This is a genomic window from Streptosporangium sp. DT93 (genome assembly GCF_049844535.1).
In the GTDB taxonomy this organism is placed as follows: Bacteria; Actinomycetota; Actinomycetes; order Streptosporangiales; family Streptosporangiaceae; genus Streptosporangium.
On record NZ_JBNCLF010000003.1, the window covers coordinates 104,100 to 161,353 of the forward strand.

Annotated in this window: 44 protein-coding genes and 1 tRNA gene (2 of these 45 cut by a window edge); 19 read left to right on the forward strand and 26 right to left on the reverse strand. The window is 72.3% G+C overall.

What is annotated here, in order from left to right; all coding sequences use genetic code 11:
- The 3 genes in view from ACLQ2R_RS08320 to ACLQ2R_RS08330 are tightly spaced (at most 40 nt apart) and all read left to right on the forward strand, a layout consistent with a single transcriptional unit that may run on beyond the window.
- Positions 1 to 191: the end of a hypothetical protein gene (locus ACLQ2R_RS08320; protein ID WP_425958775.1), read on the forward strand. 592 nt of this gene lie to the left of the window's left edge; 191 of the gene's 783 nt are visible here — the last part of the coding sequence; its start codon lies off the left edge, out of view; its stop codon occupies positions 189 to 191.
- A 40-nt stretch (positions 192 to 231) separates the two neighbouring features.
- On the forward strand, positions 232 to 708 hold the full coding sequence (locus tag ACLQ2R_RS08325; RefSeq protein ID WP_425958776.1) for a hypothetical protein: 477 nt from the start codon (positions 232 to 234) through the stop codon (positions 706 to 708).
- Entirely contained in the window at positions 705 to 1,253 is a 549-nt protein-coding gene (locus ACLQ2R_RS08330; RefSeq protein ID WP_425958777.1) for a hypothetical protein, read from the forward strand. The genes ACLQ2R_RS08325 and ACLQ2R_RS08330 overlap by 4 nt, the downstream gene beginning before the upstream one ends.
- A 175-nt stretch (positions 1,254 to 1,428) precedes the next feature.
- Here ACLQ2R_RS08330 and ACLQ2R_RS08335 read toward each other — a convergent pair whose 3' ends face one another.
- A complete protein-coding gene (locus ACLQ2R_RS08335; RefSeq protein WP_425958778.1) occupies positions 1,429 to 2,985 on the reverse strand; it encodes a serine/threonine-protein kinase in 1,557 nt (518 codons plus the stop codon).
- A gap of 276 nt (positions 2,986 to 3,261) precedes the next feature.
- Between ACLQ2R_RS08335 and ACLQ2R_RS08340 the strand changes: the two genes are divergently transcribed.
- The gene (locus tag ACLQ2R_RS08340) at positions 3,262 to 4,227 is read left to right on the forward strand and encodes a D-isomer specific 2-hydroxyacid dehydrogenase family protein (RefSeq protein WP_425958779.1); all 966 of its coding nucleotides are present in this window, start codon (positions 3,262 to 3,264) and stop codon (positions 4,225 to 4,227) included.
- A gap of 142 nt (positions 4,228 to 4,369) precedes the next feature.
- Here ACLQ2R_RS08340 and ACLQ2R_RS08345 read toward each other — a convergent pair whose 3' ends face one another.
- The 7 genes from ACLQ2R_RS08345 to ACLQ2R_RS08375 form a co-directional block, all read right to left on the reverse strand.
- Positions 4,370 to 5,536 (reverse strand): M20 metallopeptidase family protein, encoded by a 1,167-nt coding sequence (locus ACLQ2R_RS08345; protein ID WP_425958780.1) that lies wholly within the window; start codon positions 5,534 to 5,536, stop codon positions 4,370 to 4,372.
- Positions 5,537 to 5,758: 222 nt separating this feature from the next.
- Positions 5,759 to 8,422 (reverse strand): PEP/pyruvate-binding domain-containing protein, encoded by a 2,664-nt coding sequence (locus tag ACLQ2R_RS08350; protein WP_425958781.1) that lies wholly within the window; start codon positions 8,420 to 8,422, stop codon positions 5,759 to 5,761.
- Between the two features lie 10 nt (positions 8,423 to 8,432).
- On the reverse strand, positions 8,433 to 9,182 hold the full coding sequence (locus ACLQ2R_RS08355) for an HAD family hydrolase (protein WP_425958782.1): 750 nt from the start codon (positions 9,180 to 9,182) through the stop codon (positions 8,433 to 8,435).
- A gap of 85 nt (positions 9,183 to 9,267) precedes the next feature.
- Positions 9,268 to 10,254 (reverse strand): phytanoyl-CoA dioxygenase family protein, encoded by a 987-nt coding sequence (locus tag ACLQ2R_RS08360; protein WP_425958783.1) that lies wholly within the window; start codon positions 10,252 to 10,254, stop codon positions 9,268 to 9,270.
- A complete protein-coding gene (locus ACLQ2R_RS08365) occupies positions 10,235 to 11,530 on the reverse strand; it encodes an amidohydrolase family protein (protein ID WP_425958784.1) in 1,296 nt (431 codons plus the stop codon). Before ACLQ2R_RS08365 ends, ACLQ2R_RS08360 begins: the two co-directional genes overlap by 20 nt.
- A gap of 138 nt (positions 11,531 to 11,668) precedes the next feature.
- Positions 11,669 to 12,784 (reverse strand): amidohydrolase family protein, encoded by a 1,116-nt coding sequence (locus tag ACLQ2R_RS08370; RefSeq protein WP_425958785.1) that lies wholly within the window; start codon positions 12,782 to 12,784, stop codon positions 11,669 to 11,671.
- On the reverse strand, positions 12,741 to 13,412 hold the full coding sequence (locus ACLQ2R_RS08375; protein ID WP_425958786.1) for a GNAT family N-acetyltransferase: 672 nt from the start codon (positions 13,410 to 13,412) through the stop codon (positions 12,741 to 12,743). The genes ACLQ2R_RS08370 and ACLQ2R_RS08375 overlap by 44 nt, the downstream gene beginning before the upstream one ends.
- A gap of 180 nt (positions 13,413 to 13,592) precedes the next feature.
- On the opposite strand from ACLQ2R_RS08375, the gene ACLQ2R_RS08380 reads away from it, so the two are divergent.
- The 5 genes from ACLQ2R_RS08380 (at position 13,593) to ACLQ2R_RS08400 (ending at position 19,234) form a co-directional block, all read left to right on the forward strand.
- Positions 13,593 to 14,531: an ABC transporter ATP-binding protein gene (locus tag ACLQ2R_RS08380; protein WP_425958787.1), complete on the forward strand. Its 939-nt coding sequence runs from the start codon at positions 13,593 to 13,595 to the stop codon at positions 14,529 to 14,531.
- A gap of 8 nt (positions 14,532 to 14,539) precedes the next feature.
- Complete coding sequence (locus ACLQ2R_RS08385) at positions 14,540 to 15,319, forward strand: ABC transporter permease (RefSeq protein WP_425958788.1); 780 nt, start codon at positions 14,540 to 14,542, stop codon at positions 15,317 to 15,319.
- Positions 15,320 to 15,329: 10 nt separating this feature from the next.
- Complete coding sequence (locus ACLQ2R_RS08390) at positions 15,330 to 16,184, forward strand: ABC transporter permease (RefSeq protein ID WP_425958789.1); 855 nt, start codon at positions 15,330 to 15,332, stop codon at positions 16,182 to 16,184.
- Positions 16,185 to 16,216: 32 nt separating this feature from the next.
- Positions 16,217 to 17,440 carry an ATP-grasp domain-containing protein gene (locus ACLQ2R_RS08395; protein WP_425958790.1) on the forward strand — a complete coding sequence of 408 codons (1,224 nt, stop codon included), beginning with the start codon at positions 16,217 to 16,219 and terminating at the stop codon, positions 17,438 to 17,440.
- 579 nt (positions 17,441 to 18,019) lie between these two features.
- Positions 18,020 to 19,234 carry a HEAT repeat domain-containing protein gene (locus ACLQ2R_RS08400; protein WP_386242004.1) on the forward strand — a complete coding sequence of 405 codons (1,215 nt, stop codon included), beginning with the start codon at positions 18,020 to 18,022 and terminating at the stop codon, positions 19,232 to 19,234.
- Between the two features lie 141 nt (positions 19,235 to 19,375).
- Here the strand turns inward: ACLQ2R_RS08400 and ACLQ2R_RS08405 are convergent, their stop codons facing one another.
- Positions 19,376 to 19,849: an SRPBCC domain-containing protein gene (locus ACLQ2R_RS08405; protein ID WP_425958791.1), complete on the reverse strand. Its 474-nt coding sequence runs from the start codon at positions 19,847 to 19,849 to the stop codon at positions 19,376 to 19,378.
- A 178-nt stretch (positions 19,850 to 20,027) separates the two neighbouring features.
- Between ACLQ2R_RS08405 and ACLQ2R_RS08410 the strand changes: the two genes are divergently transcribed.
- Positions 20,028 to 20,627: a hypothetical protein gene (locus ACLQ2R_RS08410; protein WP_425958792.1), complete on the forward strand. Its 600-nt coding sequence runs from the start codon at positions 20,028 to 20,030 to the stop codon at positions 20,625 to 20,627.
- A gap of 69 nt (positions 20,628 to 20,696) precedes the next feature.
- On the forward strand, positions 20,697 to 21,389 hold the full coding sequence (locus ACLQ2R_RS08415) for a winged helix-turn-helix transcriptional regulator (RefSeq protein ID WP_425958793.1): 693 nt from the start codon (positions 20,697 to 20,699) through the stop codon (positions 21,387 to 21,389).
- Between the two features lie 56 nt (positions 21,390 to 21,445).
- Here ACLQ2R_RS08415 and ACLQ2R_RS08420 read toward each other — a convergent pair whose 3' ends face one another.
- The 12 genes from ACLQ2R_RS08420 to ACLQ2R_RS08475 all read right to left on the reverse strand — a co-directional run bounded on the left by ACLQ2R_RS08420 (position 21,446) and on the right by ACLQ2R_RS08475 (position 39,937).
- On the reverse strand, positions 21,446 to 21,943 hold the full coding sequence (locus ACLQ2R_RS08420) for a hypothetical protein (RefSeq protein WP_425958794.1): 498 nt from the start codon (positions 21,941 to 21,943) through the stop codon (positions 21,446 to 21,448).
- Positions 21,944 to 21,980: 37 nt separating this feature from the next.
- A complete protein-coding gene (locus ACLQ2R_RS08425; RefSeq protein WP_425958795.1) occupies positions 21,981 to 22,526 on the reverse strand; it encodes a hypothetical protein in 546 nt (181 codons plus the stop codon).
- A 90-nt stretch (positions 22,527 to 22,616) separates the two neighbouring features.
- Positions 22,617 to 23,027, reverse strand: coding sequence for an acyl-CoA thioesterase (locus tag ACLQ2R_RS08430; protein WP_386242019.1), 411 nt, complete (start codon positions 23,025 to 23,027; stop codon positions 22,617 to 22,619).
- Positions 23,027 to 29,005 carry an SDR family NAD(P)-dependent oxidoreductase gene (locus ACLQ2R_RS08435; RefSeq protein WP_425959167.1) on the reverse strand — a complete coding sequence of 1,993 codons (5,979 nt, stop codon included), beginning with the start codon at positions 29,003 to 29,005 and terminating at the stop codon, positions 23,027 to 23,029. The genes ACLQ2R_RS08430 and ACLQ2R_RS08435 overlap by 1 nt, the downstream gene beginning before the upstream one ends.
- 44 nt (positions 29,006 to 29,049) lie before the next feature.
- On the reverse strand, positions 29,050 to 29,991 hold the full coding sequence (locus ACLQ2R_RS08440; protein WP_425958796.1) for an enediyne biosynthesis protein UnbU: 942 nt from the start codon (positions 29,989 to 29,991) through the stop codon (positions 29,050 to 29,052).
- Positions 29,988 to 31,862, reverse strand: a complete 1,875-nt coding sequence (locus ACLQ2R_RS08445; RefSeq protein ID WP_425958797.1) for an FG-GAP repeat domain-containing protein — start codon at positions 31,860 to 31,862, stop codon at positions 29,988 to 29,990. The genes ACLQ2R_RS08440 and ACLQ2R_RS08445 overlap by 4 nt, the downstream gene beginning before the upstream one ends.
- 20 nt (positions 31,863 to 31,882) lie before the next feature.
- A complete protein-coding gene (locus ACLQ2R_RS08450) occupies positions 31,883 to 32,791 on the reverse strand; it encodes a DUF1702 family protein (RefSeq protein WP_425958798.1) in 909 nt (302 codons plus the stop codon).
- Between the two features lie 1,498 nt (positions 32,792 to 34,289).
- Positions 34,290 to 35,564 carry an MFS transporter gene (locus ACLQ2R_RS08455; RefSeq protein WP_425958799.1) on the reverse strand — a complete coding sequence of 425 codons (1,275 nt, stop codon included), beginning with the start codon at positions 35,562 to 35,564 and terminating at the stop codon, positions 34,290 to 34,292.
- A gap of 133 nt (positions 35,565 to 35,697) precedes the next feature.
- On the reverse strand, positions 35,698 to 36,165 hold the full coding sequence (locus tag ACLQ2R_RS08460; protein WP_425958800.1) for an ATP-binding protein: 468 nt from the start codon (positions 36,163 to 36,165) through the stop codon (positions 35,698 to 35,700).
- Between the two features lie 329 nt (positions 36,166 to 36,494).
- Positions 36,495 to 37,451 (reverse strand): TIGR03885 family FMN-dependent LLM class oxidoreductase, encoded by a 957-nt coding sequence (locus ACLQ2R_RS08465; protein WP_425958801.1) that lies wholly within the window; start codon positions 37,449 to 37,451, stop codon positions 36,495 to 36,497.
- A 215-nt stretch (positions 37,452 to 37,666) separates the two neighbouring features.
- A complete protein-coding gene (locus ACLQ2R_RS08470) occupies positions 37,667 to 38,755 on the reverse strand; it encodes a hypothetical protein (RefSeq protein WP_425958802.1) in 1,089 nt (362 codons plus the stop codon).
- 114 nt (positions 38,756 to 38,869) lie between these two features.
- Entirely contained in the window at positions 38,870 to 39,937 is a 1,068-nt protein-coding gene (locus ACLQ2R_RS08475; protein WP_425958803.1) for a hypothetical protein, read from the reverse strand.
- Between the two features lie 323 nt (positions 39,938 to 40,260).
- On the opposite strand from ACLQ2R_RS08475, the gene ACLQ2R_RS08480 reads away from it, so the two are divergent.
- Positions 40,261 to 41,202 carry an SCO6745 family protein gene (locus ACLQ2R_RS08480; protein WP_425958804.1) on the forward strand — a complete coding sequence of 314 codons (942 nt, stop codon included), beginning with the start codon at positions 40,261 to 40,263 and terminating at the stop codon, positions 41,200 to 41,202.
- A gap of 39 nt (positions 41,203 to 41,241) precedes the next feature.
- On the opposite strand, the gene ACLQ2R_RS08485 is transcribed toward ACLQ2R_RS08480, so the two are convergent.
- Positions 41,242 to 44,199, reverse strand: a complete 2,958-nt coding sequence (locus ACLQ2R_RS08485) for a glycosyl hydrolase (RefSeq protein WP_425958805.1) — start codon at positions 44,197 to 44,199, stop codon at positions 41,242 to 41,244.
- A 759-nt stretch (positions 44,200 to 44,958) separates the two neighbouring features.
- Here ACLQ2R_RS08485 and ACLQ2R_RS08490 point away from each other — a divergent pair.
- Positions 44,959 to 46,161 carry an Nramp family divalent metal transporter gene (locus tag ACLQ2R_RS08490; protein ID WP_425958806.1) on the forward strand — a complete coding sequence of 401 codons (1,203 nt, stop codon included), beginning with the start codon at positions 44,959 to 44,961 and terminating at the stop codon, positions 46,159 to 46,161.
- A gap of 31 nt (positions 46,162 to 46,192) precedes the next feature.
- On the opposite strand, the gene ACLQ2R_RS08495 is transcribed toward ACLQ2R_RS08490, so the two are convergent.
- The 3 genes from ACLQ2R_RS08495 to ACLQ2R_RS08505 are packed head-to-tail and all read right to left on the reverse strand — an operon-like array spanning position 46,193 to position 50,210.
- Entirely contained in the window at positions 46,193 to 47,194 is a 1,002-nt protein-coding gene (locus ACLQ2R_RS08495) for a hydroxyacid dehydrogenase (protein ID WP_425958807.1), read from the reverse strand.
- Positions 47,191 to 48,225: a LacI family DNA-binding transcriptional regulator gene (locus tag ACLQ2R_RS08500; protein WP_425958808.1), complete on the reverse strand. Its 1,035-nt coding sequence runs from the start codon at positions 48,223 to 48,225 to the stop codon at positions 47,191 to 47,193. Before ACLQ2R_RS08500 ends, ACLQ2R_RS08495 begins: the two co-directional genes overlap by 4 nt.
- On the reverse strand, positions 48,222 to 50,210 hold the full coding sequence (locus ACLQ2R_RS08505) for a DUF2264 domain-containing protein (RefSeq protein ID WP_425958809.1): 1,989 nt from the start codon (positions 50,208 to 50,210) through the stop codon (positions 48,222 to 48,224). Before ACLQ2R_RS08505 ends, ACLQ2R_RS08500 begins: the two co-directional genes overlap by 4 nt.
- Before the next feature lie 291 nt (positions 50,211 to 50,501).
- Between ACLQ2R_RS08505 and ACLQ2R_RS08510 the strand changes: the two genes are divergently transcribed.
- The 5 genes from ACLQ2R_RS08510 (at position 50,502) to ACLQ2R_RS08530 (ending at position 56,421) form a co-directional block, all read left to right on the forward strand.
- Entirely contained in the window at positions 50,502 to 51,788 is a 1,287-nt protein-coding gene (locus ACLQ2R_RS08510) for an ABC transporter substrate-binding protein (RefSeq protein WP_425958810.1), read from the forward strand.
- Positions 51,785 to 52,816: a carbohydrate ABC transporter permease gene (locus ACLQ2R_RS08515; protein ID WP_425958811.1), complete on the forward strand. Its 1,032-nt coding sequence runs from the start codon at positions 51,785 to 51,787 to the stop codon at positions 52,814 to 52,816. The genes ACLQ2R_RS08510 and ACLQ2R_RS08515 overlap by 4 nt, the downstream gene beginning before the upstream one ends.
- Positions 52,813 to 53,706: a carbohydrate ABC transporter permease gene (locus ACLQ2R_RS08520; protein WP_425958812.1), complete on the forward strand. Its 894-nt coding sequence runs from the start codon at positions 52,813 to 52,815 to the stop codon at positions 53,704 to 53,706. The genes ACLQ2R_RS08515 and ACLQ2R_RS08520 overlap by 4 nt, the downstream gene beginning before the upstream one ends.
- Positions 53,707 to 53,731: 25 nt before the next feature.
- Positions 53,732 to 55,237, forward strand: a complete 1,506-nt coding sequence (locus ACLQ2R_RS08525; protein ID WP_425958813.1) for an RICIN domain-containing protein — start codon at positions 53,732 to 53,734, stop codon at positions 55,235 to 55,237.
- A 317-nt stretch (positions 55,238 to 55,554) separates the two neighbouring features.
- On the forward strand, positions 55,555 to 56,421 hold the full coding sequence (locus tag ACLQ2R_RS08530; protein WP_425958814.1) for a hypothetical protein: 867 nt from the start codon (positions 55,555 to 55,557) through the stop codon (positions 56,419 to 56,421).
- Between the two features lie 141 nt (positions 56,422 to 56,562).
- On the opposite strand, the gene ACLQ2R_RS08535 is transcribed toward ACLQ2R_RS08530, so the two are convergent.
- A tRNA-Lys gene (locus tag ACLQ2R_RS08535) sits at positions 56,563 to 56,639 on the reverse strand.
- 274 nt (positions 56,640 to 56,913) lie between these two features.
- Between ACLQ2R_RS08535 and ACLQ2R_RS08540 the strand changes: the two genes are divergently transcribed.
- Positions 56,914 to 57,254: the 5' portion of a PRC-barrel domain-containing protein gene (locus tag ACLQ2R_RS08540; protein ID WP_425958815.1), read on the forward strand. Its footprint extends 31 nt past the window's final position; only the first 341 of its 372 coding nucleotides appear in the window; the start codon lies at positions 56,914 to 56,916; its stop codon lies beyond the right edge, outside the window.

The window sequence follows — 57,254 nt, forward strand, 5'->3', positions numbered from 1 at the left end:
CCGGGGTCTACCGGTACACGATGCACATCCAGCTGCACGAGCTGGTCGAGCGGAACGACGAGCTGGTCTGGGAGTCCGTGGACCTGACCTGCGAGTCCAACCTCAAGGTCATCAAGGACCCGAAGCGCAACGGGTTCACCGGTGCCGGGGTGGGCGTCCTGCCCCTGCCGCCCGTCCCGGTCACCGGCTGACCCTGATCCGAGCCGGAACATCTTCGAGCGGAGGAGCCGCATGCCCCCGAGGAACAGACAACCCGAACGCCAGCCCGCCCAGGCCGCCAAGCCCGTCCGGCCCGTGACGATCACCGCGGTGGTCGACCCGGTGGCCGCCCTGGCGTCGGAGAACCTGGACGAGAACCTCTACCTCTACGACACCAACAGGTCCTCCGGGTCCACCGGTTTCGGCACCCCCGAGCTGCACAGCCGGGTGCGCAAGGGCGACACCCTGCTGTGGAACGTGATCCCGCTGGAGTGCGAGACCTACGTGTCCCTCGTCGACATCGAGATCGACCCCAAGGTCGCCGAGCCCACGCAGAAGGTGTATCCCGGCACCGACATCGTGTTCTGGACCGCCGAGGTCAAGCAGGACCTCACCGAACCGCTCCCGTACCGGCTCTCGTTCCTGCTGGGCACCGTCACCACGCCGTTCACCCCCAAAGCCCGCCCGGCCCTGGCCGGCCCCGCCGGCGACGGAAAGGAAGCCCGATGACCCAGGCGTACGCGGCCACGGACTTCACCGAGCGCGGCCAGCTCAACTCCGTCCAGCTGAACGTGGTGACGCTCGTCGACATGGAGAGGGCCGCCGCGACGAAGTCCCTGGACGGCTGCCTCTACATGATGGACAACAGCGTCGGCGGGATCGGGCAGGGCAGCGACCACCTGGAGACCATCTGCAAGCAGGGCCAGGTGATCAACTGGATCATCCGCCCGATCGACATGCACCGCCGTACGGACGGCACCTGGCCCCCGATGCCGAAGATCAACAACATCGTCTTCCTCGACATCGAGAAGGGCGACGAGGACGACGTCGCCGAACGCCGGATCATGACCGAGCTCAAGGTGTACGGCGCTCCCGACCGGATGCGCGACCAGTACACCGCCGTCTACTACTACTGGGCCGGGGCGGTGATGAGCGAGGCACGGGCGGGGCTCTACCGCTACCGGTTCGTCCTGGAGCTGGAGAAGGAGCACGGCACCGACAAGCTGTACCTGAACTCGTCCCGCTACCCGGCCCTGCGGGTGCTGCCCGTCTGACGGTCCTCGGGGTCGCGAGCGCGGCACCCGAAGAAGCGAGCACGGCATCGGGGGTCGCACGTGCGGCACCCGGGGTCGCAAACACGGTATCCGGGGTCGCGAGCGCGGTATGAGGGCGGCCCGTCGCCGGTCACGGCGGCGGGCCGCCCTTCTCTCCGTCCCGCCACGTCGCGCGTCACCGGTCGGCGAGTCCCCTCAGGATCTCCCTGACCTTGTCGACGTCGCCGTGCTGGGGGCCGTACTTGCGTTCGAGGTCGGGCAGCAGCTCCCCCAGCACCCGTTTGGCCCGCACCCGGTTGCCCGCGTCGAGCTCCACCATGCCGATCTTGTGGCGTAGTTCGAGGAGCCGCTCCTCGCTCGCGCCGAACCGCCGCTCGTCGGCCAGAAGCCGCTGGAGCTGGGCCAGGGCGAGGTCCCTGTCGCCGATGGCCGCGTGACAGCCCGCCTCCATCAACCGGCAGCGCAGGGCGAGGTTGTTGTCCGGGCCCTCGACCGCGGCGACGTCGACGGCCAGGCGGTGGAACTCCGGCGCCGCCCGGCGGTGGTCGCCGGCGAGGAAGAGGAGCTCGGCGAGCTCGATCCGCAGCTCGATCACGCTGGAGGCGGTCGTCCCGAAGGAGCTCGCGGCCGGGCCCGTCACCTCCGCCAGCAGGTCCGCCGCCTGGCTGAAACGCCCCTGGCGCTTGAGGATCTCGGCGTCCCTGCGGGCGCGTTCCAGGTCGGCGCGCTCGATCTGGGCCAGCCCGCCGATGTTCTTGATCCTCATCGGCCTCCGGAGGTGGGCCGCCCGCCGGTTGCGTTCGGCCGAGGAGATGATGCGCCCGACGACGGTGGCGTACATCTGCATCGGGTGAGGGGCGTCCAGGTTCACGTAGCCGGGGAAGGGCGGCAACTCGTGACAGAAGTCCAGCAGCCGCTCGCAGATGACGCCGGCGTCGCGGGGCCGTCGCTCCGGCGTCTTGGCGAGCATCCACAGGACGAGCCGCTCCAGGCCCTCGGGGGCGTCGTAGCGCCTGGTGCGCAGCGGGCGGGGTGGCGTGTCGGTGTGGTTGCGCATCGCCGCCAGTGCCGTGGGCGCGGCGAACTGGTTCTTCCCGGTGAGCATCTCGTCCAGGATCACGCCGAGGGAGTACAGGTCGCTGCGTGGGTCCGCCGACCCGTTCATGGCCTGCTCCGGCGCCATGTAGGCGGGCGTGCCCAGCACCTCGCCCGTCCGGGTGAGGCTCGTGGTGTCGGCGGAGGCGAGCGCGGCGGCGATGCCGAAGTCCAGGACCTTGACCGTGCCGTCGGGGCAGAGCATCAGGTTGCTCGGCTTGAGATCGCGATGGACCAGCCCGTTGGCGTGGGCGACGCCCAGGACGGAGCAGACCTGGGCGGCGATCGCCACGGCCCAGGCGATCGGTATCTCGGTCTCGTCGATCAGCACGGAGACCGGGCAGCCCTTGACGAGCTGCATGACCATGTAGAGGTCGTCGCCGTGGGGCCCGCAGTCGTAGACGATGGGAACGCCGGGGTGTTCCAGCCGGGCGGTGATCCGCGACTCCCGGATGAAGCGCCGGGCGAGTTCCTCGTCGGGCCGGCCGTCGGAAAACCTGTCGGTTTTGATGAATTTGATGGCGACCTGCCGGGCGAGCCGTTTGTCGTAGCCGAACCAGACCTCCCCCATTCCACCGGCCTGGCGGGACAGGGGGTCCAACTCGTAGCGCCCGCCTATGATCGTTCCTCTGCTCAAAACGATCCGCTCCTCCAGAAATGCCCCAGGTCCCCAGGAAAATGTAGCGTCCTCCGACTCCTACCGTCTTGCGGGAATGCTCACACAGGCCGGATCAGTGTCATTCACGCGTTTCCCGGTGGACGCGCACACCGAATACGGCGTGCGCATCCCGATCGGATGATCTACAGGTTCCCTTCCGGCCATTGAATCGTTCTCGGACGCGGGCGGGCGTGACGGGGCCGGTCGTGCGCGGCCCGTGGCGGGCGACGGGCAAGGGGCGACAGAATGTGGTTTATGGAAGCCCGAATTGCGATTCTCCCTTCTCCGGAGGCGTGGGCGGCGTACGAGCGCCCCAATTCCCCCGGTGCGGCCGGCCTGAGGTCCATGGTGGAGCGGGCCGTGTCCTCCGGGGGCGGCGTGCTCGCCCCTGTGGCCGAGGCCGACGGCCTGGTCTGGCTCGTCCCCGGCGAGGCCGGGCTGCTGCGGACGACCCTGGAGGAGAATCCCCGGATCGGGTGGGTGCAGTTCCCCTGGGCCGGGGTGGAGAGGTTCGTCGAGTCCGGCGTGTTCGGCTTCCCGGTGGTCTTCAGCTGCGCCAAGGGATCGTTCGCCGGGCAGGTCGGCGAGCACGCGCTGATGCTGATCCTCACCTGCCTGCGCAACGTCTCCCGGCAGGCCCGCACGCCTCGCTGGGATCCGGTGGACCCCAGGTCGCTGCACGGCCGGAGCGTGACGATCCTCGGCGGCGGGGGCATCGCCGCCGAGCTCATCCGGCTGCTGAGGCCGTTCGGCTGCCGGATCAGGGTGATCCGGCGCCGCCCCGACGATGTCGAGGGCGCCGACGAGACGCTGCCGCCCTCCGCCCTGCACGAGGTGCTGCCCGGGACCGACGTGCTGGTGCTGGCCCTGGCGCTGACACCGGAGACCAGGCACGTCGTCGACTCCGCGGAGCTGAAGCTGCTGCCGGAGCACGCCGTCGTCGTCAACGTCGCCCGGGGCGGGCACATCAGGACCGGCGCGCTCGTCGACGCGCTCCGCGCCGGGACGATCTCCGCCGCGGGCCTGGACGTGACCGATCCCGAGCCGCTCCCCGAGGGGCATCCGCTCTGGGACGACCCCCGGGTGCTCGTCACCTCGCACTGCGCCGACTCCGCCGAGTACGTGGCGCGGATGTTCTGCGAGCGGGTCGAGCGCAACGTCCGCAACCTGCGCGCCGGGCTCCCCCTGGAAGGGGTGATCGACTCCGCCGCGGGGTACTGAGCGTTCCGGCACGGGCGCGTCAGGGCGTTCCCCCAGCGAGGGCACGGGCGCGTCAGGGCGTTCCCGCAGCGAGGGCGCGGGCACGTCAGGGCGTTCCGGCACGGAGGGCACGGGCACGTCAGGGCGTTCCGGCACCGGGGCGTCAGACCGTTCCGGCGCCGATCACCCGCGCGGCCGCGAGATAACCGGCCAGCAGGCTCTCGGCGACCGCCGTCACGGTCTCGTCCCCGGGCAGGAAGTAGGGGCTGTGCAGCCCCGACACCGTGTCGGTGCCCACGAACAGCATCAGCGACGGCACCACCGACGCGAAGTGCGCGAAGTCGTCGGCGCCGCAGGAGCGCAGCGTGGCGGGCATGTGGTGGGCGGCCTCGACGAGCATGCAGCCGGTCTCCTCGGCGAGGCGGGCGTCGTTGACGAGCACCGGCTCCCCGTGCATGATCCGCACCTCCGCCTGGCAGCCGTGCACCCGGGCGATCCCCTCGGCGATCTCGCGGAAGCGGTGGTGCAACTGGTGGCGCCAGGGCTCGGACATGGTACGCAGGGTGCCTCGGGCGGCGGCCTCCCCCGGGATGGCGTTGGGCGCGCTGCCGGCCGAGACGGTCCCGAAGGTGACCACGGTCGGTGTCATCGGGTCGGCGTCCCGGCTGACCAGTTGCTGCGCGGCCACGATGATCTGGGCGAGCGCCAGGACCGGGTCGCGGGACAGGTGGGGGTAGGCCGCGTGCCCGCCCTGGCCCCTGACCACGACGGTGAACTCGTCGGCGGAGGCGTTGACCGCGCCGGGGGTGCAGGCCGTCTGCCCCGCGTCGAGCACCGGCTGGACGTGGGCCGCGATCATCGCGCCGACCCGGTTCCTGCGCAGCGCGCCGGACTCGACGATGTCCCTGGCGCCGGAGGGGTGGCTCTCCTCGCGCGGCTGCAGCACCGCGACCATCGGCGCCGGGGCCCGTACGCGGTCGACCGCCCTGGTCAGCGCGGCCAGGGCGGCGAGGTGGACGTCGTGCCCGCAGGCGTGCATGGCGCCGTTGCGCGAGGCCCAGGGGACGTCGGTCTCCTCCAGGATCGGCAGGGCGTCCAGCTCTCCCCGCACGCCGACGGCCAGGCCCTCGCCGCCGACGCGCAGCAGCGCGCCGGTGGTCGCCACCCGCTCCATCGCGCTGCCCTCGGGCAGCGCGGCAAGCATCCGCTTGAGCGTCGGTTCCTCCTTGCCGGACACGTACGGCTCGGCGTGCAGTTCACGGCGCAACTCGAAGGCGGCGGGCAGCTCGGCGTGCAGTGCGGCGCGGAGCCGCGCGTGAAGCTCGTTCATCGCCCCTCCCCGGGGGCGCGCACGGGACGCGGCCCGCGGCCGGGTATCGGGCGGGGCCCGGGGAAGGGTGTCGGACGGGGCGCGGAGAACGGTACGGAGCTGAACACACGCTGGTCATACCCATGTGACCCTTTCGAACCACTGGTCCCCGGAGATTCCGCGCCACGGGTGCCGGGAGATCGCGGAGAGGCCGTTCTCCGCGATCCCTCCGGCCGCGGAGGGTCAGGGGGCGGGGGTGAAGACGACGCCGCTGCCGCCGTCCACGCCGAGCGGCTCACCCGAGATCACCGTCGCGGTCGCGCCGTCGGCGCCGATCACGGCGGGGATGCCGTACTCCCTGGCCACCACCGCCGGGTGCGAGAGCAGCCCGCCCTGGTCGGTCACGACGGCGCCGATCAGGCCGAAGTACTGCGTCCAGGCGGGCGAGGTCGTCGAGCAGACCAGGACGTCGCCGCGCCGCAGGTGCACCGCGTCGGCCACGCCCGCGCAGACCCGCGCGGGGCCGACGTAGCGGCCCGCGGACCCGGCGACCCCCTTGAGCAGGATCTCCTCGCCGTCGGCCGCGCCCGGCCCGACGCTGAAGTCGAGCCCTCCGGCCCGGTCCGACAGGATCGAGTCGATCACGTACGGCACCGCGTCGAGCGACTGCTCCTCGCCGATGGTGACCGGGGGCCGCAGCCCCCGCTGCCAGTTCCTGATGCGCTTGCGCTCGGCGACGAGGCCCCGGCGGTCCACCCCGCCGATCAGCCCCTCCTCCAGCTCGGACGGGTCCAGGTAGAGGGCGTCCACCGGCTCGCGCAGCAGGCCGCGTGAGCTGAGCCTGCGGCCCATCTCCAGCAGCTGGTAGCGGGTGGCGGCGTGTCCCACCTCGGTCAGCGCGACGTAGCGGTCCTGCCCGAGCGGCAGGCACGACTCCAGCTCGACGACCAGGCGGCGGATGTCCTCGGCCCGGCCGGGGTGGCGGGCGACCAGGGCGTCCACGGCGTGGCCGCGCTCCACCGCGAGCCTGGCCAGCCGGGTGCTCGGCCGTTCCTCCTCGTGGCCGGCCTTGGCGGCGAGCACCGCGACCAGCGGGACGGGGTCCTCCATCCAGGGGATCGTCTCGATGCCGTCCATGCCGTGGTAGCCGTACTCGTCGAGGAACTCCGCGATCGGCGCCCACGCCTCCGGGCGGGCGCGCAGCGCCTCCAGCGCGTCCCCGGCCTCCGTGTCCCGCAGGGTCTCCAGCGTCCAGGGGTCGGCCTCCAGCCGCCTGGCCAGCAGCCAGAGCGCCTCCTCCAGCTCGCCGAGCATGCTCGGCAGGCCGTGCAGGACGTGCTTGGCCAGCTCCTGGGCGATCTCGGGCTCCATCGTGGCCAGGCGGGCCATCACGAAGACCGGGGTCATGCCCATCTTGCCGCCGAGCTCGTCGTCGTCGGCGCGTCCGTCGAGCCAGGCGACGAGCCCGCCGATCAGCTCGGCGTCGGAGAGGCCGTTCAGGTCGGTGGCCAGGATGCGTTTGCTGTCGCGCTGTACCCGCTCGCGCCACTCCTCGCGCCAGCGCACCGGCGCCTCGGCCACCATCCGGCCGATCGCCTCCTCGTACGCCTCCCGGTGCCCGGCGGGCAGGTCGCCGGCGTGGATGTCCTCGCCCATGTACATGTAGCCCTGGTAGGTGCCGACGCGCAGCCGGACCGGCGAGTGCCAGGAGGCGCGTGCCCGGTTCAGGCCCTCGGTGAACTTGCCGAACGAGATCAGGCCCCAGACCGAGGACGGCCCCAGGGACAGCTCGGAGGCGCGCAGCCAGTAGCGGCCGTCCTGCGGCAGGTCCGGGGAGAACTGCGCGCTCAGGTCCGTGGGCAGACCGGTGATCGGGCGGGCCTGCAGCGCGTACAGCTCGTCGCCGTCGAAGGCCCACTCGATGTCCTGGTTCTCGCCCCGGACGGACTCGACGGCGGCCGTCAGCTCGGCCAGGCGGCGCAGCTGCCCGTCGGTCAGGGCGGGCGCCGACCGCAGCTCGTCCGGCACCGGCCGGCTCACGGTCGTGCCGGGCCCGCCGGGGATGACGGCCGACGGCTTGTCGGCGATCGTCCGCTCCAGCACCTCGCCGGCGCGGTCCGTCACGAACGTGTCGCAGGGGGCGCTCCCCTCGACCAGCTCGCTCGCCAGCCCGTGGACCGCGTTCACGGTCAGGCGGGAGCGGTCGGCGGTGACCGGGTCGGCGCTGAACAGCACGCCGCTCGCGGTCGGCGAGACCAGCCGCTGGACCAGTACGCCCATGGCGTGACCGGCCGTGCCCATGCGCTCTCCGTAGGCGCGTGCCGTGTCCGACCACTGCGACAGCCAGCAGGCGCGGATCGCCTTCAGCAGCCCGTCGGCGTCGACGATGTTGAGGTGGCTGTCGAAGATGCCGGCGAAGCTCGCGTCGGCGCCGTCCTCGGCCATGGCGGAGGAGCGCACCGCCACCGGCCCTCCCAGGGCGGCGTAGGCGTCCAGCACCTCGGTCACCAGCTCGGCGGGCAGCTCGGCATGCGCCAGTCCGGCCCGCAGCCCGGCCAGGACGGAGGCGTCGGCACGGCCCTCGTCGACCTCGCGGGCCGGCTCGGTGAGCCCGGCCGCGGCGAGGGTGTCCCGCAGGGCGAGCGTGGTGAGGCAGAACCCGGGCGGGACGTTGACGCCGGCCCGCAGCAGCTCGGCCAGGGCGGCGGCCTTGCCGCCGACACCGTGGCCCTCGACCTGACCCACCGCGTCGGCCACCGCACCGACCTCGGCGCCGGCCCCGGCACCGACCTCGGCGTTGATCTCGGCGTTGATCTCGGCGCCTGCGTTCGCGTGGTTCTCGGTGGGGCGCTCGGCACGGTGCACGCCGGACGCCGGCGCCTCCTGCAGGGACACTACGTAACGCATGGGAAACCTCTCAGCCGGACAGCGGTACGGGGTCGAGCCAGCGGTCGATCACGTCGACGACCTCGGTCAGGTCGGTGACGACCGCCTCGGCGACGGTGCCCTCCTCCTCCTGGAGGCCGTTGGGCAGCCAGATCGCGCGCATGCCGACCGACTGGGCGCCGCTGATGTCCCACGGGCTGTCGGCGACGAACACCGACTCCTCCGGGGTGACCCCCAGGACCCGCAGGACGGTGAGGAAACTGTCGGGGTCGGGTTTGGCCCGTTTCAGGTCGGAGCCGCAGATGCAGACGTCCAGCGAACCGGCCAGGCCGTCCTCCTCGAAGAGCCTCTCGTGCCAGGCGCGCGGCCAGTGCGAGCTGGTCAGCACGCCGACCAGCAGGCCGCGGTCCTTGAGGGCGGCCAGCGCCCGGCGCGCCTCGGGACGGGCGTGGATGTTGGGCGCCATGGTCTCCAGGTGCGCGACGAGCACCAGGTCGCGGAGCTCGTCGGAGATCGGCAGGCCGAGCCGCTCGGCCGCCATGCCCGGCACCTTGAGGATCGAGGCCACCTCGCTGGTCTCGGCCCAGATGGCCCAGATCTCGGTCTCGGCGGCGGCCAGCGCCTCGGCGGCCCGCTCCGAGTTCGACGGGTCCAGCAGGGCGCCCGCGGCCAGCCACTGCAACCGCCTGGGGACCAGGTTCCAGGGGGTGATCGTGCCGCCCCAGTCGAAGACGACCGCCTTGATCGGCGGGGCCGGATCCGTGCTCGCGTCGTTGCTCATCTGAATCCTTCCGGCGTGCGGGCCCCTGGCTCCGGGGCGGGGAGGGCGGGGAGGGCGGACAAGGCGGGGAGGGCCGGGGAGGGGGTCACGAGGCGGACCCCCGGGCGGTGCCGGTCGCCGCGCGGTAGCGGGCCTCGAACCGGGCCGCCGCCTCCTGCCAGCGCCCGTTGCGCCGGGTGGCCGACGTCCCGTCGGCGAGCGGCGGCGCGTACGTCAGGTGCAGGATCCTGCGGGGCAGGCCCGAGGTGTTGGGCGAGGAGGAGTGCACCAGCAGGCTGTGAAAGAACAGCGCCGAGCGGGCCGGCGCGTGGATCTCCCTGCGCGACGGCCCCAGGCCGTCCTCCTCGACCCGGCCGCTGCCGCTGTCGGGGTCGCGTCCGGCCAGGCGGGCGGGCGCGCGGTGCGAGCCGGGCAGTACCGTCATCGGTCCCCGGTTCCCGGTGTCGTCCAGGCTGATCGCCACCGAGACGGTGCCCGGCGGGTAGCCCTGCTGGCGGTAGTAGCCCCAGTCGTGGTGCAGCGGCCAGGTGTCGCCGGAGGCGCGCGTCGGCAGGAACGGCAGCCCCTCGGACGGGGGCAGCCGCTGCTTGTAGTTGAGCTTGCTCTCCATGAGCGTGCCCGGGTACCCGATGAGCTGCCGTACGGCGGCGAGCATGGCCGGACCGGACGCCAGGGCGGCGGCGACCGGCAGCACGTCCACGACGGGGCTGATCCTGCGGATCACCAGGTCGCCCGCGGCGTCGAGCAGCAGGTCCCCGCGCGGGTTGCGGCGGCCGAGCGCGATCGAGGAGTCGACCACCAGCCCGATCAGCTCGTCGGCGCCGGCCAGCAGCCCCTCGTGCGTGACGGGGTCGACGAAGTCCTCGCAGAGCAGGTAGCCGTCGACGGCGAACGCGCGGACCTGGTCCGCCGAGAGCGGGCCGGGCTCGCCGGGCGCGCCGTCGGGCATCTCCGGCGGCGCGCCGCCGGAGACCGAGATCGAGCGGGCCCCGTACGGGGCCCGGGCCCCGGCGGGCGGCGCCGCGTCCGTGCGCGCGGCGCCGCCGGCCTCGCTAAGCAGACGCGGCGGCATCGGTCAGCGCGCCTTCCGGCCGGGTGAGCGGGGAGATCCCGAAGAACTCCGCGGCGTTGTCGACGTAGAACTTCTGCCGGATCGACGGGTTGGTGCCGAGGGCGTCGAAGACCTCCTCGAACCGCTTGGTCCCGTACGCGGTCCCCTCGAAGTGCGGGAAGTCGCTGGCGTACAGGAACAGGTCCTCGCCGCCCTCGAACAGGTAGTTGGGCAGTCCCTCGAACGGGAAGGCGCCCACCCGCACGGCGCGGCGGAAGTACTCCGAGGGCGGCATCGACATCTTCTGGCGCAGGTAGTGGTTGCGCACGCCGACGACGTCCATCACCCAGTCGATGCGCTCCAGGAAGCTCTGCACCCACAGGCCGCCGCACTCCATGGTGGCGACCTTGAGGCCGGGGTGGCGCTCGAAGACGCCGCCGAAGATCAGGTCGCTGATCGCCGCCTCGACCGGGAGGTGGCGGTTGACCATCGAGCTGAGGTCGGGGCCCGAGTGGGCGTGCGCGTCCTCGCCGAGCCGCTCCCAGGCGGGGTCGACGCTGTGCGGCATGACCGCGATGTGCATGAAGACGGCCATGCCGGTCTGCTCAAGCGCCGCCCAGATCGGGTCGTTGCTCGGGTGCGACCAGGGCAGGCCGCGGAACGGCTTCATCGCCAGCGAGACGCCCTTCATGCCGAGCGCGGCGCAGCGGTGGATCTCGGCGACCGTCCAGTCGACGTCGTACAGGCCGATCTGGCCCGCGGCCAGCAGGCGGTCGCTGTAGGGCGCGCACTGCGCGGCGACCCAGTCGTTCCAGGCGGCCATGTGGGCCTGCACGACGCGGTGGCCGCGCGGCTCGACCAGCTCGGTCCAGTAGAAGGCGTAGCTGGGGAACATGATGGCCACGTCGGTGGCCATCCGGTCCAGCAGCGGGATGCGGCCGGCCGGGTCGCTGGCGGTGGGCTCGCAGCTCTCGTCGAAGGAGAGGGGGTGGCGGGCCTTCTCCTCCTTCTCGCGCTCGTAGGCGAGGTCGTCGGCGGCGATGAGGCGGGCGATGCGCTCGTACTCGTCGGGGACGGTGGCCCGGCCGGGGCCGAGCCGCTCCTCGCCGAGGTAGAGGAACCGGCGTCCGAACTCGTCCTCGCGCAGGTCGAGCTTGAGCCCGCCGGTCTCGGTGAGGTCGACGCTGTCCCAGGTCCCGAACGTCTCGTTCAGGTGCTGGTCGACGTCGATGATCGGTCCGGAGACGTCGGGCCGGATCGAGGGGCCGGTGAATTCGGCGTTGCTGGTCCGGTACATGCCGGACCTCCCTTCCTTGCCGGGCGATCGCGTGAGGATCGGCGACTGCTGGATGGCGGGCGGGTGTACGGGGAGAACGGGCGGGTGCGGGTCACCGGACCGGGGCCGGCGCCGGTGCCCGTCGTGGGGGTGGGGCCGTCAGACCCCGAACCACTCGGCGGCCTTGCCGTAGCAGGCGTGGTCGGCGATGTCGTCCGGGACGTCGGCGAAGATGTCGTCGAGGACCGGGTGCGGGTCGAAGCACACGCGGTGGTTGTGCGGGTAGTCCGAGGCCCACATCACGGTCCCGGCCAGGTTCGCCCACGGCTCGGCGAGCAGGCGCGCCCCCAGGCGGTCCTCCTCGAAGGTGGCGGCGATCTGGCGGTGCCAGATCTCGGTGGGCGTGCTGGAGAGCTTGACGTCGGTGTAGCGCTCCCTGGCGGTGTCCTCGGCCTGCTGGATGACGAACGGCAGCCAGCCCACCCGGCACTCGCCCAGCAGGACGCGCAGGCCGGGGCGCCGGTCGAGCACGCCGGAGAAGAGCAGCGACAGGATCGGGTCCAGGATCGCGAACGACGCCTGCACCACGTAGGAGGGCCACTGGCCGTGGGTGCGCACCGGCTCGACGCCGGGGGTGGCGGAGATGTGCATGCACAGCGGGACGCCGGAGGACTCGACGGCGTCCCAGAACTCCTCCCAGACCGGGTCCCACAGCGGCCGTCCGGCGAGCAGGGCGTTGAACTCCAGGCCGCGGAAGCCGTTCTCGACGGCCCAGCGGGCCTCGGCGGCGCACGCCTCGGGCGAGCCGGTGGGCATGATGGCCAGCGGGACGATCCTGCCGCCGGTGTCACGGTCCAGGGTGAGGGCGAACTCGTTGTAGGCGCGCACGCAGGCCAGGCCCAGGCGCTCGTCCTGGAAGATGAAGCCGTCCACCGGGGGGAACATCACCTGCGCGGTGACGCCGGCGCCGTCGAGGTGGGCGCTCACCAGTTTCGGGTCGGAGGGCGGCAGCGCGCCGGGTTCCATCTCGACGCCGAAGTCGCCGTAGAAGTCCTTCAGCAGCGGGGCGTTGTTCGTCCCGGCCGCCGAGGCGGCGTGCGTCCTGTCCTCCCAGACCCACATCGAGCCCGACTCGCCGGTCTCGACGACGCGGGGGCCGCGCTCGCGCAGGGCGGCGGGCAGCCGCTCCTGCCAGAGGCGGGGCGGGATCCAGGGCAGGTCGAGGTGGGAGTCAGCGGAGATGAGCCGGCGTCTGGCCGGCGTCGTCGAGAGCACGAAGATCATTCCTCTCGGTATGGGCACGTGACGCGGGAGCGCGTGGCACGGTGTGGACGCGGGAGAGCACGACGGCGTCCGAGCGCTCGCCGTGGACCTCGACGAACGACCGCAGCACGCCCTCCTCGGCGAAGCCGGCGCGTCGCGCCGCCCTGCGGGACCCCGGGTTGTCGGGGCGGGTGAAGATCTGGATACGGGCGTAGTCCAGCGCGGACATGGCCCAGCCGGCGACGAGGTCGATGGCCGCCGCCGCGACGCCCCGGCCGCGTAGGGCCGGCAGCACCCAGTAGCCGGTGATCTCGGCGACGCGGTGGCAGGGGTCGAGGGCGCCCAGCGTGATGAGACCCGCCGGGGTGACCCGGTCGGTCACCGCTGCCCCCGCGACCTCGGCGGGCCTGTCGACGCCGGTGATCTCGATGACGAATCCCAGGTCTCCCCGGGCCTCGGTCGTCTCGATCTCCGCCGTCCACTGCGCCTCGGAGAGGCCCAGCGGTATCGGGGCCCACGGGTCGGTCTCCAGCGATCCGGCCGCCGCCAGGAAGGGCGCGTCACACCGGGTCCAGGGCCGGACGCTCACGTCCCCCAGGACGAGCGGTGCGCTCGGGTAGCGCGCTGCCTCAGGTGGCACGGAAACCTCCCCGCAGGTCACAACAGGGGAGACAATATATATACGTATAACGAAATGCGTCAACGGACGACCGGCCAACACGGCCCGCACCCTCGGCAAACCCTGGGGATCAGTCATTATCCATGCCGGACGGGTTCCGGTCTATGGACGCACCCTATCCAAGACGCTATCGTTTCATATATGCGCCTTGTTGAGGAGCCGACCTACGTCCACGCCGAAGGACTCGTGAAGAGGTACGGAGCGCTGACCGCCGTGGACGGGATCGATCTCCGGATCGTCCGTGGCGAGGCGTTCGGCTTCCTCGGTCCGAACGGGGCGGGCAAGAGCTCCGTGATGCGCATGATCGGGTGCGTCTCCCCGGCGACCGCGGGCGTGCTGCGGGTCTTCGAGACCGAGATCGACGGCAACGAGTCCGCGATCAAACAGCGGCTCGGCGTCGTCCCCCAGGACGACAGCCTCGACGAGGACCTCACGGTCCACGAGAACATGATCGTCTACGCCCGCTACTTCGGGATCGGCTGGCGGCAGGCCCGGCAGAAGTCGGCGGACCTGCTGGAGTTCGTCCACCTGACCGAACGGGCCGGCGACAAGGTCGCCAACCTCTCCGGCGGGATGAAGCGCCGGCTGACCATGGCGCGCGCCCTGGTGAGCGACCCGGAGATGCTGCTGCTCGACGAGCCGACCACCGGGCTGGACCCGCAGGCCAGGCAGACCGTCTGGGACAGGCTGCACCGCCTCAAGGCCCAGGGCGTGACGCTGGTGGTCACCACGCACTACATGGAGGAGGCCGAGCAGCTCTGCGACCGGCTCGTCATCATGGACAACGGCCGGATCGTCGCCGAGGGCTCGCCGCGCGAGCTGATCGAGCGGTACTCCACCCGGGAGGTCGTGGAGATCCGGGCCGGCTCCGACGTCGTCGGCCGCTTCGAGGCCCACCTGCCCCGCTTCGCCAAGCGGGTGGAGCCGATGCGGGACCGGACGCTGCTCTTCACCGACGACGGTGACCGGACCGCGGACGAGCTCGTCGAGCTGGGCCTGGCACGGGAGGTCCTGCTGGTGCGCCGCAGCGGCCTGGAGGACGTGTTCCTGCAGCTCACCGGACGCGCACTGATCGACTAGGGGAACCGATGCCCAAGCATCCCACGATCTACGCCCTGGAGTACTGGGCGATCAACTACCGCAGGCGATGGCGCGGGACCGTGGTGAGCGGCATTCTCACCCCCATCGTCTTCATGGTGGGGATGGGCTTCGGCCTGGGCGCGCTCGTCGACACCAACGACTCCGCCACCGGCGGGCTCGGCGTCGCCTACGTCGTCTACCTGGCCCCCGGGCTGCTGGTCTGGGCGGCGATGCAGACCGCCATCGGCGAGTCCACCTGGCCGGTGACGACCGCCGCGTTCTGGGAGCGGACCTACGCGGCGATGATCGCGGCCCCCCTGCGCGTCCGGGACGTCTTCATGGGCCACCTGCTGTGGATCGCGTTCCGCATCCTGATGGTGAGCACGGCGTTCCTGCTGGCCGGGCTGGCGCTCGGCGCGATCTCCTCGTGGAGGTCGGTGCTCGCGGTGCCGGTCGCCCTGCTCACCGGCGTCGCCTGCTCCTCGGTGACCATGGCCTTCGCCGTCCGCCAGGTCAGCGCGGTCTGGTACGACGCGCTGTTCCGGGTGATCGTGCTTCCGCTGTTCCTGTTCTCCGGCATCTTCTTCCCCGTCGAGCAGATGCCCGCCGTGATCCGCCCGCTGGCGTACGCCACCCCGCTCTGGCACGGGGTCGAGCTCTGCCGGGGGCTCGTCCTGGGCACCGACGGCCCGGCGTCGCCGGTCGTGCACATCCTCTACCTGTCCGTGCTGACCGCGCTGGGGATCTTCCTGGCGGCCAGGAGCTACCGGCGGGTTCTCGTGAAGTGAGGGGCTCTCGATGACGCAGACCGTGCCGCCGCCGCCGCCCCCGCCGACCTCGTCGGCCGGGCCGGTCCGGCCGGTGCCGCCGGCCCGCCGGTACCGCAACGAGCGCAAGCCGTTCCGGCTGATCGAGCGGAACGTGATCATCTACCGGCGGACGCGGATGGCCGTCCTGTGCCGGTTCCTCGAACCGCTCTTCCACCTGTTCTCGATCGGTTTCGGGATCGGCAGCCTCATCGGGCCGGTGGAGATGTACCCGGGGACGATCGTGGCCTACGCGTCCTTCGTGGGGCCCGCGCTGCTGGCGTCGGCCGTCATGAACGACGCGGTGTACGACACCACGATCATCATGTTCGCGAAGCTGAAGTACGCCAAGACCTACGACGCCGTGCTGAACACCCCCATCATGGTCACCGACATCGCCATCGGCGAGACCATCTGGATCATGATCAGGACGACCGCGTACTCGGCGGTCTTCATGGCCATCCTGGTCGCGCTCGGCCTGGTGCAGCTCCACCTGGCCCTGCTGGCGCTGCCCGCGGCGGTCCTGCTCGGCTTCACCTTCGCCGCGCTCGGCATGGTGGCGGCCAGCCTGATGCGCGACTACGACGACTTCGAGTTCGTGCAGCTCGTCGTGGTGCCGCTCAGCCTGCTGTCCGCGACGCTCTACCCGCTGTCGGTCTACCCCGACTGGCTGGCGGTCGTCGTCGCCGCCACCCCGCTCTACCACGGGGTGGCGCTCATCCGCGACATCGCACTCGGCCACGCGGCGCTGGACGCCTCGCTCGGCCACATCGCCTACCTGCTGGTCTTCGGGGCCGTCGCCCTGGTCATCGCCCGCAACAGGCTGAAGAAGATGCTGATCAAGTGACGAGGGTGGGATCCCACCAATCGGAGAATGCCATGCGCGTACTCGTACTGGGACACAGTTCAGCCTACGCGGACTACGCGGAGGAGAACGGGATCGTCCTGTTCAACGTGCTCGACGCCCACGGGCTGCGGCTGGAGAACCTGCGGCTCCAGCGTGACCCGATCGCGGTCGCCGACCGGACCTCGATCGCGGAGATGATCTCCGCGCTGCACCGGCGCGGCATCTACGGCGACATCGACGCCGTGTTCACGAACTCGGAGGCGGGCATGGTCACCGCCTCGGCGCTGGCCGAGCTGCTCGGCGCGCGCGCCCTCCCGGTCCGGGCGGCCGTCGCCGCGCGCGACAAGGCCTTCCAGAAGACGCTCGTCCGCGAGGCGGGCATCCCGGTCACGCCGTCCGTCGTGCTGGAGTCCAACCACTCCCCCGCCGGGGCCGCGGCCGAGGGCATCCGCTACCCCGCCGTGATCAAGCCGCTGGCCTCCGCGGGGACCCACGGGGTGACGAAGGTACGCGACCGCGAGCACCTGGGCGAGGTGCTGCGCGCCTACAACGACGTCTACCGGGGCGTCCCGGGCCCGTGGCTGCTGGAGGAGTTCGTCGACGGGGTGGAGTTCCACCTCGACGGGATCGTCAGGAACGGCGTCGTGGAGTTCCTGAGCGTCGGCCGGTACGTGCGCAACATGCTGGAGCTGCGGAACGGCAACCTGGTCGGCTCCCTGGTCATGGACCCGGTCGACCACGCGGACATGTACGCGCGCTATCACCGCCTGGCCGAGGACTCCCTGGCCGCGCTCGGCCTGACCTCGACGGTCTTCCACATGGAGCTCTTCGAGTCCGACCGGGGCGGCACGTTCTTCTCCGAGTGCGCGGCGCGCTGCGGCGGCGGAAGGATCCTGCCCTCCATCGAGCACCGGTTCGGCGTGGAGCTGGAGAGCACCGCGTTCAAGGTCGCGGTGATGGACGACTTCACCCCGCCGGAGCCGCGCGAGCGCGGGTACGTGGGCTGGAGCGAGCTCCCGGTCCCCACCGGCCGCATCACCCGCCTGCCGGACGTCAAGCAGATCCAGAACATGCCCGGGGTGCTCGACCTCGACCTGGGCGTGGCCCTCGGCGACCACGTGCCGGACCGGCGGACGGTGCTCAGCCTCGGGACGGGCTGCGTGGTCGTCCGCGGCGCCACCGCCGAGGAGGCGGAGCGGCGGATGCAGGACGTGATCGACGTCTTCGCCGAGGGCGTCGAGGTCGTTCTCAGCTGAGGGACGCCCCCCGGCGCCGGCCCCCGGGCGACCGCGCGCCCGGGTGACCGTCCGGGTGGCCGCCGGCGCGACGGCCCGCGCCGTCCCCCGGTGCGGCCGTCCGTGTCGTAACCCGTGCGACGGTTCGTGCCGTCACCGGTGCGACGGCTCGCGCGACCGTCCGTGCCCGTGCGGTCACCCGGACGTGAAGACTACATGTGCATATACAAACATTCACCATCAGGCCGGGCCGCCCTCCGGGGCGGACACCCGGCCTGACCTGTGGGATGCCAGGCAAAATGGTTTCTATACCCTAGATCACCATAATCCCGGCCCCAGGGGGTTGATTTATTCGGGTCCGTGACACTAACTTTATATATAGTGAGACTGGCGGGACGGTGATCAACATCCGCCGCTCTTGATCAGTCGACCGGACGGTCGCGGGCATTCCCGCGACGAATCGGGCCGGTTTCGAACAGGCAAGCGTTCGAAAGCGAGGTAGGCCGCGTCCGGCGCATCACGGCAGCCGCCCACGATCTCGCCGGAACCCCATCACGACGACGATGCCGAGACGAAATCTTCAAGAGGAAGTAGCTGGTCATGACCATCGAATTCACCCGCGATGTATCCGAGTTCACCCCCGGCGGCGACACGCCGTGGACCCGCCCGCTCGCCGGTGACCCCGCTGACCTCCAGAGCGACTTCGGTCACTTCCTGGAGCAGGTCGCGGTGCGCCTCGACTCCCGCCCCGACGCCCACGTCGCGCACGAGGCGCTGCACCACGCGGACCCGATGATCCGCGAGCAGTCGCTGTACCAGTACGTCGACCGCAACCTCCCGGACGCGGTGGACCTGCTCGCCGAGGCCGTCGCCACCGACGACAACCGCGAGGTCCGCTGGAACGCCCTGTGGGCTCTGGAGAAGATCGGCGGGGCCCGTGCCCTGGAGGTCCTCGAGCGCACGGTGAACGACGACGACGCCGACGTCGGCGAGTGGGCCGGCCTGTTCGCCTCGGAGCTGACGACCGGCTACCCCACCTTCGACCGTCGCGCCTGGGTCTACGACGCCGAGCGGACGTTCGACGAGACGATCTACCTCAACATCAGCTGCCACGTCTACGTCATGCTCGACGAGAGCGGTAAGAACTGGGGCAAGATCACCCTGTCCCCGCAGGGTCTGGCCCGCAGCTTCGGCCAGGCGCACGCCTGCCCGAACGTGGACACCCGTCACAACAAGCTGATCATCAGCAAGTCGCTCGACGGCCTGCACGACGACGGCACCCCGCACGTGGAGAACTTCCTGTTCCGCGGCGTCACCAACATGGGCGACGACGGCCACGGCAGCTTCTACTTCCAGTCGCGCGGCCTGCGCCCGGTCTTCCTGTCCGGCCAGGCGGACGACGACTCGCTGGGTCACCGCAACGAGCAGGTCATCGCCTCCCGCGCCGGCCGCTGGACGCTCGACCCGCGGGTGCGCATCAAGGACGAGGCGGCCATCCGCTACGTCCGCGGTGGCGTCCACACCTGGGGCTACGTCAACTTCGACGCCATGAAGGGCAGCTCCCTGGAGGAGATCCTCTTCCCGGGCAACAGCATCCTCGGCACCCTGGACACCCCGACCGGGCCGCTGACCAACGCCTTCATCACCGGCACCTTCAAGGGCAAGCTGGTCGACTGGGACGGCGACGGCAAGGTCGACGTCAACTCCCTGGACATCTACTCCACGACGAACGCCGACGTGGACATGAACCAGGACGGCGTGGCCGACGAAGAGGGCATCCAGTACTGCCCGAAGACCGGCTGGCACAAGCAGTAACCGCCGGATTCCCGCGCGGCGGCCGGTGACCCCCCACACCGGCCGTCGCGCCCGCGCGTCCCCCCGGACGTGAGCACGAAAGGGCCGGCCCCGCGGAGTCCTCCGCGGGGCCGGCCCTTGTCGTACCTACCGACGCTGTCGCTAGCTCTTCGCGTAGCGTTCGAGCAGCTCGTCGTGGCGGCTCGTGTGCGAGGTGCCGTTCAGCTCCGCCACCAGGGCGTCGAGGAAGTCGTGCCAGCCGGCGGCGAGCTCCTTCACCTTGTCCTGCGGCCTGGTCAGGTCGGTGTGGGTCAGCAGCAGGCGGGTCCCGCCCCCGTCGGCGGGCTGGATCTCCCAGCGGACCCTGGAGGTGTCCTCGCCGGGCTGTTCCCAGGTGTACTCGAGAATCCGGCCGGTCTCGACGGCGGTGACGACACCCTCGGTCGTCTCCTCGTCGCCCCAGCCGAACCGGACCCTGCCCCCGGGAACGGCGTCGATCGTGGCCTTGCAGCTCAGCCAGCGTGACGCGATCTCGTCGGTGGACAGTGCCGCCCACACGGCCTGGGGGTCCTGATCCACCTCCCAGTCGAAACCGATGGTGCCTTTGTCGATCTTCGCCGACGGCTTCTCTGTCATGGATTCACACCTCTCCCCTTCTTGTATGTGTCCATAGTGCACATTACACTATTTTTTTATATAGTCAATTTTTAAAAACGGTCAGCTCGTCCAAGCGATGTAGGGAATATAATTTGAATGTGCATAGCGACTCGGCGAAAATGATTGCGACCCCCGGCCCTGACGAGGTGATGCCGTCATGACGACCTCCGGCAGCGACCCGAGCTCCGATCACGGGTCCCCTACCCAGGATCCGGCCCTCGGCACTATCGCCTTCCTCAACGGCGGCGAGTACTTCGGCCTGGAGGCCCGGCCGGGCACCGACCCCTCCTGCCTCGTCCTGCGCGGCATGGCGACCAGCTTCGTGCACACCCGCCCGGTCCACCTGGAGCTGAGCGGCTCGCTGGTCGGCGAGTGCCTGAGGCTGTCCGGCCCGCTGGCCGCCGCCATGGGAGGCGTCTGGGAGCTCGACGGGCGCGTCGCGGGACGGCCCGTCTTCCCCTTCCTGGAGTGCGAGGTCGTCCCGATCCCGGGCGGCACCGGCCCGGTCAGCGGCGCCGTGATCCGCATCATGAGCGAGTACGGGGAGCAGCACTGCCTGTACGCGGCCGGATGCCGTGACGCCGGGACCACGGCCGTCCTGGCGGCCTGCGCGGTGGTCACGCTCTCGCTGCCGTCGTCCGTGTGGAACGCCTCGGGCACCGAGGGCGGGCTGCCCGTCGGAGGCCACGCGGAGATCAACGCCCTGGGCGAGCCCGGCTGCCGCGTCAGCGGCGAGCTCAAGGCGATTCCGACCTGACCCGGGCGCGTCCCCGCGAGGGGAGGGACGCGCGACCACTATAAAAAAATCATAGGAAGGCCCGAGCACGTGCTTACGTCCGACAAGCGGCACTACGGCCAGTTCTGTGGGTTGGCCGCGGCGCTAGACATCATCGGGGAGCGCTGGACGCTGCTGATCGTAAGGGAACTGATCATCGCTCCGGCGCGGTTTCACGAAATCCAGGCACACCTGCCGGGGATCGGGCCGAACCTGCTGACCGACCGGCTCAAGGCGCTCAGCGCGCGGGGGATCCTGGAGGCCGAGCCCGTCCCGGGGGACGCGCGCGGGAAGCGGTACCGGCTCACCTCCGTCGGGGAGCAGCTCCGCGAGCCCCTGCTGCACTTCTCGCGGTGGGGCATGCGCTTCCTCACCGACGACGACGCCAGGTCGGGGATGACCAGCAGCGCCTGGGGGTTCTTCGCCCTCCAGGCCATGATCCAGGGACGGCCCGTGCCCGACGTGCGGGAGTCCTACGAGTTCCGGATCGACGACGACATCTTCCACATCGTCGTGGCCGACGGCAGGGCGGTGGCCCACCGGGGCGCCGCGGACGCCCCGGCCATCGTGGTGCGGACGAGCGCCGAGACGTTCGTCCGGATCGGTGCCGAGCTGATCAGCCCGTTCGACGCCGTCGTCACCGGCAGCCTGACGCTCGACGGCGACCCGGCCGCGGTGCTGCGCTGCACGCAGCTCATGGGGTTGTCGGCCCCGCCGCTCCGCGACCCCACCGGCGTCTCCTGACCGGTGTCTCCCGAAGGACGCGGGCGGCGGGCCCCTCTGTCCGCGAGCCCGCCGCTCTACTCGCGAGCCCGCCGCGCGCGGAGCCGGACGGCGGACCGCGCCCCCAGGCCGAGCAGAGCGAGGCCGGTGAGCGTCAGCAGGCCGACGAAGATCCACTCACGTGAGCCTCCCGGCCCGTAGACCCGGTTGCCCCGGCCGACGTCCACCGCCACGGTCCGCTGCCCGGGACGGAGCATCTCGCGGTCACTGCCGTAGAGATAGACCTCCTGGGCCGTGGCCGTGCCCCGGACGGGGGTGAAGCTCCCGTACCAGGAGCACGCCTCGTGCCCTCCGTGGCTGACGCACCTGACATCGGCCGCGGTGAACGTTCCCCTGACCCCGTCGGCGCCGGCCGCCCGGATCGTGGGCCCCAGGCTCGGCACGGTCAGCGCGAGCAGCCCGAAGCCCACGACGACGGCGAGCACCGCGAAGAACGCCGAGGGTTTCCCGACCGGCACGGTCTCGAACGGTTCGACCGGCTCCACCGGCTCCACAGGGGCCGTCGTCGTGCTCATGCCCGCTCCTTCCCGCCGCGATCCGGCGATGGACGACTCAAGCCGCGACCGGCTGGCGCCGCACCGGCGCCGTCACCGCGCAGGAGCAGTTCATGGCCTCGTACTCGGCCCGGTTGGGCCTCATGTGCAGCACCATGGCGACGACCATCGGGATGAAGACGATGGTGTTGTAGAAAAGGTGCAGCTCCACCCGCGGGAAGACGAGCTGGGCGATGCTGGTGACCGCCGGGCGCCCGAGGAGGTGGTTACCGGTGATCGCCTGCAGGAGCAGCAGCAGGTGCTCGAAGTGGTGCCAGACCTGGACGCCAAGGGCGATGTTCCACCAGGTCCTGGAGCGGCCGGTGAAGCCCTTGCGCAGCAGGACGAACCCGATGAGCATGATCACGGCATAGCCGTAGTGCATCACCTCGGACGTGACCAGCCAGGGGAACCAGAGTCCGAGCACGCCGCGGGCCTGCGGGACCGGCCAGCCCAGCACCCAGATCTGGATGGCCTGGGTGATGTGCTCGGCCCAGTGGGCGAGCACGATCGCCAGGAAGGTGTAGAGGGCCGTGCGGTGCCAGGTGGTGTTGAGTGATGTCATGTCGGACCTCTCACGATCAGGGGGGTCAGCAGGGATGACTGCGGCGGGATCGGGTCGGGACCCGGCGGGGCCGGGTGTCGGGGCGGGGTGTCAGGCGAAGGCGTTGAGGGCCGTGGCCAGTTCGGCGGGCAGGGGGACCGGGGCGACGCCCGTGGGGGTCCTGCGCATGCAGGCGATCGCCTGGGAACCGCGCGCGACCTGGACCCCGCCCCGGCGGAAGTCGAAGTCCATCGAGATCCGGTTGCCGCTGACCGCCGAGAGCGTCATGAGCACCTCGATCTCGTCGAGCGCGAAGCACTCCTCGTAGTAGGTCATGTCGCAGCCCAGGGTCACCAGCGCGAGCGTGCCGTCGGCCAGGGACTTCAGCACGCCCGGGGCGTGCTCGGCGAGGAAGTGCTCCCGGCAGTGCCCCTGCCAGTGCAGGTAGTGGGCGAAGTAGACGTTGCCCACCAGGTTGGTCTCGTCGAACGTGACCGTGTGGACGTGCCGGTAGGCGCGCATCAGACCTCCTCGGGGAGCGCGGTCGCCACCATGACCGCGGTCCCGGGTACGGAGGCGGTCGCCACGCACCAGCCTCCGGCGGTGAGCGTGACCAGGCCGTGGTGGCCGACCTCGTGGACGCGGAGCGGTTCGTCGACGGCGGCCCCGGCCTTGGCCAGCGCCTCCCTGGCGGTCCAGACCCGCGCGGCGCACCGGGACGCCTCCTCGCCGGTCTTGGCGGCCAGGGCCTCGGTGACGGCGGTTCCGCGCTCGCCGACGAGACCGGGCCATTCGGCGTCCGCGATGCCGGAGACGTCCTGCCAGTCGACGCCGAGCGGGTGCCCGGCCACCCCGACGAGGACGTGACCGGCGGTGTAGGAGGCGCTCACTCCCCCCTCGGCGACCCGCAGCGCGCCGCGCGCGTCGTGCCGTACGGGACCGCCGGTGAGGAGGGCGGCGAGACCGGCGGCGGCGTCGTCCTCCCTGCGTCCCGGGACGCCGGCCAGCTCGACGTGCTGGGCGATGCCGTTCTCCCCGAGGAGGCGTGACATCCACGGCCCGGCCAGGGACAGCGGCATCCCCGCGGGCCATTCCCTGGGGCCGGTGGCGCGCAGCCGCAGCCCCTCCCAGCGGGCCAGCACGTCGCCGGGAACGGCGGGGGCGCCGGAGCCGGGTGAACCGGCCGGGCCCGCCGGACCGGCCGCGACGAGATCGACGTCGTAGACGTACTCACCGGCGTGGTGCTCGCGTTCGCGGGCGCGGACCAGGCAGCGGCCCGAGGGCCGCCCCCAGACCGTGAACCTGTCGACGCCGACGGGCAGTGCCTCCCGGTGCGGGACGCAGGCCAGCAGCGCGTGGATGGTGGCGTCGTGCAACCCGGGGTCGCCGAGCAGCAGCTCGGGTGAGTGGAACGAGGAGAACCAGCCTCCCGCCGGACCTCCCGCCCCGCCCTCGACGACCGCCTCCACCCGGAAGGCGGTCAGCAGCCCGTACGAGGCGACCCGCCGGAACCTGCCGTCGTGGAAGAACAGGCCGTTGTCGTAGAAGTCGTGCGCGGCGGACGCCTGCCCGGCATCGCCGCCCGGCCCGGAACCGTTCTCCCCGGGACCTCCGGGACCTCCGGGACCGCCGGGCGCCTGTCCGGGATCGCTCCGCGGAGCGGGCGCCGCGGGCACCAGGCGGGCGGTGAACCGGTCGGTGGTGAAGGCGTCGGCCGAGTCGCGCAGCACGACGGCGGTGCCGCCGGGCCCGGCGAGCGCGGCCACCCGCACCGGGTGCGGGGCGTCGCCGTCGACGATGACGGGCGCGCGCAGGCGGACGTCCTCGAAGGACCATCCTCCCGCCGGCCCGGCGGACGTCCTCCCGGCCGCCTCCGTCTCGTGGGACGGCGTCCCGGGGCCCTTCCCGTCCGCCGTGCCGTGACCCACGGCGGTGGCGGCCTGCGCCATCGCCTCCAGGCCGACGACGGCGGGCAGCACGCGGGTACCGGAGATGCGGTGGTCGTCGAGGTAGGGGTCGGTCCGGGCCCCCAGGTCGGCCTCGTAGACGGCCTCCACCCAGGGGGTCCGGGTGAGCTCGCGCTCGGTGAACCGCAGCAGCGGGGCGGGCGGCCCCTCGACGGCGAGGGTGGGACCGGCCGGGAAGCGCGCGGTCAGCAGGAGCGTGACGGGGGCCCCGGCGTCGCCGAGCACGCCGAGCAGCAGGTCCGCGCCCTCCTTCGGGGTGATGGCGGTGATGCCCTGGCGCCGGAGGGCGTCGATCGTGTCCAGCCGGACGCCCATTCCCACCCCCGACCAGACCGACCACTCCAGCAGGTGGGTGCGGCAGGACGGGTGCCCGGCCGCCCACTCCTCGACCAGGTGCCGCATCCAGTCGTTGGCCAGGCAGTACTCCGACTGCCCGGCCAGTCCGCGCCTGCCGATGATCGAGCCGAAGGCCACGACCATGCTCAGGTCGCCGCCCGCCTCGTCCAGGAGCACCCGCAACCCGTCCACCTTGGGACGCAGGTGCGCGCGGAGCGTCTCCCCGGTCACGGCGGCCAGCCGCTGGGGGATGTTGACGCCCGCGCCGTGGATCAGGCCGCGTACCGGCCCGTGCTCGGCGGCGGCGGCGAGCGCCGCGCGGACCTGGGCGGGGTCGGTGACGTCGCAGCGGAGGTAGACGGCGCGGGCGCGGGCCCGCAGGTCGGCCAGGGCGGCGGCCACCGCGGGGTCCTCCGCGGGGGTGCGGCCCAGCAGGACGAGCACGCATCCGGTCCGCTCGGCCAGGGCGGCGGCGCTGTAGGCGGTGATGCCGGTGGCGCCGCCGGTGACCAGGCAGACCTCGCCGTCGCCGATGGGCGCCGGCCCGGTGTCCGCGGCCAGCGGGTACGGGACCGTGCGGCGGCGCTCCACCGAACCGTCCGGCAGCCGCCTGAGCTCGGCGTACCCGTGCCCGGCGGCGTTCACCGCATCGCCGGCGCCGCCGACGTCGCCGTCGCCGTCGCCGGGGGCGTGCAGGACCGTCACCGACGTGCGCGGGAGCTCGACCGCGAGGCTGCGGCCGACGGCCTCGGCCGCGGGGTGGCCGTCGTGGCGCAGGACGAGCCGTTCGGGGGCGCGCCCGGCGATCTCGGTGAGCAGGGCCGCCACCTCCTCGGGCCCGGCAACGGCGGCGAGCGGGAACACCGGCGTCCCGTCCGTCGCGCCCGGTGCCGCCGACCCGGCGGGGACCCACTCGTGCCGGAAGGCGCGTACCCAGCCGCCGACGCCCTCGACCTCCTCGGCGCTCTCCTCGCTCACCGACGGCAGCCCGGCGAGCACCTCGGCGGCCTCGGCCACCGACGCCTCGGCGAGCGAGAGCGGGACGGCGGGCAGTTGCCGGCCGAGGACCTGCGCGGTCCGGCTCACGATCCGTACCACCTGGAGCGAGTTCAGGTGCAGGTCGCCCAGGAACGAGCTGGACGGCCGGACGGTCTCCAGCGGCAGCTCCAGCCCGGCCGCGAGCTCCGCGCGCAGGCACTCCAGGGGGTCGGGCGCGGCGCCGGACCCGTCCGGGACCGTCGCGCCGTTCCCGTTGAGACCGCCGGTGCGGGACCCGTCGAGGGCGCCGGCGCCGCCGGAGCCGTTCGTACGACCGGCGCGACCGGCGCGGTCCGCGTGGCCCGTCAGGTCCGCCGGGGCGGACCCGGCCGCCGAACCGGCGGGCCGGCGGGCCGGAATCTCCACGGCCGCCCCGTCGGCGACGGTCTCGCACGGGTTGGACAGGAAGGTCGGCGAGCTGTCGAGAGGAAGGCGGCGGTAGGCGCGCCCGGCGGCCCACGCCGTCAGGTCGGCGTTGCCCGACACCGCCAGGGCGGCGGTGACCAGGGCCTGGCGCCGGGGGTCCCCGCCGCAGTCCATGCTGAGCGAGACGGCGGGCAGGTGGGCGGCCAGGCCGGACAGGATGGTCCCCGGTCCCGCCTCCACCAGCAGGTCACACTCGTCCGCCAGGCGCGCGAGCGCCTCGGCGAACCTGACCGGCCGGGTGAGCTGGGCGACCAGCGCCTCCACCGCCTCACCGGGGCCGTCGGAAGCGCCGGAGGCGTCGCCGTACGGCAGGCCGGTGACGGTGGAGAAGACGCGGCGGCGCGGCGCGTCCGTGGTGATCGTGTCGAGCAGTTCGCGCAGCGGCGCCTCGGCCGGGAGCATCGCCGGGCTGTGGAAACCGTGCGAGACCGCCAGGACGACACCGTCGACCCCGGCGGCGCGGGCACGTTCCACCACGGCCCGCACGTCCTCGACCGGTCCGGCGACGACGGTCTGGGCGGGGCCGTTGAACGCGGCGACGACCGCCTCGGTCCCGGCGAGCAGGTCCGCGACCGTCTCGGGCTCGGCGGCGAGGCTCGCCATCGTGGTGCCCGCCGTACCGTAGCGGGCCATGATCTGCCCGCGGGCGGCGGCCAGGCGCAGGGCGTCGGCGGGGGTGAGGGCCTCGGCCCAGCCGAGCGCGGCGATCTCGCCGAGGCTGTGCCCGGCCGCGGCCACCGGCTCGCAGCCGATCGTGTCGAGCCAGGCCAGGGCGGCGAGCGACTGGCGCATGATCGCCGGTTGGGCGACCGCGGTGTCGGCGTCGCCGTCGCGGAGCGCGACCGGCGAGTCCGGGACGTCGAGCCCGGCGGCCCAGGCCGGGAGGCCGGCGCGGACCGGCGCGGCCTGGCCGGGGAACATCAGGCCCACCCGGGCGGGCGGCCCGGAGGCGAGCGCGTAGCCGCGTGCCCTGTCGACGAGGAGCCCGCCGTCCCAGGTGCCGATCCCGGCCAGCGCGGCCTCGGCGGCCCGTTCCAGCTCGTCGGGGGTCGCGGCCACCAGAGCGGCGCGGGCGGCGGCGCCGGCGCCGGAGTCGGCCTGCGAGGTGCAGGCCAGGTCGTACAGCTCGGCCTGGCTGAGCACGGGGGCCAGGCCGGCCACCCTCCGCAGCCGGTCGGCCAGCGCGGCGGGGCCGGTGGCGCCGACGGTGACGACGTGGTGCTCGGGGACCGGCGCGGACCAGCGGCGGGTGGACGCCGACAGCGACCTGGCCGGGGTGCGGCGGGGCCCTTCCAGGACCACGTGCGCGTTGATGCCCCCGAAGCCGAGGGAGGAGACCGCGGCCATGGGCGTCGGCCGGTCCCACGGCTCGGGTTCGGCGAGCAGCCGCAGCGGCACGCCGTCCCGCCCGAGCAGGGGGTGCGGCTCGCGGGTGCCGGTCGAGGGCGGCAGCACCCGGTGGTGCACGGCCAGTGCGGCCTTGATCAGCCCGGCGACGCCGGCGGCCGCCTTGGTGTGCCCGATGTTGGCCTTGACGCTGCCGAGGGCCGCGGGCGCGGCGCCGGCCCCGATGACCTCGGTCAGGGCCTCGATCTCGACGCGGTCGCCGACGGCGGTGCCGGTGCCGTGGCCCTCGACGAACCCGATCCCGGCCGGGTCGAGGCCGGCGAGGCGGTAGGCGCGGCGCATGGCCAGGGCCTGTCCCGCCGCGGTGGGACGGGTGAGCCCGCCCGCGCCGTCGGAGGAGCTGCCCCAGCCGGTCACGTACGCGTAGACGCGCAGGCCCCGCCGCTCGGCCTCCTCGGCGCGCATGAGCGCGACGACGCCGCAGCCCTCGCCGGGCAGGAAGCCGGTCGGGTCGGCGTCGTAGACGCGCATCTCGCCGCGGGCCAGCGCGCCCACGCGGGCGAAGCCCACCAGCTCGAACGGGTCCAGGCTGAGGTCCACTCCCCCGGCCAGCGCCAGGGAGAGGTCGCCGTCGGCCAGCGCCCGGCACGCGGTCATCACCGCGAGCAGGCTGGAGGAGCACGCGCCGTCCACGGTGTAGCCGGTGCCGTGGAAGTCGAAGTGGTTGCAGATCCGCCCGGCGATGGTGTTGCTCAGCGCCCCGGCGAGCGTCTCGTCCCCCGGTTCGGGGAACGGCTCCTTGACCAGGTCCTCCAGCCGTCCGAGGACGCCGGCCACGGCGTCCCCCTCCAGGCCGCTCCCGGCCAGCGCGGCGGCCGCCGCCCTGCGCAGGAAGGGCCAGCGCAGCCGCAGCGAGGCGGCGCGGCTGAACTCGCCGGTCAGCGAGTTGCCCAGGACGACGCCCACGGAGTCGCGGTCCAGGCCGTCGCCGCCGGGGAAGCCCGCGTCGGCGAGGGCGTCGGCGGCGGTCTCCAGCGCGAGCCAGTGGGTGTGGTCGGCGGCCCGGTAGAGGCCGCCGGAGATGTGGAAGCGGCCGCGGTCGAACTCCCAGTCGCGCAGCACGCCGGCCTGGACGGCGTAGGTGGAGTCGGGTCCCTCGCCGCCGTAGTCGGCCACCCGCAGGCGCGTCTCGGGGAGGCGGCGGAACGCCCGCCGCCCGCCCAGGACGTTCTGCCAGAGCTCGCCGGGGTTCACCGCGTCGGGGTAGCGGCAGGCCATCCCGACGACGGCGATCCGCGGCGCCCGCGGATCGGGCGCGCCCGTGCTCCGCGCGCCCGATCCCGTGGCCCGCGTTCCCGTGCCCGTACCTGTGCCCGAAGCCCGCATGTCCGTGCCCGGCGTGCCCGGCGTGCCCGAAGGTGACGCCGGGGTCACCGCGCCACCTCCGGGGTACGGCGGCGCGCCAGCGCGAGGACCAGCCCGCGCAGCATGCAGGTGATCACCAGGGCGAAGAACAGCCCGAACGCGACGTTGACGCTGACGAGCACGCCGTAGACCGCGGCGATGGTCGCGCCGAAGATCATCTGGTTGCGCGGCTTGACCGGTGTCGTCCCCGGGTCGGTGATCATGTAGTTCGTGTAGAGCACGAAGACCGCGCCGGTGAGCGGGAGCAGCGCGCCGGGCAGGGAGTGGCCGAGGATCAGCCAGCGCAGGAACGCCTGGGCGATGAAGCCGCCCACCCATCCGGCGATGAGCGGCATCTTCCCGGTGAGCTTGGCGTTCAGCATGGTGCCGAGCATCAGGATGCCGAGCGGGACGAGCCAGTCCAGCGCGCCGCTGATGCTCGCGGTGAACTGGTACGGCGGCGCGATGCCCACCCAGGGGAACAGCAGCAGGGTGATGACGATGCCGGTGTTCGACGGGTTGAGGAAGTGCCTGGGCGAGCCGTTCACCTTGACCTTGATCAGGTGCTTGAGGCTGATGCCGATCGCCACGGCGAAGGCGTACGGCCAGACCGACTCGTTGCCGTACAGGAGCATGGCGCAGGCCAGGCCGACGATGTGCGCGGGCAGCAGGAAGGTGATCAGCGCCCTCCAGCCGCCGGCGTAGCCGGGGCGGCGCCCGCGCGACCAGGCGGTGACGGTCTCCATCAGCAACTCGGTCAGGTACGCGGTCAGCACGGCCACGATCGGGGTGATCGGCGCCTGCTCGAAGCCGAGGAAGACGTGGCCCACGATGGTGAGCACGGTGATCGACAGGGCGAACCGCCGCAGTGCCTTGAGGCGGATGTCGACCTTGGGGGCGGCCTGCTCGGGTGCGGAAGGGGTCGGGGTCGGGGTCTCGACCCCCGGCTGGGGAAGCGTGGTCGTCATCGCGTTACCGCCGTTCCGTCGGGGCTGAGCAGGAGGGTGTGGCGGCCGGAGGTCAGCGTGACCGGGGCCTGGTGGCGGCCCGCCGCGTCGCGCCAGGTCACCGTCCCGGTGACGGTGCCGCCGGGCGCGGCCAGGTGGACCCGCGACGCCGAGGCGCCGGCGTGCCCGTTGGCCGGGTACAGCTGGGTCTTCTGCCGTACGGCGCCGGTCAGCTCGACCTGCGCGCCCACGGCCGCCCTGGTGCCGCCGCCGGTGGCCGGCAGGGCGAGTTCCAGGTCGATGCCGGGCGGCGCCGCCGACCGGTTCAGCAGCACCCGCGAGTTCTCCCACTGGTTGGCGACCACGGCGTCCAGCCGCCCGTCGCCGTTCACGTCGCCGAGGGCCAGGCCCCGGGTGACGTCGGGCTGGCCGATGCCGATCTCGGGGGCCAGGTCGGTGTAGCGGCCCTCGGTGGTACGGACCCAGAAGGGGTTGTGCTGGTGGCCCGACAGGTCGTCGCCCGGCCCGAAGTTCGGCCACGCCCCGGCCAGGTCGAGCAGGTCGTCGTTGCCCATCGCGAGTTCCTGGAGCTGGGGCCAGCGGTCGCGGTCGCCCTTGAGGAACCCGGTGGCCTGCAGCATCTCGTCGACGCCGTCGTTGTCGAAGTCGCCGGACTTGACGTCCCAGGCCCAGCCGCTGCGGGCCAGTCCCAGGTCCTCGCTGTCGTCGCGGAAGGCGAGCTCCCCGGGCGGGCCGGTCGGCACGAAGGCGAAGTTGCTCTCCTGCAGCGCGAACTCGTCGGTGATGTTGCTGACCATCATCATCGGCAGGCCGGTGCCGCCGGGGTAGGTGAACGTGACCCCCATGCCCTTGAACGAGTCGTGGCCGAGCACCTTGGACTTGGGCATGGTCAGGTTCCGCGTGCCGGGCACCGCCCGCAGTCTGACCTTGCCGGGCGTGGACTCGTTGGCGAGCAGGAAGTCGGGGCCGAAGTCGTTGGCGACGTAGATCTCGGGCAGCAGGTCGCCGGTGAGGTCCTGCATGCCGAACGCGAGGGTCCACGAGCGCGACACGTCGTCGCCGAAGGCGTCGCTGGCGTCGGTGAACGCCGGCAGGGTGTCGCGGGTGCCCGAGGGGCGGCCGAGCAGGATGCGGTTGACGCCGGCGTTGCGCGCCATGCTCATCGAGTGCTGCATCTGCATGCGGCTGTCGTCGGAGGCCGAGGGGTCGAGCACCTTGGCCCCGTCGGGGAAGTAGTTGCCGACCAGGACGTCGAGGTGGCCGTCGCCGTCGAGGTCGGCGACGTTGAGCGCGGTGCTGTTCCACACCTGCATGGGCTGGACGAGCTCGGTCGCGGTGAACCCCGCGGCGGTCGGGACGCCGGGGCGGGTGTTGAGGAACACCACCGGCGAGCGGCCCCAGTAGTAGACGACGATGTCGGTGTCGCCGTCCTCGTCGAGGTCGGCGGGGACGCATCCCATCGGCGCCATCGTCGCGTCGTAGCGCACGGCGCCCGAGGGGCGCAGCAGGACGGGCTCGTAGGAGGCGCCGCCGGACTCGGGAGCGGGCCGGAGCGTGACGTTGTCGTCGCGGGGGTCGACCAGGCAGACGTCGCCGGCGTGGCCGAGGCCGCGCAGGTCGGTCAGGGCGACGGCCGCGCCGACGGCCGAGATCCACCCCCGGATCTTCTGCAGGCCCGGCGCGACGACGCGCTCGACGCGGGCCCCGGCGGGGGCGGAGTTGAGCTCCACGCTCTGGAAGGAGTAGCGCCCGGCGAGCCGTTCGGCCTCGCTCGCGGCGACGCTCGGGCGCATCGTGAGGAAACCCAGTGTGCCGCAGAGCAGGACCGCGACCACGGCCGGGACGCTCTTGCGCAGGACGGTCTGGACCATTCCGTTCTCCGTTCGGGGCATCAGGCGGCGTGCCGGGCGGCCGTGATGCCGCGCAGCCGGGTTCGCCATTCCTGGTAGGCGGCGATGTCCGGCGAGTGTTCGAGGTCCGCGGCGGCGGTGTCCGCCCAGGAGGAGGCGGTCTCGGGGTCGGCCCCGAGCACGACGCGGCAGGCCAGGACGGTGTGGGCGGGGACGATGCCGGAGCGGAACCTGGCCGTGGTGCCGAAGACGACGCCCTGGGCGTAGGCGGGCGCCGCCGGGCCGGCCGCGGCCACCAGGGCGCGCAGGCCGGCCTCGGTGGTGGCGCCCGCGTAGGCGGAGGCCAGGCCGATGCCGCTCCACAGGTCGGCGCGGGCGGCTTCCGGCAGGCGGCCGATGACCTCGCTCACGCCGGCGACGTCGGCGGACTGGGCGAACCAGAGCGCGCGGCCGCACCCGGCGAGGCGGGCGGACTCCTGGGCGGTGGGCGCGCGGCGGCTCCGGCGCTCCAGGGCGCGCAGGCCCCCGAAGAACACCTCTCCGAAGCCGGCGCCGTCCAGGGCCAGCCACCGCAGCAGCGGCGTCCCGGGGAGCCGGAGCGGCGCGGGCAGCCGTGCCGGGCTCAGCCCCCAGCCGGCGCCGACGTGGATCAGGTGCACGTAGGCCCGGCCCGGCCCGTCGAGCAGCCGGTTCAGTGCCGTGTCCCGTCCGCGTGCGGGCAGGTCGCGGTAGGCCGCGTACATGCCGGCGCCCTCGTAGGCGAAGCCCCGGTTCTCCTCGGGAACCGTGGCGAGCGCCTCGTGGACGTCCCTCCAGCGGGAGAAGGCGAGGTTGAAGCCGTCGAGGAAGCTTCTGGCCCTCTCCTCCAGGACCGCCCGTGCCTCCGGGCGGTCGGTACGGAACCCCCGTCGCTCGAAGTCCGCCATCCCGTACGGCAGGAGTGCGCGCATCTCCACAGCCCTTCTCGGAGAACCGATTTTCGGAGAGCCGATTCAGCTTGATGTCTCTCCAGACTGACTATCAGCATCAATAGCGATCGGCAAGACCTTGACTTCCGGTCAGGGAAGGCGATAAGGCGCTGGTCACAACAAAAGGGCAGTTAACACGAAATTTACGTGCTGGCCAGCCACTTGTTCTTGCCGGGGACATCGGTGTGAAATCCGGAGCGGCCCGCAGGGGGTGGGCGGGCCCCTCCCGCGGCCGCCGCCGGCGGCTCATGCCGTCCGTCCACCGCCTCCTGTCCCTGTCCCGCCGCTGTCCCGCCGCTGTCGCTCCCGCGCCGTCCCGCCGCTGTCCCGCCGCCGCTCTCGCGCGAGGGCCGTTCATGCCCGTACGAAGCGGTGCGCGCGAGGCGGAACGGACGGTGATCACCCGGGACCCGGATGGTCGAACCTGCCGTCGAGCAGGGGAAACGTGATCGTCGGGGGCGGCACCGGACGCGCGGAGGACACGGGGCGGACGTCTCCGGCGGACCGGCGGGACCCGGCCGCACCCCTGTGGCCCGCGACCGGGGGACGACCGGATGTGAGGGCGGGGGCGACCGGCGGGGACACCCGGCCCCACGGGAGCCCGGCGGGGACGGCAAAGGAACGGCGCGGGGGCCGTGTCGAAGGATGTGGGCGATGGGCTCTCATCGTCGGACGGACCTGGGACGGGAGGCGAGAGCAACTCCTGACGAAGAGGACGGCGGGGATCCGGGATATCCCACAGAGCCATTCACCACTTATTTTTGATATAGCAAACCTCGAATGCCCGCGCGTATTTGCCTGACCATAACGGGTGACGCTTCGCGAATGACGTATCACCCGATCCTTCCGGCCCGATTCCGGCGCGTCGATCGGAACGTGCCATTCACGAACCCTCGCCACGAATGCCCGACGCGCCCCGGGCGTTTCACGGCGATTCCTCCGGCGCCTTCATCGGGGATCACACGGGCTCCGGCGGGAACCGGCACGAGCGTGGCGACGCGGGTCTCCCCGGGGACGCGCGGGGAGACCCGGACCGCGCGGGACCGGCTCCGCCCCTCGCCGCCCCCGCTGCCGGACCGGCCCCGTCCGGTTTTCCGGCGTAAGTCCCTATCCCGTTTCGGACACGGGCCGGAGGAGTCGGCGCCGGTCCGGACCGTTCCGTTCCCCGGCGATCCCGGTGACGAACTGCGTCGTCGTGACCGTCGTCACGCGCGTGCCGGACGCCCACGGGAGGGGAGGCCGTCCGCGGCACGCCGCCGCACGCCACGCCCCCGGGCCGCCCGCCCGGCGACCCCCCGGATCAACCAGCATATTTACACACGGTCACTAACACGGTCGGAGCGGAAACGCCCGCGGCCGGCTCCCGGCGCCCTCACGCCACTCCCGCGACGGCGGCATTGCCGGTCATCCACCCGTTATGGACCAAATGGGTAATAAAGGATAAGGACCGGTGCCGCCGGAAGCGGCGGGGCGAATAGGGCTATCCGTCGAGAGGTTTCCCCGTTCCGGACATCGCCGGCGCGCGCCGGGTCGCGGCACCGTACGCCACGGTGACGGCGACGACCGCGACCGGGAAGACGGTCGCGACGAGCAGCCCGGCGCGCAGTCCGGACCCGCCGTCGCCCGGGAGCAGCGCGGCCAGACCTCCCAGGAGGCCGGTCGCCGAGGCGGAGGCGTCCGCAGCGGCCCCGGCGATCCAGGGACCGGCCGCGCCCCCGGCGTCACCGAAGACGGCCAGCACCCCGAACATGGCCGCGCCCCCGAAAGGGAAGCGGGCGGCGGCCAGGCTGAAGGTCCCCGGCCACATCAGGCTCACCGCCAGGCCGCAGACCGCGCAGCCGACCAGGCTCACCAGCGGATCGGAGGCCAGGCAGGCCACGAGGTAGCAGACCGTGGCCAGCGCGCCGCACGAGGCCATCGCGGGCACCAGCGGGATCCTCTCCCCCCACAGTCCGTAGACGATCCGGCCGATGCCCATCAGGACGGCGAACAGGCACGGGCCGGCCAGGTCGCCCCAGACCTTGGAGACGCCCAGCCCCTGCTCGGCGAAGAGCGAGGACCACTGCGACATGGTCAGCTCGGCCGCCCCGGCGCAGAGCATCAGCACCATCGCGGCGGCGAAGGCCGGGGCGGAGAAGAGCGCGCGCAGCGAGGTGCGGTGCTCGTCGGGCACGGTGGCCGGCAGCGGCACCCTCAGGAAGGCCACCATGTTGACCAGCGGGACCAGCGCCCAGACGACGGGCAGCACCTGCCAGGCGTCCTGGCCGATCCAGGCCAGCAGCAGCGTGCTGCCCGCCACCACCGCGACCTGCCCCCAGCAGTAGAAGGAGTGCAGCAGGCTCATCGCCGCGGCCTTGCCCTCCTGCGGGCTGGGCAGCGCGTCCACCACGGGGCTGACCAGCACCTCCAGCAGGCCGCCGCCGATCGCGTAGACGACGATCGCCACGCACAGTCCGGCGTAGGGGGAGGGCGCGAGCGCCGGGGCCGCCGCCAGCAGCACCAGCCCCAGCACCGCGAGCACGTGGGCCAGCACCAGCGGGACGCGGTAGCCGGTCCGGTCCACGAACCTCACGGCCACGATGTCGGTGACGAGCTGGGTGGCGAAGTTGAGCAGCACCAGCCGGCCGAGCATCTCCAGGGGGAGCTGGTAGCGCGTCTGGAACACGATGAACAGCAGCGGGGCCAGGTTGTTGACGATCGCCTGCGTGACGTATCCGGTGTAGCAGGCACGGCGGGTGCGGTCGTACGTGGTCATGAGGAAGGTGTCTTTCGGTGGGAGGCGGCCGTCCCGCAGACTACGGGCGAGGCGGCGGACGCCTCCCACCGGCTCTTGCTTCGGCCACCGTTCCCCCCGGCACCGGGCTTCCCGGGCCTCCCGGGGCCCCTGTCTACCTGAGCTGGAAGACGGGGGCGATGGCGGGGCGGGGCGGGGTGGGGGCGGGGAGGCTGAGGACGAACCAGACGATCTTCCCTCCGGCCGGGAGGTGGGTCACACCCCAGTCGTCGGCGAGGGAGTCGACGATCTGCAGGCCCCGGCCGCCGGTGGCGTCCATGTCGCGGTCGCACACCCGGGGCGTCCCCTCGCCCGGGTCGAAGAGCTCGCCGTGGACGAGGTCCCCACCGCCGCGGATGCGCAGCGCGCACGCGGAGCCGCCGTGCTCGACGGCGTTGGTGACCAGCTCGCTGATGACCAGCAGGCAGTCGTCGAGAAGCTCGTCCGCGCCCCAGACGGACAGCTCCCGGCGGACCATGCTGCGGGCGTCGCGCACGCTGGCGGGGGTGGCGGGCAGCAGGCACTCGGCCGTGTACTCGTGGGGGGTCCCGAGGGACGCCGCTGATGAGTCGTGGAGAGACACTGCGCCTCCTTCGTGTGGGAGCGCTCCCACATCAAATGTAGGACATGCACCCACCCGTTGGGAATTGATCCCCCTTAATTGTTTCCTCCATATGTCGCAAAAAAGACGAAAAATCCCTCCATCACGTCGCCTCCCGCAGGTCACCGGATCGCCGGTGCACACGGCGTTCCCGAAGGTCACCGGCCCCGCCGGACGCGGGCCGTCCGGCGTGCCGAACCCATCGGTCCCGGGAGCGTCGTCCTCCCCACGAGGCACCGGGCGCCCCACGGGCCGTCCCGGCCTCCGCGCGGGACGAGACCTCGCGGGCCGCCTCCCCCGCGGACGCGTCCCTAGCGGAGCTGGGGCAGGACCTTCGCGCCGAAGGCGTCGATGTAGGCGCTCTGCTCCTGGCCCACGTGGTGCAGGTAGATCTCCTCGAACCCCAGGTCCATGTACTCCTTGATCCGGGCGGCGTGCCGGCCCAGGTCGGAGGAGACGTTCACGGACTCGGCGACCTGGGCGGGCGAGACGTTCTCGGAGACCACGTCGAAGAGCTCGGCGGTCTCCAGGTCCCAGGGCACCGGCGGGGAGAAGACGTTGCTGCGCCACTGGTCGTGGGCGATGGCCATGGCCTCGTCGTCGCTCTCGGCCCAGCTCACGTGGACCTGCAGGGCCGCCTTGCCCCTGCCCCCGGCGTCCCGGTAGGCGTCGACGACCTCGCGCAGCCGGTCGACGGGCGCGTTCACCGTGATCAGGCCGTCGGCCCACTCGGCGCACCAGCGGGCCGTCTCCGGGCTCACCGCCGCGCCGACCAGGTTCGGGGTGACCTCGGGGCGGGTCCACAGGCGGGCCCGGTCCACGGTCACCAGGCCCTGGTGGCTGACCTCCTCCCCCTCCAGCATCGCGCGGATGACGTCCACGCACTCGCGCAGCCGCCGCATGCGCAGCTCCTTGCGGGGCCAGCGGTCGCCGGTGATGTGCTCGTTGCTCGCCTCACCGGAGCCCAGCGCGGCCCAGAAGCGGCCGGGGTACATCGCCCCGAGGGTGCCGATCGCCTGGGCGATGATCGCGGGGTGGTAGCGCTGTCCGGGGGCGTTGACCACGCCGAACGGCAGGTTCGTGGCCTGGAGCGCCGCTCCCAGCCAGGACCAGGCGAATCCCGACTGCCCCTGCCGCTTGCTCCACGGGGAGAAGTGGTCCGACGACATGGCCGCGTCGAACCCCGCCTGCTCGGCCCGCGTGACCGCCTTCAGCAGCTCGGCGGGGTGGATCTGCTCGTGTGAGGAGTGGAAACCGAAAGTCGTCATCGTCCCCGGCTACCCGCCCGGACGGGGTCCATTCGGGGAGGCGCCGTCGAACAGGTCACATCGCTGACCTGCCGTACGGCGCCGGCCGGGAAAGGGACCGGCCAGGAAGACGCCGGCCGGGAAAGGGCCGGCGGGGAAGGCGCCGGCTGGGAAAGGGCCGGCCGGGGAAGGCGCCGGCCGGGGAGAGGCCGGCGCCGCATCCCCGGTACCCGGTCTCAGTAGAGCGAGGCGTGGCTGACGAAGGACGGCCGGCTCGTGCGGGTCGTGGCGCTGTAGCAGGCGACGTTGCGGACCTGCGTCGTGTTGCCGATGACGAGCCACGCGCTCTGCAGGTTGCAGTACTCGGGGCCGGGCCCGAACGCGGTGACCTGGACGTGGTCCGGCGAGGAGCCCAGCGCCGCGAAGGTCACCAGGCGCATGCCGGCGCCCGCGCTCTGGATGCTGTTCACGCTCCCCTGGCCGTTGTGGTTCACCGCCGCGGGCACCGGCACGTACGGCCCGGCGTTGCCGGGGAGGTTGTCGAAGGTGTAGCCGAACTTGTGCGGCGGGAGCGCGCCTCCGGTGATGGCGCGCTCCCGCTGGTAGGTGAGCGTCCACCCGGTGTTGAGCGGCACGTCCGTGGCGTTGTGGCAGCGCACCTGGACCAGTTGCGCGGCGGCGGACGGCGTCCACGCGCCCACCTTGCACCGGGCCGGCTGAATGTCGTTGACCGCGGTGACCTGGAGGTTGCCCGCGAGTCCCGCCGAGCCCAGGCCGGGCAGCCTGACGGTCCAGACGCCCACCCCGCCTCCACTGACGACGTTCGTGCCCCCGGCCGAGTTGAACTGGTTCATGACGCCGGCACCGTTGTGGTGCACGTAGCCGAACGCCTGCGGCGCGGGCAGCGTGCCGCTGCTCTGCGAGAAGACGATGCTGTACGGGGTGAAGGCCGGGGTGCCGCCGTAGCGGTAGCACTGCACCGCCACCACCATGTTGCCCCCCGAGGGGGCCCACCTCTGCGCCTGGCACCAGGAGGCGGTCGGCGCGACCGACGTGACGTGCACCACACCACCGGCGATCCCGATCTTCGGGAACCGCACGTACGTCTGCCCGACGCCCCCGGGAGTGACGCCGACGGTGAACCCGGCCGGCCAGCTACCGGCCTGGTAGGCGGGCAGGGGGGTGCCCGAGGTCGCGGTGACCAGCGCGAATCCCCACTGGTTGGGGACGGACGCCTGCGCGCTCGCGGACGCGGCGGGCAGGCCCGCCGAGAACATGGCGAGAACGCAGAGGACTGCGAAGATGACTTTCCGTGATCGGGTCATGCCGTTCTCCATCCGCGGGGAGTGGACGCGATCGTCGCGTCGGCGGGCGGGGGCGCCGCGCCGGCCGGGAAGGGCCGGCTCGGCACGGCACCCCCGCCGTGTCAGGGACCGAGGTCAGTAGCGGGAGGTGTAGCTGACCATGGACGGCCGGTCGACGCGGGTCGCGGCGCTGTAGCAGGCGACGTTGCGGACGTAGACCGAGCCGCCGAAGGTGTTCCACACGGTCTGCAGGTTGCAGTACTCAGGGCCGGGCCCGTACGCGGTGGCCTGGACGTGGTCCTGCAGGGCGCCGACGACCGGGAAGGTCACCAGGCGCAGGCCGAGACCCGCGCTCTGGACGGTGTTGACGGCCGACGCGGAGTTGTAGTTCACCGCCGGGGGCACCGGCGCGTACGGGCCGGGGTTGGCCGGGGTGTTGTCGAAGGTGTAGCCGAACCTGCCCGGCGGGAGCGCGCCTCCGGTGATGGCGCGCTCACGCTGGTAGGTGAGGCTCCACCCGGTGTTGAGCGGCACGTTCGTGGCGTTGTGGCAGCGGACCTGGACGGCCTGCGTGCCGGCGGACGGCGCCCAGGCGCCCACCTTGCACCGGGCGGGCTGGGAAGGGTCGGCCGAGGTGACCTGGAGGTTGCCCGCGAACCCGGCCGAGCCCAGGCCGGGGAGCTGGACGGTCCAGACGCCCCCGCCGCCGGCGACGGTGTTCACGGCCCCGGCCGAGTTGAACTGGCTCGTTATGCCGGCCCCGTTGTAGTGCACGTAGCCGAACGCCTTCGGCGCGGGCAGCGTGCCGGTGCTCTGCTCGAAGACGATGCTGTACGGGGTGAAGACCGGGGCGCCGCCGTAGCGGTAGCACTGCACCGCCACCAGCATGTCGGCCCCCGAGGGGGCCCACTTCTGCGCCTGGCACCAGTAGGCGTTCTCCGAGATCGCCGTGACGTGCACCACCCCGCCGTTGATCGCCAGCTGCGGGAACCTCACGTACGTCTGCCCGACGCCGCCGGGGGTGACGCTGACGTTGAACCCGGCGGACCAGCTACCGGCCTGGTGCGCGGGGTCCGGGACGCCGGAGGTGAGGTTGACCAGCGCGAATCCCCACCGGTTGGGGACGGAGGCCTGTGCGCTCGTGGCCGCGGCGGTGAGACCCACCGCGAGCATCGCGAGAACACAGAGGATTCGAGAGGTCACGGTTCGTAACCGGGGCATGCAGTTCTCCATCCGAGGGGGGCTGGACGCGATCGTCGCGCCGGCGGGTGTCGTGCCGGGAATCACCCGGTACGACCTCTTGATAACCCGGCGATCACCCCTTGAGAAGACCCAACCTCACGGGTTCCCCTGACTCTCACCCCGCCGGGTGGGTCAGTTCCGCGATCGGCCGCCCGTGCCCGCGCGGGGAGATCACGCGGGCATACCGCCGAGTACCGTATGAGCATGCGAGGGCGGATCGCCCAGGACGCACGAGACGGGATGTGAGAACCGTGCCGGAACCGGACCCGAACGTTCCACGCGCCATGTGGGGATTGCTGGAACCCCTGCACGTCGTCACGTACTTCACCGCCGAGGCGCGGGCCGCGGTCGACGCGGTCGGCATGCGCGGTTTCTGGATGGGGTACTTCGCGACCAGGGCGGCGCCGCTCGGCCCGGTCGGGCCCGGGGTCGTCACGGCCGCCTTCCACGGGTTCCCGCCCGCCCACGTCGCCCGCGCGCTCCCCGACGCCTGGACGTTCGCGACCCCCGGGGACGTGCTGCGCGCCCGGCTGGAGGGTGCGGGCAACGCGCTGCGGAGCCTGCTGGGCGCCGAGGCCCTCGCATCGGACGGCATGCGGGCGGCGGCGGAGCTGGCCTGGGAGGCCGCGGCCCTGGCCGACACCGCGGGCCGGGTGCTCGGCGCGGCGAACCAGGCGCTGCCCGCGCCCGACGAGCCGCACCTGGTGCTCTGGCAGGCGGCGACCACGCTGCGCGAGCACCGCGGCGACGGGCACGTGGCCGCGCTCGTCGCCCATGACGTCTCACCGGTCGAGGCCCACCTGCTCAAGGTCGCCGCGGGCGAGACGGACATGGCCGGGCTGCGGATCGCGCGGCGTTTCGAGGACGAGGCGTGGGAGGCGGGCGCCGTCACCCTGCGGACGCGCGGGTGGGTCGACGCCTCCGGCGCCCTGACGCCCGAGGGCGCGCGGGAGCGCGAGCTGATCGAGCGGCTGACCGACGAGGCGGCGGCCCGCCCCTGGCGGGACTTCGGACAGGAGCGCACCGCCGACCTCTCCCGGCTGCTCCGCCCGTTCGCCCGGGCCGTCGTGGAGTCGGGCGTGCTGCCGCCCTCCAGTCCGGTGGGCCTGCCGTGGCCGTCCTTCGAGGACACCGAGGACACCGAGGACACAGCCGACGCTGCCGATGCCTCAGGGGGGGACGGCCGAGAGCGCGGGCTCCCGGCCGTCCCGTCACAGGTCGGCTGAGGGTGGTGGGTGACCGGACGAGGGCCGGTCACCCGGGGATCAGCCGAACGGCAGCCGCACCGTGGAGCGGTTGCCGATGCCGAGGCTGGTGGTGCCGTTGCCGATGGCGTTCCAGACCTCGACCCTCACCCGGCCGTTCGACAGGTTGCCGAGCGTGCCGGAGGAGGAGCGCGGCCCTCCGGCGGCGGTGTAGTGCTCCCAGCCCGTCACCGGGTCGGTCGCGAAGTAGCCGTAGGTCTCCACCCGGTCCCAGCTCCCGTTGCCGGTCAGGTCGTAGGAGACCCGTACCTGGGTGCCGTTGGCGACCGTGGTGCCCGCGTCGACGAAGAGGTCGAACGCGGTGGAGCCGCCGTTGTGCGCGGCGGTGAGGCCGGTCGCCGTGAAGACCTGCGCGTTGGTCGGGGTGCCGTCGTGGTTGCCGTTCGCCGCGGCCAGCGTGACGCTGCCCGCCGAGCCGGCCGTGCCCGGCAGCGCCCCGCCGGACTGCAGGTAGCGCGTCGCCGCGAAGGTGCCCGGCGTCGGGGTCGGGGTGGGAGTGGGGGTCGGCGTGGGGGTCGGCGTGGGCGTGGGGGTGGGCGTCGGGTTGGGGTTCGTGCCGCCGCCGGTCGCGTTGCCGCCGCTCCAGGTGTGGGCGCCCGAGGTGGCCGTCCTGCCCGCCGGCACGTTGAGCACGGTGCCGTTGGAGAACGTCACCCGCAGGGCGTTCGCGGTGATGTTGGAGGCGACGTAGGTGCGGGCGCCGTTCTTGCTGAACACCTTGGCCAGCGGGTGGTCGGCGGTGACGGAGGTGTCGACCGTGCCCAGGGCCGCCAGGTTGCGGATCCAGTGGAAGGTGTGCGCCCTGCTCTCCCCCTCCTCGGGGGTGAAGCCGCCGTTGGCCCGCAGGTTCGACAGCGCCGCGTCGCCGTTGCCCAGGGCGAGGAACTCCCAGATGATGTCCTGCCACACCGTGGGCGGCCCGCCGTTGTTGCGGGTCAGCTCGTTGTAGTTGGTGGTCACGTAGCCGGGGTTGTCGCCCATGTAGAAGTGGCCGCCGGTGATCGGGAGCATGTTGATGCCCTGGATCATCTCCGGCTCGGCGCTGAACCAGGTGGCGTACGCGCCGCCGCTGCCCCAGACCATGCCGACCGTGCTGTGGCCGAAGGCCGAGGGGAAGTTCTGGTCGCGGGAGTCGAACCAGTACTCCTGGATCGCCGCGGCCTGGGTGGTGTAGATGAAGACGCCCGCGTCGCGGACGGCGGTGTTGCCGGTGGCCTGTCCCCACTGGATGAGGGCGTTGGCGAAGTTCATGCCCTCCGAGGAGGACTCCTGGTTGTTGCCCGAGCCGAACCCGCCGTGCCCGGACGCCCAGTCGTGGCCGGCGTAGATGTCGAAGTCACGCAGGTACGGGAAGCGGGTGTCGGAGCGGTCGTAGTTGTTGGCGTCGCGGATCAGCAGGTCCACCATGCCGCCGTACTGGCCGGGCTTGGCCCAGTTGGGGTCGAACTTGGCGAGCGTGGCGGCGGCGGCGATGTAGTAGCCGTAGTGGAAGTGGTGGTCGTTGAGCTCCAGGTCGGACCCGTAGGAGGCCGGGTAGCCGAGCAGCGTCCCCCAGGAGGGGTTGTAGTAGAAGACCCGGGTGGTCTTGCCGGAGGAGGCGGTGAACCAGTCGTTGAGGCGGCCGCGGATGGCGTTCAGCGCCGCGTCGCGCACCGACGTCAGGTTGAGCTGGTCGGCGATCTCCGCGATGCGGGCGGCGCGGCCCAGGCCCTTGCCGGTCCAGTAGGTGTCGTCGCCGCGGATGTCCATCGGGTTGCCGAGCTCGGCGTTGAGCTGGTTGGTGATCGTGGTGAGGTCGGAGCCCGAGCTGTCGCCCACGGCGGGGACCTCGGGCAGCACGCCGGTGTACTTCATCGACGTCCTGAACTGCGTCCCGGTGACGATCCTCATCTGGCCGCGCGCGGAGATGTAGGTCTGCCCCAGCGGCGTCGAGCCGGTCAGGTGGTTCCACTGGTGCGGGTAGAGCGCGATGACCGTGCCGCTCTGGCCGCCCTGCCTGGCCGTGGTGGTGAAGGCGTAGGTGGTCTCCAGCCTGCTCGCTCCCTGGTCGTAGGAGTACGAGACGCGGGTGCCGGTGACGTGGGCGTGCGCGTACTGGCCGTAGGTGCTCGCCAGCGCGGCGCGGTCGCCGCCCGCGGGCAGCACCGCCACGGAGAAGAAGCCCTTGCCCGCCAGCGAGGAGCTGATCGTCGTGCCGCTCACCGACCAGGTCGCGCCGCTGGGCGCGTAGGCGACGTAGTCGCGGCCGCCCGCGGTGAACCCGACGGTCGCGCCGCTGTTGGACCAGACCGACGGGGTGCCGGCCGCGGTGATCTGCGCGTCACCGCCGGTGACCTGGTAGTACGAGAACGGCAGGCCGTGGCCGATGGTGGCCTTCATGGTCCGGCCGTTGCCGCTCCAGTACGGGGTGACCGTCCAGTCGCTCCAGCCGTCGACCTTGACGTCCGGCGAGTTCAGGCCGGACACGCCGACGCGGATGTTCTCCGTGTACGGGTAGTGGTACTCCCCCACCCCGGTCGCGGTGCCGCTGATCGCCGGGGTGGTGGTGTAGGACAGGCCCAGGCCGTTGGCGAAGGTGTCGTAGGAGAGCGGGTGGGCGTGCAGCGGCTCGCCGTACGCGCAGTCGGTCTTCTTGAACAGCAGTGACGACCACCAGTCGTTGGTGGGCACCGCTCCGCCGGGGGCGTTCGACGTCACCCACTGGCGGGGGTTGGTGGACAGGGAGCCGCAGCCGGTGGGCAGCGAGCGTCCGGCCGGGAGGGTGTCGGCGTAGCTGCCGGCGCCGACCGTGGCGGCCTCGGCGGAGCGGGCGGCGCCGAGACCGAGCATCCCGGCGACCATCGCGACGACCACACCGGCGGCGAGACGCCGCCGGCCGAGGCCGGTTCGGAGGAGGCCGGGCCGTCCTCCACGGGGGTGCGCGCTGCCCGGACCGGTGGTCCGGATCGAAAGATCCATTGGGGGGTGCCTCCGGGGAGAGGGGGTGGACCGAGAGCGGACCGATCTGAGAGAGCGCTCTCTGACCGAAAAGTAACGGGCTGCGACACGGCAGTCAATGTTTCGCGTTGGTAACGAATAGGTAAAGCACGGAGGTGCAGGCAGGGAGCGGGAAACTGTAAAAACCAGGGCGTTCCACCGCAACGCACGCCGCTCCCGGCGCACGCGCCCCCGTCCGTCTCCCTGGCCAGGGAAGTGGCGGTTGACCTATCCTGATCTGAGAGCGCTCTCATAACCGGTCGATCCTCGCCGTCGGCCGGCCCTTCTCGGCGCCCGCGCGCGGCTCACGTCCCGCCCCGCGTCCCGGCAGGCGTTCCCGCCGCGTCCCGGTAGGCGTTCCCACCGGCACCCCGCCCGCCCCCGGCTCGCGGCCCGCGCGCCGGCCATCGTGCATCGGGTCCATCCGGGCCCGTCCGGTAACGGATCGTCACAGACGATAATCAAAAAGTTAGTGTTACATAACGTGCCCATACAGTTACGAGAGCGCCGCGGCGCAGTACAACAAGAGATGGGCCACCCCGGTGGCGCCGGTTCCGGGGCCGGATCCCACACGAGAGAGGGGCGTGGCCCCCGATCCACGACCGAGCCCGTCTCGTTCTCGTCCGTCGAACTCCGAAGGTGGGTGCCTTGGATTCCGTTCCACACGCTTCGAGTCCGGAGCCCGTGATCTCCGGTGAGGCCCCCCGGCCGGGCAGGCGACCCACCCGCCCGCTGGGGCGGATGCGGCAACGGATGGTGGGGCTGATGGGGCCCGCGTTCGTGGCGGCCGTCGCCTACGTCGATCCGGGGAACTTCGCCACCAACGTGGAGAGCGGTGCCCGCTTCGGCTTCCTGCTGCTCTGGGTGGTGCTGAGCGCGAACGTCGTCGCGATGCTGCTGCAGTACCTGTCGGCCAAGCTCGGCATCGCCACCGGGCGCAACCTGCCGGAACTCTGCCGCGACCAGTACCCGAGACCGGTGGTGTGGGGGCTGTGGTTCCAGGCCGAGATCGTCGTCATCATGACGGACCTCGCCGAGTTCATCGGCGGCGCGGTCGCCCTCAACCTGCTCTTCGGCATCCCCATGCTCCAGGGCGGCGTGCTGATCGCGGTCGCCTCCTTCGTCGTCCTGGCGATCCGCACGGCACGCCAGCGGAGGTTCGAGGCGGCGATCACCGCGCTCCTCGCCGTCGTGGTGGGAGCCTTCCTCTACCACCTGCTGAACGCCGACATCCCCTACGGGGAGATGGCCGGGGGGCTGGTCCCCGGCTTCGAGGGGTCGGCCAGCGTACTGCTGGCGGCCGGCATCATCGGCGCCACGGTGATGCCGCACGCGGTCTACCTGCACTCGGCCCTCACCCAGGAGCGGTTCACCGGCGACCGGGAGTCGCACCGCCAGGTGCTGATCCGCGCCCAGCGGATCGACGTGGTCCTGGCGATGGGGGTGGCCGGCCTGGTCAACATGGCGATGCTGGTCTCGGCGGCGTCGATGCTGCGCGGCACCGGCGCGGAGCCGACCCTGCACGGGGCCTACGAGCAGTTCTCCGAGGGGTCGGGGGCGCTCACCGCGACGCTCTTCGCCGTCGCCCTGCTGGCCTCTGGCCTGGCCTCCTCCAGCGTCGGCGTGTACGCGGGCCAGGTCGTCATGCAGGGCTTCCTGCGGCGCCGGATCCCGCTCTCGCTGCGCAGGCTGATCGCGGTGGTCCCGGCCCTGGCGGTGCTGGCGTTCGGCGTCGACCCCACCCACGCCCTGGTGCTGAGCCAGGTGGTGCTCTCTTTCGGCATCCCGTTCGCGCTCGTCCCGCTGCTGCTGCTCACCCGCCGCGCCGACGTCATGGGCGCCTGGGTGAACCGGCGGGCGACCACGGTGGCCGCCGGCTGCGCCACCGGCGTCATCGTCCTGCTCAACCTCGTGCTGATCGCCCTCGTCGTCCCCTCCCTGTGAGATGCCCGCGCCTCCCGTGCCCCGGGGGTGTTCAGGCGATCCGGTCCAGGTCCGACGGCCGGACGGCGCCGCGCAGCGGGCCGCCGCGCGCCAGCCGCTCGACCTCCCCCACCGCGAACTCGCCCAGCCCGCGCAGCTCCCTGCCCCTGGCCCCGCTCAGGTGCGGGGTGACCAGCACGTTCGGCAGGCCGAGCAGCGGGTGCCCGGGGGGCAGCGGTTCGGGGTCGGTCACGTCGAGGACGGCACCGATCCGGCCGCCCGCGCAGTGCCGTACCAGGGCGTCGGTGTCGACGATGGAGCCGCGGGCGGTGTTGACCACCACCGCGCCGTCGCGGAGCAGCGCGAGGCGGCGCCCGTCCAGCAGCCCGCGGGTCTCCGGCAGCGCCGGGGCGTGCACGGTGACCAGCTCGGCCCGGCGGCAGAGCTCGTCCAGCGGCACGCACTCGGCCCCCAGCCCCGCCGCCTCGGCGGGACCCACGTAGGGGTCGCTGAGCAGGACGCGCGCACCCTGCTCGCGCAGCCTCCCCATCACCAGCCGTCCCACCCGGGAGGCGCCGATGACGCCGACGACCGCCCCGTTCAGGCCCCCGCCCGCGCCCGGCGTGGCCACCCCGGGCAGCGCGTCGCCCGACCAGCCGGCCGTGGAGTACGCCCGCGCCCTGGCGAACACCTGCTTGGCGGCCAGTACCAGCATCGCCATGGTGAACTCGGCCACCGGCGGGGCGTTGGCCTCGGCCGCCGAGGAGACCGCGATGCCCCGCTCGAACACCGCCGGGGTCACGTGCCCCTTGACGCTCCCGGCGGCGTGCACGACCGCGCGCAGCCCGGGGGTCCTGGCCAGCACGTCCTCGTCGATCGCCGGGCACCCCCAGCCGGTGATCAGGATCTCCACGTCGAGGGACGCGACGAGGTCGAAGGAGTCGATCACCCCCTCGCGCACCCGCGCGACCCGCGACAGCCGGTCCCGCAGGTCGGGCGGGAAGAGCTCGGGCAGCAGTTCCGGCTGCATGGCGAACGCCGCGGACGGGGTCATCGGACGGCGATCGGACGGACCGAGTCACGGACCACGATGTGGGTGCCCAGGACCGTCGGGCCGGAGCCGTCGCGGCCCAGCGCCATCCGCACCGCCGTCCTGCCGAGCTCGTCGTGCGGCAGGTGCACGGTGGTCAGGCCCAGGTCGAGGGCGGGGGGCACGTCGTCGTAGCCGACGATCGACATGTCCTCGGGCACCCGGAGCCCGTGCTCGCGCAACGCCTGGATCGCTCCCGCCGCCACCAGGTCGTTGCCCGCGAAGATCGCGGTGAAGTCGGCGGGGCCCGCCGACAGCCGCGCGGTCAGCGCGGCGTACCCGGCCTCGCGGGAGAACTCCCCCTCGACCTCCAGCGCGGGGTCGGCGGCGACGCCGTACCCGGCCAGCGCGCTGCGGTAGCCCGCGACCCTGCTGTCGGAGGTGGAGTGCCCGGGACGCGAGGCCAGGTAGAGGATCCTGCGGTGGCCGGCCGAGAGCAGGTGGGAGGTCACCGCGTGGGCGCCTCCGGTGTTGTCGAACCCGACGACCATGGCAGGGCCGCCCTCCTCCAGCGGCGGGCGCCCGCAGAGCACCAGGCGTGAGCCCGCCGCGGCCAGCGAGTGCGCGTACTCCGTCATCCGCTTGCGGTACTCCTCGTCCACCACGACGCTGCCCACCAGGATGACGGCCTCGGCCCGCTGCTCGCGCAGCAGCTGCACGATCGACAGTTCCCTGCCGGTGTCGCCGCCGGTGGTGCAGATCAGCGAGAGCCTGCCCTCCCGCGCCGCCTGCTCCTCCACCCCCTGGGCGATGTAGGCGTAGTAGGGCACGGCCACGCTGTTGACCACGATGGCGATGGCGCCGGGCCGGGCCGCCGAGAGCGCCCTGGCGTGCGCGTTGGGCACGTAGTCCAGGTCGCGGACCGCGCGCATGACCTTTTTGCGGGTGGCGGCCAGCACGGGGTAGTCGCCGGCGAGCACGCGGGAGACCGTGGCCACCGAGACCCCGGCGCGGCCGGCCACGTCCCTGATGGTGACGCGTCTCACCGTGCTCATCCGGCCTCCCAGGTGACGACGTCCCCCTCCGGGCCGCGCCGGCGGTAGCGGGGCCGGTCGCCGAGCTCGACCTCCACCCGCTCGCCGCCGGGCAGGACGATCTCCGCACCGTCCCCGCGTACCCGCAGGTCCGGCATGGTGCCGGGCCACTCGTCACCGAGAGCCACCGGGGCGGCGGGGGCCGGCGCCTCGCCCGGGACGGCCGGGGCGGTGAGGGTCACCAGGGAGGCGAACAGCGCGCTGCCGCCGGGGTGGGCCGCCTCCAGGTACGGGGTCCGCGTGTCCGGCCCGAAGGCGGTGCCGCCGGGCGAGCGGGAGACGCCCTCGCGTTCCCAGCCGTGCAGGGGGACGATCGAGCTCCGCGGCCCTCCGGGGGGCACGGCGTACCCGGCGTCCCGGACGGTGTGCCCGGCCGGCGCGGTGACCCGGTGCACCCGGATCTCGCGGGAGCCGTGCACGACCGAGGCGGTCACCACCACGACCTTCCCGCCGGGCAGGGTGTCGTCGGTGTAGCGCGAGGCGGCGAACCGGTCGGCCGTCCCGATCCGCTCGACGCGGCGGCGACGGCTCGCGGTGCCGTCCGGCGCGACGACGGCCAGGTGGTTGTCGACGACCGGGCGGTCGCCGGTCGCCCCGTCGCCGGTTTCCCCGTCGCCGGTGGTCCCGTCGCCGGTGGTCCCGTGGTCGTCGGGGGTCACGCGGTCGTCGGGAGCCGTCCAGGCGCTCGTGCCCCGGCCGCCGTTCCCGGTGACGACCGGCGCGGTGTGGGTGGAGTAGGCGAGCCTGGCGTAGTGCGGGTCGTCGACGGCCTCGGCCGGGGGCGGCGCGTTGTGGTCGCTGCCGTGGTTGAGCAGCCGGACGATCCCGTCGCGCCGGGTGGAGTGCAGCAGCCAGCCGGGCGCGGGCAGGGCCGTGACCCGGTCGGCCGTCTCCACCGGGGCGGGCTCCTCGGTCGCCGTCCAGACCGGGTGATCGGCGGGAAGCAGCAGGCCGGCGAAGCCCTTGCTCGCCCAGTACGGCGACGCGGGCCCGGAGTAGGGCTGGGTGACCGGCAGGAACGGACCGTGCCAGCCCAGGCTGAGCAGCCCGTCCGCGCCCACGGCCCCGTTGTCCAGGAAGTGCCGCAGGGCGCCGCTGGCCAGCCGCCGGGTCGTGCCCGGCGAGAGCGGGGTGGCGTCGAAGAGCTCGCCGAGCCACAGCGGTGCCGCCGCGGCGAACCGGTAGGTCAGCGAGCGGCCCTGGTGGACCGGGGCGCCGTCGGCGGCGAAGAGGCGCGCGTACCCCTCCAGGAACAGGCGGAGCCGGTCGCGGTAGACGCCGGCGGGCGCGCCCGACATACGCGTCCACCAGAGCGTGTACAGGTGCATGGCCCAGCCACAGTAGTAGTCGTAGTTCTGGCCGTCGCCGTCGGTGTACCACCCGTCGCCGACGTACCAGCCCTCGACCTGCTCCAGCGCCTCGGCGATCTCCGCCGGGTCGTGCGGGGCGCCGACGTTGGCGAGGAACTGCTGGATGACCACCTTGAACAGCACCCAGTTGCACGGCCAGGTCCGGGTGCCGACGATGCCGCCCAGCCATGCGGCCAGGCGTTCGCGCACGTCCGGGGCGAGGGTGTCGTAGAGCCCGCTCTCGTGCAGCGCCAGGGCGATCGACGCGGCCTCGACGATCTGCTGGGAGTTGTCGGTCAGCGCGGGCCAGGCGTGGGGGCAGGCGGGGTCGGTGCCGCTCGCCAGCCCCTCGGCGTAGCGCTCCAGCACCGCGCCGTCGCCCCGGAACGCGGCGAGCAGGAACGTGCGGGCGAAGCCCTCCAGGCCGTCCGACTCCGGGCCCGCCCAGCTCTGCCTGCCCGGCAGCCGGATCTGCGCGAACCCGGGCACCGCGTACGGCACGACGGCCTCCAGCAGGCCGTCGGCCGCGGCGAGCCAGTGCTCGCGGGTGTAGCCGGTGCGCGGGGAGGCGACCCGATCGTCAGGCGGCAGTCTCATGACACTCCCGGGCCAGGTAACCGGTTACTAGATGTCGCCCCGACGCTAAGAGCTCTCCCGCCGGGGCGTCAAGAGCGCACCCGAGGCTTTGTAACGAAAAGTTAACAGATGGCGAACCTTCGCCGATATCAGTCCAGACCAGAGCCTTACGGTCTGACAGATCAGGAGGTTCGGCGTTAACCCGAACCTTGACGACGCCTGATCACACGTCTAGCGTCCGCCTCAGACGTCTAAGTAACCGGTTACCTGACATCGGCGCCGTTCCGTCCCCCCACGCGAGAGGTGACCCCGATGGACAGTCCCCCTACCCGCCGCGGATTCCTGAAGGGGTCCGTGCTCTTCGTCGCCGGCGCCGCCGTCTCCGCCTGCTCCGGCGGCGACCCGATGGCCAAGGCGGGCGGCGCCTCCCCCGCCGGCGCCCCCAAGATCACGCTGAACCACTGGTACCACGAGTACGGCGAGGCCGGCACCCAGCAGGCGGCCATGCGCTACGCCGCCGAGTTCACCAAGGCCAATCCGGACATCGCCGTCAAGGTCTCCTGGATTCCCGGCGACTACGGGACCAAGTGGACGGCCGCGGTGCTCACCCCGGGCGGCCCGGACGTCTACGAGGTCAACGACGTCAGCCCGAACATGGTCAAGGCGAACCAGGTCACCCCGCTCGACGACGTCCTCGGCGCGGAGAGGTCCGACTTCAACCCTGCGGTGATGGAGCCGTACACCTGGGGCGGCAAGGTCTACGCCGTTCCCATGGTCGTCGACCTGATGCTGCTCTTCTACCGCCCGTCCCTGTTCCAGAAGGCCGGGCTGCCCCTCCCGACCACCTTCGACGAGCTGGCCGGTGCGGCCAAGAAGCTCACCGTGGACAGGCAGAAGGGCCTGTTCGTCGGGAACGACGGGGTCGGCCCGCTGGCCACGGTCGTCCCGTGGTCCAACGGCAACCCGCTGGTCCAGGGCCGGAAGATCGTCTACGACGACCCGGCGGTGGTCGAGGTGCTGACCTCGCTGAAGGGCCTCTACGACGCCAAGGCCACCCTGCAGGGCTACTCCACCGACTGGTGGGACCCGGGCGCGCTCGTCACCGGCGCCGCCGCCATGCAGTGGGGCGGCATGTGGGCCGTGCCCGCCCTGACCGAGGCGCTCGGCGACGACGTCGGCGCCTTCCCGCTGCCCGCGTTCGACTCCGGCGGCAAGCCGGTGGTGAACATGGGCGGCTGGGTGCAGGTCGTCAACGGCAGGAGCGCCAACCTGGAGGCCGCCAAGCGCTACGTCCGCTGGCTGTGGGTGGAGAACACCGCCGCGCAGACCGACTGGAACCTCGGCTACGGCTTCCACCTCCCGCCGCGCACCAGCATCGCCACCCAGGCCGACAAGCTGCGGACCGGGCTCGCCAAGTCCGTGATGGACGCCACCGCCGCCAACGGCGTCAAGCAGCCGGCCCTGTGGACGCCCGAGGTGCGCCAGCCGTACACCGACGCGGTCACCGCGATCGTCAAGAAGGACGCCGACCCCGCCAGGACGCTCGCCGAGGCGGCCAAGCGCTCCCAGGACATCCTCGACCGGATGCCCGCGCTGTGAACCCGGCCCCCGCGACCGAGGCGCCCTCCGGCGAGGAGGCCGGCGGGCCCGCGCCGGGGCGTACGGGGCGGACAGGGCCGGGCGGGCGAGCAGCGGGACGGGCGGGGCGGGCGCGGCGCTGGCCCGCCTGGCGCGCGTTCCTCGTCCTGACGCTGCCGATGGTGGCCGGGCTGTTCGTGTTCAAGTACGTGGCGATCGGCTGGGGTCTGCTGCTCAGCTTCAACGAGGCGCGCGGCACGATCAGCCTGGGTGCCTGGAACGGCCTGGAGAACTACCGGCGCCTGCTGACCGACCCGGCGTTCACCAGGTCCCTGGTCACGATCGTGGTGTTCACGCTCATCGTCGTGCCGGTGACGTTCGCGTTCGCGCTGGGCCTGGCCGTGCTGGTGAACCGCCTGCGCGGGGGCCGGGCGTTCTTCCGGACGACCTTCTTCATCCCGGCGGCCGTCTCGTACGTGGTCGGCGCCCTGGTGTGGAAGATGAGCCTGTTCAGCGGCACGCCCTCGGGGGTGGCCAACAGCCTGGCCTACCTGCTCGGGTACGAGGAGTCGATCGGCTGGGTCGCCACCGTGGACCCGCCGCTGTACTGGATCGTGCTGGTCACCGTCCGGCTCTGGCTGCAGACCGGCTTCTACATGATCCTCTTCCTGGCCGGGATCCAGCAGATCCCCGCCCAGCTGTACGAGGCCGCGCGGGTCGACGGCGCCGAGTCGGGATGGCGGCTGTTCCGTCACATCACCTGGCCGATGCTGCGCAACACCTCGGTGGCGGTCACCCTGCTGCTGATCATCAACGCCTTCCAGGCGTTCGACGAGTTCTACAACATCCTCGCCTCCAACCTGTCGGGGCTGGGCGGCGCGGACGGCAGGACCCCGCTGATCTACCTGTTCCAGACCGCGCTCGGCGAGCAGAACTACGGCGCGGGCTCGGCGGGCGCGTTCGTCGTCACCCTGCTCATCGTGGCCTTCACCCTGCTGCAGGGCCGCTTCGCCGGTTTCGGCAGGACGGCCGAGGAGGAGGCCCGATGACGTCCGTGACCCCCGTGACCCTCGTGACCCCCGCGCCGCCCGTGCCGCCCGTGCCGCCCGCGAGGCGGGTGGGAGGGCGGAACCTGGGCTCCTACCTGGCGGCCGTGGTGCTCGCGGTGCCGTTCCTGCTCCCGTTCTACCTGCTGCTCCGCAACGCGCTGATGAGCAAACGGGAACTCGGCTCGCTGGAGTGGCACTGGTGGCCCGAGACCGTGAGTCTCCAGGGGTTCGCCGACGCCTTCGGCAACGAGGCCGTGCCGCTCGCCCACGCGCTGTGGAACTCCATGCTGATCTCGGCGATCTCCGCGCCGGTCGCGACGCTGCTGGCCTCCATGGCCGGGTACGGCCTGGCCCGGATCCCGGTCCGCGCGTCCAGGCCGGTGTTCTTCTTCATCATCGTCACGATGATGGTGCCGGGCGCCGCGACGTTCATCCCCACGTTCGTCGTGGTGGGCTCGATGGGCGGGGTGAACACGCTGTGGGGGCTCATCGTCCCCGGCCTGTTCAGCGCGTTCGCCGTGCTGCTGTTCCGCGGGTTCTACCTGCGATTCCCGCGCGAGCTGGAGGACGCGGGCCGGGTGGACGGCCTGGGTCACCTGGGTCTCTACCTGCGGCTGGCGCTGCCGAACTCGGGCGCGCTGTTCGCCTCGCTGGGCATCCTGTCCTTCATCGAGCACTGGAACGCCTTCCTGTGGCCGCTGGTCATCGGCCAGGACCCGGAGTACTGGACCGTGCAGGTGGCGCTCTCCACCAACCTCAACCAGCAGGCGGTCAACCTGCCGGCGCTCTTCGCCGGGGCCCTGGTGGCCATCCTGCCCCTGGTCGCCCTCTTCCTCGTCGCCCAGCGCTACATCGTCAGGGGCGTCCTGCTCAGCGGCGTCAAAGGCTGAACCCCCCTTCGAGAGGAGTCCTCTCATGTCCCGCCCCCGCCTTCTCCCCCTGCTGTCCGCACTCTGCCTCGTCCTGACCGGCGCGGCGGCCGGCGCCGTCCCCGTTCAGGCCGCGTCGGCCCGGACCGGTTCCGTCCAGAGCGCACCGCTTCGGGCCGGTTCCGTCCAGGCCACCTCCGCCCGGGTCGCGCCGGTCACGGTGCCGGTCGGCGCGCCCTTCACCGACACCTCCGGCAACGCGCTGCACGCCCACGGCGGCGGCGTGGTCAAGGTCGGCGCGTACTACTACTGGTTCGGGGAGAACCGCAACGCCAACGGCACGTTCCGCTACGTCTCGGCGTACCGGTCGGCCGACCTGAGGAACTGGGAGTTCCGCAACCACGTGCTGACCCAGTCCAGCGCGGCCGAGCTGCGGGTCGCCAACATCGAGCGGCCGAAGGTCGTCTTCAACGCGAGCACCGGCCAGTTCGTCATGTGGATGCACAAGGAGAACGGCAGCGACTACGGCGAGGCGCGGGCGGCCGTGGCGGTCTCCTCCACGGTGGACGGGAACTACACCTACCTGCGCAGCTTCCGGCCGCTCGGGCACATGTCCCGGGACATCACCACGTTCGTGGACACCGACGGCACCGGTTACATGATCTCGGCCGCCGACGAGAACTACGACCTGCACGTCTACCGGCTGACCGCGAACTACACCGACGTCGCGGCCCTGGTACGCGCCTGGGACGGCGACCACCGCGAGGCGCCCGCCCTGTTCAAGCGCAACGGCGTCTACTTCATGCTGACCTCCGGCGCGACCGGCTGGAGCCCCAACCAGGCGAAGTACGCCACCGCGACCGGCATCACCGGCACCTGGAGCGCCTGGCAGAACGCGGGCGACGGCCTCACCTTCGGCTCGCAGCCCGCCTACGTCCTGCCCGTGCAGGGCAGCCAGGGCACCTCCTACCTGTACCTGGGCGACCGGTGGGCCGGAGCCTGGGGCGGTCCGGTCAACGACTCCCGGTACGTGTGGCTGCCGGTGCAGTTCTCCGGGAACACGACGATGAGCCTGAGCAACGCCCGCCAGCTCACCGTCGACGCGGCGGCCGGGACGATCGCCGCCGTCGGCTCCGGCTACGACCGGCTCGCCGTGCGCCACTCCGGCAAGTGCGCCGACGTCAAGGACCAGTCCACCGCCGACAACGCCGCCGTGATCCAGTACACCTGCGGGGGCGGCACCAACCAGCAGTGGCGCATCCAGACGATCGGCGGCGGCTACGTCCAGATCGTCGCCCGCCACTCGGCGAGATGCCTGGACGTCAGCGGCGTGAGCACCGCCGACGGCGCCGCGATCCACCAGTACGGCTGCGGCACGGGAACCAACCAGCAGTTCACCCTGGCCGACGCCGGAGGCGGTTACCTGCGGCTGGTCGCCCGCCACTCGGGCAAGTGCGTGGACCTGCCGAGCGCCTCCCAGGACAACGTCCAGTTCAAGCAGTATCCCTGCGGCACGGGCACCAACCAGCAGTTCACCCGCACCGCGCTCTGACCCCGCGACGGCGACCTGCCTTTTCCCTCCCCGCCCGCGTCCCCGTCTCCCGCCCTGCCCCCGATCCCCGTCTCCGCCCGTCCTCCCGTCCGCCCGCCCGTCCGCCCGTTCGTCCGTCCGTCCGTTCGTCCCGTTTCCGTAGCCGTTTCCGTCCTCCGCTCCCGTCTCGCGTACCGGCCCTCCGCACGCGAGGCGGAACTTACTAGCGCACTTCACTAAACAAGACAAGAAAGTGTCCAAATGCGGACATGATGGCAACCGAAGATCCTTGTGATGCGTCTCCATTGATGCCCTATGTGTCGCAAGCAGGAGTCGCCGTGCGAGCCCCCTCTGTCCTGTCCGCCGTCCTCCTGGCATGCGGCCCGGTCCTGCTGCCCCTTCCGGCCCACGCGGCCGTCCCCGAGACACCGCGGGTCCGGGCCGCGGCCGCGCACGTGTTCACCACCATCGTGGACTACACGTGCACGTCCGAGGGTGAGACCCAGCCGCAGAGCATCAAGGTCCAGGTCGAGCTGACGATGCCGACCGCCGCCACGCCGAACACGCAGGCGACCATCGGGTGGCGCGGGACCTACACGGGCGGCACCGGGCTGAAGGCCCCCGCCGCCGGGCTCACGACCGGCAGCTCGCTGTACGCGTCCGCGGGCATCAGCGGCATGTCCGGGCTGACCTCCGCCACCGGGGTCGGCACGCTCACCGCGGTCGAGGCGAACCAGGTCATCCCGCTGCCGACGGCCACGGTCGAGCTGAAGACCACCCCCTCCGCCGCCGGGACGGGCCTGGTGAAGCCGGGCGCCCTGAACTTCGGGACCACCCCCCAGAGTGCGGTGATCGAATGCGACGCGATCAACAAGGACCTCCTGACCACCTACGACCTCGTGGTCGGCGAAACCGGCGGGACGTCCCCGGCCACCGACACCGACACCGGCACGGACACCGGCACGGACACTGACACCGGGACCGGAACCGGGACCACCACTGACACGGGCACCGACACGGGCACCGACACCGACACCGAGGACGCGGCGGGTGGCGAGGTGGACGAGACCCCGGCGGGATCGGCCGCGACCGGGGGCGGCGGTGAGGCCGGGCCCGACGGCCGGCCGCTCGTGGTGACCGGCTCCCTGCTCGTCTTCACCGCCGTCGGCGGACTCCTGATGCGCCGCCGCCGCATCGCGCGCTGACCAGGGCCGCCGTCACCGACGCCCCACCCGTACTCAACCCCGGGCCCGAGTTCCGACCCGGGCCCGGGAGCGTCCGGGCCCGGAACGCCGAAAGGCCCGGGTTCCGGCTTGATCATCAAGCCGGAACCCGGGCCTTCGTGCTGGTGCGCCGCCAGGGACTCGAACCCCGGACCCGCTGATTAAGAGTCAGCTGCTCTAACCAACTGAGCTAGCGGCGCCCGACCTGGACAAGACTACCGGACCTCACGTCATGGTTCGTACATCCTTCGCTCTGCCGCCTTCATCCGACATGACGGCCTTCTGTCTCTCGTCAGACGATGGCACGAAATATCGGGATCAAGCTGGCGTTCTGCCGGGGAAACGGGGCCGCGGGCAGGGTGTTGTAGCCCCTCCGACATGGGCAGACGTCGTTTAGGGCCCCTGGCCCGGGTACGAAAGCCCCGGGTACGAAAGCGGAGCCCAGGGAGTCACGTTCAAGGGAGATGTCCGACCATGCAGCCTGAACTCTGGAACTACCGAGCCGACGTCTACGGCCAGGACAGGACGCTCGACGTCGCGGGCTACCACGTCGAGGCCACCGACGGGAAGATCGGCTCCGTCGACGAGGCGACCTACGACGTCGGCCAGAGCTATCTGGTCGTCGACACCGGGCCCTGGATCTTCGGCAAGAAGGTCCTCCTGCCGGCGAGCACGGTCACCCAGATCGACCCTCAGGAGAAGAAGATCTACGTCGCGCGGACCAAGGAAGAGATCAAGGACGGCCCCGAGTTCGACGAGACCGGCTTCAGGGAGCCCGCGTACCGCGACCGGGTCGGCGAGTACTACGGCCGCTT

Coding starts and splice junctions, on each gene's coding strand:
- ACLQ2R_RS08325 (WP_425958776.1), top strand. CDS start 232: ATGCCCCCGAGGAACAGACAACCCGAACGCCAGCCCGCCCAGGCCGCC.
- ACLQ2R_RS08330 (WP_425958777.1), top strand. CDS start 705: ATGACCCAGGCGTACGCGGCCACGGACTTCACCGAGCGCGGCCAGCTC.
- ACLQ2R_RS08340 (WP_425958779.1), top strand. CDS start 3,262: ATGGAAGCCCGAATTGCGATTCTCCCTTCTCCGGAGGCGTGGGCGGCG.
- ACLQ2R_RS08345 (WP_425958780.1), bottom strand. CDS start 5,536: ATGAACGAGCTTCACGCGCGGCTCCGCGCCGCACTGCACGCCGAGCTG.
- ACLQ2R_RS08350 (WP_425958781.1), bottom strand. CDS start 8,422: ATGCGTTACGTAGTGTCCCTGCAGGAGGCGCCGGCGTCCGGCGTGCAC.
- ACLQ2R_RS08355 (WP_425958782.1), bottom strand. CDS start 9,182: ATGAGCAACGACGCGAGCACGGATCCGGCCCCGCCGATCAAGGCGGTC.
- ACLQ2R_RS08360 (WP_425958783.1), bottom strand. CDS start 10,254: ATGCCGCCGCGTCTGCTTAGCGAGGCCGGCGGCGCCGCGCGCACGGAC.
- ACLQ2R_RS08365 (WP_425958784.1), bottom strand. CDS start 11,530: ATGTACCGGACCAGCAACGCCGAATTCACCGGCCCCTCGATCCGGCCC.
- ACLQ2R_RS08380 (WP_425958787.1), top strand. CDS start 13,593: ATGCGCCTTGTTGAGGAGCCGACCTACGTCCACGCCGAAGGACTCGTG.
- ACLQ2R_RS08385 (WP_425958788.1), top strand. CDS start 14,540: ATGCCCAAGCATCCCACGATCTACGCCCTGGAGTACTGGGCGATCAAC.
- ACLQ2R_RS08390 (WP_425958789.1), top strand. CDS start 15,330: ATGACGCAGACCGTGCCGCCGCCGCCGCCCCCGCCGACCTCGTCGGCC.
- ACLQ2R_RS08395 (WP_425958790.1), top strand. CDS start 16,217: ATGCGCGTACTCGTACTGGGACACAGTTCAGCCTACGCGGACTACGCG.
- ACLQ2R_RS08400 (WP_386242004.1), top strand. CDS start 18,020: ATGACCATCGAATTCACCCGCGATGTATCCGAGTTCACCCCCGGCGGC.
- ACLQ2R_RS08405 (WP_425958791.1), bottom strand. CDS start 19,849: ATGACAGAGAAGCCGTCGGCGAAGATCGACAAAGGCACCATCGGTTTC.
- ACLQ2R_RS08410 (WP_425958792.1), top strand. CDS start 20,028: ATGACGACCTCCGGCAGCGACCCGAGCTCCGATCACGGGTCCCCTACC.
- ACLQ2R_RS08420 (WP_425958794.1), bottom strand. CDS start 21,943: ATGAGCACGACGACGGCCCCTGTGGAGCCGGTGGAGCCGGTCGAACCG.
- ACLQ2R_RS08425 (WP_425958795.1), bottom strand. CDS start 22,526: ATGACATCACTCAACACCACCTGGCACCGCACGGCCCTCTACACCTTC.
- ACLQ2R_RS08430 (WP_386242019.1), bottom strand. CDS start 23,027: ATGCGCGCCTACCGGCACGTCCACACGGTCACGTTCGACGAGACCAAC.
- ACLQ2R_RS08435 (WP_425959167.1), bottom strand. CDS start 29,005: ATGCGGGCTTCGGGCACAGGTACGGGCACGGGAACGCGGGCCACGGGA.
- ACLQ2R_RS08440 (WP_425958796.1), bottom strand. CDS start 29,991: ATGACGACCACGCTTCCCCAGCCGGGGGTCGAGACCCCGACCCCGACC.
- ACLQ2R_RS08445 (WP_425958797.1), bottom strand. CDS start 31,862: ATGGTCCAGACCGTCCTGCGCAAGAGCGTCCCGGCCGTGGTCGCGGTC.
- ACLQ2R_RS08450 (WP_425958798.1), bottom strand. CDS start 32,791: ATGCGCGCACTCCTGCCGTACGGGATGGCGGACTTCGAGCGACGGGGG.
- ACLQ2R_RS08455 (WP_425958799.1), bottom strand. CDS start 35,564: ATGACCACGTACGACCGCACCCGCCGTGCCTGCTACACCGGATACGTC.
- ACLQ2R_RS08465 (WP_425958801.1), bottom strand. CDS start 37,451: ATGACGACTTTCGGTTTCCACTCCTCACACGAGCAGATCCACCCCGCC.
- ACLQ2R_RS08470 (WP_425958802.1), bottom strand. CDS start 38,755: ATGACCCGATCACGGAAAGTCATCTTCGCAGTCCTCTGCGTTCTCGCC.
- ACLQ2R_RS08480 (WP_425958804.1), top strand. CDS start 40,261: ATGTGGGGATTGCTGGAACCCCTGCACGTCGTCACGTACTTCACCGCC.
- ACLQ2R_RS08485 (WP_425958805.1), bottom strand. CDS start 44,199: ATGGATCTTTCGATCCGGACCACCGGTCCGGGCAGCGCGCACCCCCGT.
- ACLQ2R_RS08490 (WP_425958806.1), top strand. CDS start 44,959: ATGCGGCAACGGATGGTGGGGCTGATGGGGCCCGCGTTCGTGGCGGCC.
- ACLQ2R_RS08495 (WP_425958807.1), bottom strand. CDS start 47,194: ATGACCCCGTCCGCGGCGTTCGCCATGCAGCCGGAACTGCTGCCCGAG.
- ACLQ2R_RS08500 (WP_425958808.1), bottom strand. CDS start 48,225: ATGAGCACGGTGAGACGCGTCACCATCAGGGACGTGGCCGGCCGCGCC.
- ACLQ2R_RS08505 (WP_425958809.1), bottom strand. CDS start 50,210: ATGAGACTGCCGCCTGACGATCGGGTCGCCTCCCCGCGCACCGGCTAC.
- ACLQ2R_RS08510 (WP_425958810.1), top strand. CDS start 50,502: ATGGACAGTCCCCCTACCCGCCGCGGATTCCTGAAGGGGTCCGTGCTC.
- ACLQ2R_RS08520 (WP_425958812.1), top strand. CDS start 52,813: ATGACGTCCGTGACCCCCGTGACCCTCGTGACCCCCGCGCCGCCCGTG.
- ACLQ2R_RS08525 (WP_425958813.1), top strand. CDS start 53,732: ATGTCCCGCCCCCGCCTTCTCCCCCTGCTGTCCGCACTCTGCCTCGTC.